The organism is Actinoplanes sp. ATCC 53533 (assembly GCF_003947245.1).
The window spans coordinates 1-53758 of record NZ_QHHV01000110.1; the positions used below are offsets into that span (position 1 = coordinate 1).

Sequence of the window (53758 nt, forward strand, 5' to 3'; positions counted from 1 at the left end):
CCGGCGAGCCGGCCGCCGTCTTGTCCGGGCCGCCGCAACCGGTGAGGACGAGGGTCAGGGCCATGGCAGCGGGCAGCACGGCGCGCCCGGTCGAGAAGATCATCCGCGGACAGTACCGGTTGTCGATCCGCCGAGCCGTCGGGATTAGACGCGGTCGGACACGCTTGGACAGCCGGCGGAGCGCCTGCCCACACCCGCTATGGCATCCTAGGAAGCTAGGCTTCGGGTTTGCCGGCCGGGGCGATCCGGGGCGGCCGGTTCTCGTACGGGGTGCTCAGCACGACCGTGGTCCGGGTCGTGACGTTCGCCGCCGTACGGATCTCCTGCAGGAGCCGTTCGAGGTCGGCCGGGCTCGCCACCCGTACCAGAAGCAGGTAGAAGTCCTCCCCCGCCACCGAATAGCAGGAGTCGATCTCGGCCAGATGGGCCAGGCGCTCCGGCGCGTCGTCGGGCTGCGACGGGTCGAACGGGCGGATCGCCACGAACGCCGTCAGCGGCAACTCCAGGCTCTCGTACGAGACCTTGGCCGTGTATCCGCTGATCACCCCGCGCTGCTCCAGCCGGCGCACCCGCTGGTGCACCGCCGACACGCTCAGCCCGACCCGCTCGGCGAGATCGGTGTAGGACAGCCGGCCGTCCACGGTGAGGGCGCCCACGATCGCCCGGTCGATCTCTTCCACGGCGTCAAGATACCGGTCGGGGCGCCCGGGCAACGAACCCGTTTCAGCCGCGGGTCAGCGAGCGGCTGATGACCAGGCGCTGGATCTGGTTGGTGCCCTCGACGATCTGCAGCACCTTCGCCTCGCGGAACCAGCGCTCCACCGGGTGGTCGCTGACGTAGCCGGCCCCGCCGAGCACCTGGATCGCGTCGGTCGTCACCCGCATGGCCGCGTCGGTGGCGAAGAGCTTGGCCTTGGCCGCCTCCACCGAGAACGGGCGCCCGGCGTCCTTGAGCCGCGCGGCGCTCAGCAGCAGCGCCCGGGCCGCCGAGACCTGGGTGGCCATGTCTGCCAGCAGGAAACCGACGCCCTGGAACTCGCCGATCGCCCGGCCGAACTGCACCCGCTCGCGGGCATACCCGGCGGCGTAGTCGACCGCGGCCTGGGCCAGGCCGACCGCGCAGGCCGCGATGCCCAGCCGCCCCGCGTCGAGCGCCTGCATGGCGATCCGGAAGCCCTCGCCCTCCTCGCCGACCAGCCGCTCGACCGGCACCCGCGCGCCGTCGAAGACGATCTGGGCCGGCGGCGACGAGCGCAGGCCCATGGTGCGCTCCGGCACCTGCGGCAGCATCCCGGGCGTGTCGGCGTCGGCGACGAGGCAGGAGATCCCGGCCGGGCCGGGCCCGCCGGTGCGGCAGAAGACGTTGTAGAAATCGGCGTGGCCGCCATGGGTGATCCAGGCCTTGGTGCCGGTGACCACCCAGTCCTCCCCGTCGCGCACGGCACGGGTGGTCAGCGCGGCGGCGTCGGAGCCGCCCTGCGGCTCGGAGAGGCAGTACGCGCCGAGCAGGTCGCCGCCGAGCATGTCCGGCAGGGTCTTGCGCTGGCGCTCGCTGCCGTACGCCCAGACCGGGTAGCAGGACAGCGTGTGCACGCTGACGGCCTCGGCGATGGCCAGCCACGAACCGGCCAGGATCTCCAGGACCTGCAGATAGACCTCGTACGGCTGGCCGGCGCCGCCGTCGGCCTCTGGATAGGGCAGGCCGAGCAGTCCGGCGCGGCCGACGGTGCGCAGCACATCGCGCGGGAAGAGGCCCTTCTGCTCGTGCTCGGCGACCCGGGGAGCCAGCTCGCCGTCGGCGATCTCCCGGGTCAGGCCCAGCAACTCGTACGCCTCGTCCGTTGGCAGCATCCGCTCGACTGTCACATCCGTAAGCTTAACGGTCGTTAGGCCGACAGTCAGCCCTACCCCTCCCCGATGGCACGTCGGGGCGGGTCCCCCACAAAATGTCGGTGGGCACCACTACGTTGGTGCGGTGACCGAGCGACCCCTGTTGGCAGTCGACGCCCCCAGCCTCTATTTCCGCGCGTTCCACGGCATCCCCGAGTCCGCGGCCCGCACCGGCGCGGGCGAGCCCGTCAACGCGATCCGCGGATTCCTGGACATGATCGCCCAGCTCATCCGCACCCGCGGGCCCGACCGGCTGGTGTGCGCCCTCGACGCGGACTGGCGCCCGGCGTGGCGGGTCGAGCTGGTCCCGTCCTACAAGCAGCACCGCGTCGCCCACGGCGACGTCGAGGAGGTGCCCGCGTCCCTGGAGAAGCAGGTCCCGGTGCTGCTCGAGGTCCTGCGGGCGGTCGGCATCCCGGCCTTCGGCGTCCCGGGTTACGAGGCCGACGACGTCCTCGGCACCCTCGCCGCCACCCAGCCCGCCCCGGTCGAGGTCGTCTCGGGCGACCGCGACCTCTACCAGCTGGTCGACGACGCGCGCGGCACCCGGCTGCTCTACTGCGGCCGAGGCGTGGCCAAGCTGGAAGACAGCGACAACGCGGCGGTCGAGGCCAAATACGGCGTCCCGGCCCGGTGGTATGCGGACTTCGCGGCGATGCGCGGCGACCCGAGCGACGGGCTGCCCGGCGTGCCCGGGGTCGGCGAGAAGACCGCCGCCCGGCTCATCGCCCGCTACGGCGGCATCGAGCAGATCCTGGCGGCGCTCGACGACAAGGACGCCGGCTTCGCGCCCGGCCTGCGCACCAAGCTCGACGGCGCCCGCACCTACCTGGCGGCGGCGCTGCCGGTGTGCAAGGTCGCGCTGGACGTGCCGCTGCCCGACTTCGATCCGGCCCTGCCGGCCTCGCCGAAGGACCCGGAGGCACTGCTGGCGCTGGCCGAGCGGTGGAATCTGGCGGGCTCGGCGCGGCGGCTGGTCGACGCCCTCGCGGGCTGAGGCCGACATCCGCCCCGACCGTCCGGCCTGGCCCAGGCTGGTGGGCTGAGGCCGACACCCGCTGGGCAGCCCCGACCGGCCGGCCCGGCCGAGGCCGGTGGCGGTGAGCTGCCGCCACCAGCCCGGCGAACTCGGGCCGGGTGGTCGGCCGGCTCAGACCGCTGGCGGTCGGCCGGGTGGTCGGCTGGTCCGAGCCGACAGTCACTCCGCCGGGGGCGGGGTGGCGCGACGGCGACGGATCAGCAGCAGGCCCACGCCGCCGGCCAGCGCCAGGGCGACCAGGACCCAGATCCACCAGGTGGACGACCCCTCATCCGCCTCCGCGGCCGGCTCGGCCTGGATCGTGGCCGGGGCCGACGGCAGGACCGAGGCCACCGGCGCGGACGACGACGCGGACGGCGCCGGGGCCGGGCTGGTCGTGGCGGGTGCGGTGGAGGGCCCGGGCTTCAGCACGATCAGCGGCGCCGGGTTCTCCGGCTCGTCCTTGCCCTCCTCCTGGATCTCGATCCAGCGGGAGACCTCACCGTCGGCGTAGGTCTCCAGGGTCTTGAACGACAGCCGCGTCTCGCCGTCCGGCAGCTTCGCGATCTTGACCTTCCACTCCGCGTCCTTGCCCGAGGCCAGCTTCTTGCCGCCGACGGTGAAGCCGTCGGCGGTCGCCTTGAACGTCCAGCCGGGCGGCGCCTTGACCAGGGTGACGTCGGCTGGCGCGATGCCCTCGGGCAGCACCACCCGCTCGCTGGCGATGCCGGACGGATTTTCGGCCTCACCGTGGAACGTCAGGGTCACATCGATGGCCCCGGCGCGGGTCTTGTCGGCGCTCACCTCGACATGCGCCGCCGCCGGGCCGGCCACGGCCAGCACCCCCAGCGCTGTGAGCACGCCGACCGTCGTCAACCGGAACCTGTTACGCACGCCGAGAACCACCTTCGGGAAGAGAGGGACAACGGTCCCACAGTCGCTCCCCGACCCGGAAAAGTTCCCGCGACCCGCCATCCAGTCCAACACGTCGATCCGCTCATTCGACCGGACTCTCACCGGCAGCCCGTCCAAGGTGTGGATCACCGAATGCACCTACAGCGGCCCTTCCGGTGAAGAATGGCGGATCTACTCCCCTTTCGATGGGCACCTCAGCATCGGATAGGGCGCCCGCCCGGCCGCCCCTATCCGGCCCGTGGTGCGGCGACACGCCGGCCGGCGGTCGAGGCTCAGTCCAGGGCCGAGCGCGCCGCCGCGAGGAACGCGTCGCGAAGTTCGTCGAGCTCGGGGTAGAGGTCGTCGAGGTCGGGCACCCCATCCCAGACGGCCCGGTTGATTCGCTGGTGGTAGACGCGGGCGGTGCTGTACACGTCGGCGGGATACAGCGCCTGGAGCATGCGTTCGGTAACCCAGAGCCGGTTCATCACCCCTTCGGCGGCGGTGGGCCAGGCTTCACCGGGCGCCCAGGTGGCGGGACGTTCGAAGGCGATGCGTTCCGCGTCGGCGGACGCGACGATGAATCGCTCCAAATGCGTGAGGCGTTCGGCCCGTCGGCTCTCGGCGCGGGCGACGTCCTGCTTTCGCTGCTCGGTGCGGGCGCTCATCCGTAGCGTGTTGTTCTGCACCAGGTAGGACAAACCACCGCCGAGCGCTACGCCGCCGAGGGAGGTGAGCAGGGTCATGAGTTCGCCGGCCATCGCGGCCACTGTAGCCGCGCGGTGGCCGGCCGTGGTGCTACCGCACGTAGGTGTTGGCCTGCGCTCCCAGGACGTTCAGCAGAGCCAGCGCCTCGGCGCCGGGAGATCCCGGCGGCGCGGTGAAGAGCACGAGGTGCTGGTCGCGGTCGGTGAGGGTGAGGGTGTCGCAGTCGACGGTGACCTCTCCGACGGCCGGGTGGCGGAAGGTCTTGGTGAGCATCGGCGCGGCCTGGACGTCGTGCCGTTCCCAGAGCCGGGCGAAGTCGGGGTTCGCGGCGCGGAGTTCGTCGACGAGGCCGGTGACCCCGGGATCTGTCGGATAGCGGGCGAGGGTGGCGTGGAGCCGCATCACGACGCTGAGCCGGAACTCGGCGGCGTCGGAGACCCCGTACAGCGCCGCATCGGCGTGCCGCGGCCCGGGGAAGGCCCGGCGGGCGAGGTTGCGGTCCGCGGGGGCGAGCGGGGCGAAGTCCTCCATGAGCGCGGCGGCGAGGTCGTTCCAGGCGAGGACCTCGAACGCGGCGGACGTCACGAACGCGGCCGTCTGCGGCAGCCGCTGGAGCAGCGCGACGATACTGGGGCGGACGTCGCGCCGGTGCAGTCCGGTGCGGCTCGGCGCGGTGCCCGCGAGGACGTGGAGGTGGCCTGACTCGGCGTCGGTGAGCCGCAGCGCGCCGGCGATCCCGGCCAGGACGTCGCCCGACGGCCGTGGCGCCCTGCCCTGCTCGAGCCGGATGTAGTACTCCGTGGAGATGTGCGCGAGGACCGCCACTTCCTCGCGGCGAAGGCCCGGCGTCCGGCGTCGCGGGCCGGACGGGAGACCGACGTCCTGCGGGCGGAGCCGCTCGCGGCGACTGCGGAGGAACGCCCCGAGTTCCTGCTTGTCCATGCGCCAAGTGTGCGCGCGGCGCAGCGACCGATCCTGGTACAACCTGTGCCTGGATGCGGCCGGGGGCCGGCCGGACGCTGTCGTCATGACGAACAACACGCACACCATCGACAGCGCACCCGCCGGCCTGCTGGCCGGCAAGGTCGTCCTCATCACCGGCGCCAGCCGCGGCATCGGCGCGGCCGCGGCCCGGCTGTTCGCCTCGGAAGGCGCGGCCGTCGTGCTCGCCGCCCGCGGCACCGCCGCCCTGGACAGCGTCGTGCAGGAGATCCGCGCCGACGGCGGTGTCGCCGACGCGGTCGCCCTGGACCTGTCCGACCGGGCGAGCATCCGTACGGCTGTCGACCGGGTCGAGCGACTGCACGGGCGGCTCGACGGCGCCTTCAACAACGGCGGGGTCGTCCAGCAGCAGGTCGGCCCGCTCGACACCACCACCGACAAGGACATCGAGGAACAGTTCGCCGTCAACTTCCTCGCCCACTGGACCGCCATGAACGCCGAGGCCGCGCTGATGCGCCGCACCGGCGGCGGGGCGATCGTCAACACCTCCAGCATCGGCAGCCGCCGCGCGAACCGCGCCCTGCCCGCGTACGGAGCCATGAAACGCGCGCTCAACAGCATCACCGAGACCGCCGCGGTGACCTGGGCCGCCGACGGCATCCGGGTCAACGGCATCACCCCCGGCGGCACCCGCACCGAGATGATGCGGGAGTGGGAGGCGACCAGCCCCGGCATCATCGAGGCCAACAGCGCGGCGACCCCGCTCGGCCGGATGGCCGAGCCCCGCGAGGTCGCCGAGGCGGCCGCGTGGCTGCTCAGCGACCGCGCCTCGATGGTGACCGGCGCGATCGTGCCGGTCGACGGCGGCGCCGGCGCCTGACCGGCGAAAACCCGCCAGCATGAGCGTCCGGGACGAGGCAGGTCCCGGCGGGGCGCCCGGTGGACTACCGCTTCGCCGCACGGCACCACCGAGGAAAGAACGCGCCCTCACGGCCACTGGTTGGTGGTGCACCACACCTTCTCGACGTCCGTGGCGGTGGCGCCAGCCGAGTCGACGGCGGTGAGCGTCACGGTCTGATACCGGTTGGGCGTGCACCGTCCGCTGGCGGCAGGGCTCCACTGCAAAGTGACCGGGGCCACGCCACCCGAAGCCGAGCCGAGGCAGATGAACTGGCGCAGGCCCGAGTCGCAGAAGCCGATCGTGGCGGCCAACGGATCGGCGGCGTAGGCCGGCGCGGCCAGGGCGAGCGGGGCGGCGACCGCGAGGATCGCCGCCCCGAGCATCGTCTGAACAGGGCGCATCATTTTCTCCCTCCGAGAACGAACCCGGCCATCACAACACGGTCTTTTGGGTGGAAGCCTCCATGTTGGACAGCGTTGGACAGCTACCTGTCACGGCTGATGCGGCGGCGCCGCTGGGTCGCACCAAGGACTCCGGCCCCGGTCTCCATGCGTCTCCCGGAAGCCGCCCGACGCCCGCGAACTGATCAACAGTTCTTTCGGACGCGGGCCAGTTCCACGCGCACGTCGCGGCGCAGGGCACGGTCCAGGCCGGGCCGGGCGAGAGTCTCGGCGAAGTCGTGGGCAGCCTCGTCCCACCGGGCCAGCCTCACGAGCGCCATGCCGCGGTTGTAGCGCGGCACCGGCTCCGACGACAGCGCCACCGCGCGGTCCAGGTCCGCCAGGGCGCCGGCCGTGTCACCGCGTTCGAAGCGGACGGCGGCGCGGTTGGTCCACGCCTCGACCAGCTGGGGGTTCCCGGCGACGGCCCGGCTCAGCAGCTCCTCCGCCTCCACCGGGCGCTTGCGTTCGGCGCAGGCCAGCCCCAGGGTGCACAGCAGGAAGCAACCGTGACCCAAGACGCACCATACCCAGCACTACATGTCCCGCCGGGACAGCGGTTCACCTTCACTCTGTGACCGATCCCAGACGGCGGCGGGAGGACAACCACCCCACCATCACCAGGCCGCGAGATGCTCGCCGAAGCGGAGACGCTGATCAACGACGTCCGGCCGCCGTGACGGTCTTGTGCCCGAGCATCGAAAAGCGAGATCATCACGCATGCTCGACCCCTCGCCCGAAGACGACGGGACCTCACCGACCGTTTCCACGCCGCATTTCGTCGGTCGCGATCGGGAGATGGCGGCGCTGCGGGGTGCGCTGGCCCGGCCTCCGGCGATCGTGCTGGTGGAGGGCGAGGCGGGCATCGGCAAGAGCCGGCTGCTGCGCGAGTGGTTGGCCGCGCCGGACCAGCACACCGCCCTGGTGTCGGTGTGCCCACCGCTTCGCGAGTCGCTGACGTTGGGGCCGATCGTCGACGCGTTCCATGGGATCGAGCGCCGGGTGCCGCGCTTGCGGCTCACCGAGCTCGCGGGCGCGTTACGGCCCCTGTTTCCGGAATGGTCGGAGAACCTGCCGCCCGCGTTGCCGCCCTTGGACGACGCGAAGGCGGCCCGGCATCGCCTGTTCCGTGCCCTGGACGAGTTGCTGCGGGCGCTGCGTGTCGACGTTCTCGTGCTCGAGGACGCGCACTGGGCCGACGACGTGACGTGTGAGTTCCTGCTGTTCGTCATCTCCCGGCAGCAGTCGGACGGGCCCAGCCTCGTGATCTCCTATCGGCCGGAGGAAGTGGACGACAGATCGCTGTTGCTGCGGCTGACGTCCCGGTTGCCCGCCGGCGTGACCCAGCTGAGGATCGCCCTGGCGCCCATGCGCTTCGACGACACGGCGGCGCTGGTGTCCTCGATGCTGGACGGCAAACCGATCTCGCAGGAGTTCACGACGTTCATGCACGACCGGACCGGCGGCGTTCCCCTGGCCGTGGAGGAGTCGGTCCGCCTCATGTGCGACCGTGCCGACCTCGTCTTCCGCGACGGACAGTGGGTCCGGCTGAAGCTGCGCGAGCTTCAGGTGCCGCCGACGGTGCGCGACTCCACCCGGGAGCGGGTGAGCAGGCTGTCGCCGACGGCGCAGCAGGCGTTGCGCGCGGCGGCCACGTTGGCCGAGCGTTCCTCGGTGGCGACGATCGCGATGACCGCCGACCTGTCACCGGCCGCGTGCCGAGGCGCCATCGCGGAGGCGGCCGGTGCCGGTGTCCTGGACGGAGACGACCGCGGCCGGTGGCGGTTCCGGCATGTGCTGGCCGCCACCGCTGTCTACGAAGCGATCCCCTTGACCGACCGCAGGCACTTCCACCTGCTGGCCGGCCGGGCCTTGGAGCACCTCCATCCCCCGCCCGTGGCGCGCCTCGCCCACCACTTCCGCGAGGCCGGCGAGACGCCGTCCTGGGCGCGGTACGCCGAGCAGGGCGCCGAGCTGGCCATGGCCTCGGGTGACCACACCAAGGCGGTCGACCTGCTGGTCGATCTGCTGTCGTGGGCCGTACTGCCGCCGGTGGACCGGGCGCGTGTCGCGCGCATCGCCGGGGTCGCCGCGCTGGGCCGTCGGGAACCGGTCGACGAGGTCTACCACCGTGTGGTCCGTACCCTGCGGTCGGTGCTGGACACCCCCGGCCTCTCCGCCCGCCAGCAGGCCGAGATCCGCAACCCCCTGGGTCGGCTGCTGATCACCGGGGGCGAGGCGCAGGCCGCACTCAGCGAGCTGGAGCAGGCGGTGGCCAACCTCGACCACGACCCGGTCGAGGCGGCTCGGGCGATGACCTACCTCGGCTGGGCGTACGCGGGACCGTGGCCGGCCGCGACCCATCGGCGTTGGCTGGATCGCGCCGCTGCGCTGACCGCCCGGATCGACTCCCCCACGCAGCGGCTGAACCTGGCCGGAAACCGCGCCGCGGCGTTGCTCATGCTGGGCGAGGAGGAGGCCTGGGACGTCGTCGCCGACCTGCCCGCCGACGGCACGACCGCGGCGGAGCGTCTCGACGTGGCCCGCATCCACGTGAATGTCGGTACCGGGGCGCTGATCTGGGGTCGGTACGCCGACGCCGAGCAACACCTCGCCGTGGCCATGCGCCTCGCCGAGGCCGAGCAGGCGTCCCGGTTGCAGCACAACATCCGACTCGAACAGGCCAACCTGGCGTGGAACACCGGTCGGTGGGACGGTCTCGCCGAGACGAGCGCGGCACTCGCCGATGCCGACCGGGACCGGCCGGCACATTACCTCGGCAGCATTCGCCTCGCTGCCCGGCTGGCGGCCGCAGCCGGCCGGCGGCGCGCCGCGGAGGAGCAGTTCCGGCTGGTCCTTCAGGAGTCCGCCCGGCTCGGCGCGGCCGACGACACGATGGAAGCCGCCGCCGCGCTGGCCAGGCTGTGGCTGACGGACGGAAACAGCCGCCGGGCGCTGCGGATCACGGACGAGCCGATGGACACCGTCCGGCGCAAGGGCATCTGGGTCTGGGCGACGGATCTCGTCCCGGCCCGGATCGAGGCGCTCCTCGCCGCCGGCGACCTGACGGCCGCGACACGCCTGGTCGACCAGTTCGCCCGAGGACTGCGTGGCCGTACGGCACCCGCGCCTCGCGCCGGGCTCGCCGTGTGCCGTGCCCTGCTGCTCGCCGCAGCCGGAGACCACTCTCGGGCGGCGACGGCCTACGACCGGGCGGCGCGCGCCTGGAGCGCGTTGCCGCGCCCCTACGAAGCCATGCGCGCCCGCGAGCGCCAGGCCGAGGCGCTCATCGCGCAGGGTCGGATCGAGCAGGGCCGCGAGCTGCTGGCGGCGCAGTACGAGCAGCTGTTCAGGCTGGGCGCCCGCGGCGACGCGGACCGGGTCGCCCAGCGGCTTCGTGAGCACGGCGCCGAGGTCCCGCGATTGTGGCGCGGCGGCCGACGCGGGTACGGGGACCAGCTCTCACCCCGCGAGCTCGACGTGGTCCAGCTGGTCGTCGCCGGCAGGACGAACCGGGAGATCAGCCGGATCCTGACCAAGTCCCCGGCCACGGTGGATCAACAGCTGCGGGCGGCGATGCGCAAGTTGAAGGTGAACTCCCGGACCGCCCTCGCGGTCAAGGCGGTCGAGGCCGGCGTGTTCGCCGAAGAAGATTGACGTATCTGCTTAATAGCTAAGGTCCCTCGTTCCGCCCGAGCATGACTCCATGATTCATAGCCCATGGGCGATGCATGCCTGAGCGACCCGTCGTGCGTGACGACTCCGTCACCGAGCACCCGCCACCCCCTGAGCTGTCGCGGGAGCCGCACGACAGCGACCGCGACGCCTCCGACGCCCACGACGCCGACGGTGCCGTCGACCACGAGAGCCACGACCCCTACCAACCCCTGTAGGCGGAAGGGACCCCCATGAGATTCAAAGCCCTCGCGGCAACGCTGGCCGCAGCGGTCGGCCTGAGCATGCTCCAGCCACTACCGGCGTCCGCGGCGGAGCCGGATCCCGGCACGGCCGCCGGCAAGATCGCGCCGAACCTGCGGGACCGCTTCCGCACGCAGCCCTCCGCCGACTTCTGGATCACCTTCGAGACCGGGGCCGACCTCGGGCCGGCGAAGAAGATCGCCGACTGGACCGCTCGTGGTCAGTTCGTCTACGACGCGCTGACCGCGGCGGCGAAGAGCTCCACGGCATCGGTCTCCACCGAGCTCGACCGGGCCGGCGTCAAGTACACCTCCTACCCGATCGTCAACGCCGTGCTCGTCAAGGGCGGCACCGAGAAGCTCGCCCTCGACGTGGCGGCCCGGGTGCAGGTCGCCGAGATCCACGCGACGCCGCAGGTCGCGCTCGTCGAGCCGGTGGACGAGAAAGTCCCCCAGCCCGGCCGAACCGCCGCCCCGAAGGACGACACCGTCGCGTGGGGTCTGGAGGCCATCCACGCCCCGCAGGCGTGGGCCATGGGCGCCACCGGCGCCGGCATCACCGTGTCCAACCTCGACTCGGGCGTGCAGTTCGACCACCCCGCCCTGACGCACCAGTACCGCGGCACGAAGCCCGACGGCACCGTCGACCACAACTACAACTGGATGGCCACCCGGAGCTCGTGCGCGGGCGCGCCCTGCGACGACAACGGACACGGCACGCACACCATGGGCACCATGGTCGGCGACGACGGCACCAACCACGTCGGTGTCGCACCGGAAGCGCAGTGGATCGCGACGGACGGCTGCTGCGCGGACACCGGCGCCGAGTCGCTGCTGCGGTCCGGCTGGTGGCTGCTCGCACCGACCGACGTCCGGGGGAACAACCCCGATCCGGCCAAGCGCCCCCACGTCATCAACAACTCGTGGGGTCAGAACGCCGAACACAACTTCAACGACTTCTTCCGGGCCATCGACGAGGCCTGGACCGCCGCGGGCATCTTCAGCGTCTGGTCGTCGGGGAACACCGCGCCGTACGCGGCCTGCGACACCGTCTCCTCGCCCGGTTCCGCCGAGAGCGCCTACTCCGTCGGCGCCTTCTCGTCGGACGGCAGGCTCGCCTCGTTCTCCCGCAAGGGTGCGGGCGAGGGCGGTCGGATCAAGCCCGAGATCGCCGCCCCGGGTAGCGGCGTCCGTTCGTCCTATCCGAACAACAGCTACGCCGAGATGTCCGGTACGTCGATGGCGGCACCGCACGTCGCCGGCGCCGTCGCGGCGCTCTGGAGTTACGACCCGACCCTGGTCGGGCAGGTCGACGAGACCCGCCGCCTGCTCGGCGAGTCGGCCATCGACGTCGACGACACCGAGTGCGGCGGCACCGTCGAGGTCAACAACAAGTACGGCGAGGGCCGGCTCGACCTCGTCCGCCTGCTGGAACTCGCGCCGCGGAAGGGCGGCACCCTCACCGGCGTCGTCACCGCCGACGGCGCCCCGGTCCCGGCCGCCGACGTGACGATCAGTGGGCCGTTCAGCCGGTCGATCGGCACCGACTCTGCCGGCCGGTTCACGACGAACCTCCCGGTCGGCGACTACCGGCTCAGCACCAAGGTCTTCGGCTACCTGACCGCGACCGCCGACGTCACGATCACCCTCGGCCAGGACACCTCCGTCAAGCTGCCGCTGGATGCCGCCGCGAGGCACGACATCAGCGGCCGGGTCGTCGACGACAAGAAGCGGCCCGTCCCGAACGCCGACGTCTCCATCACCGACACACCGCTGAAGCCGGTACGCACGGATGCCAACGGCGCGTTCACGATCACCGCTGTCCCCGAGGGCGCGTACAAGCTGGCCGTCAAGCCCAACGCCTGCTTCTCGCCCACGACGGTCCCGCTGACCGTCGGCGCGCGGAACGAGCCGTCCGAGATCCCGGTCGGGCTCGTCGTCGACAAGGGCGGCTACAGCTGCGCCGTCTCCTCCGGCGACTACCTGCGCGGCACCGAACCGGTCACCTTCGCCAGCGGTGTGTGGGCCACGGTGAAGCTGCCGTTCCCGATCGCGCTCTACAACGGCAGCCACGACGCCCTCGGCATCGGCCTGCGCGGCGTCATCGCCCCGGACGGCAGCACCGGACCCGGCTACGGCGGTGCGGGCATCTTCCCGCTGTACGTCCAGACCCCCGTCCAGTTCGCCCCCGGCGGCGGTGTCTTCACGGCGGCCACCAAGGTCAACGGTGAGGACGCGTTCGTCGTCGAGTACCGAGACGCCAAGCTCTGGGCCTATCCGACCCGGTCGGAGTACACGGAGCCGGTCAATTTCTCGGCCACGCTCACCCGTTCGGGCACCATGATCTTCGGGTACGGCGACGGCGTCGGGACCGACGACCCGGTGACCGCCGGCGCGCACGCCGTCACGGGCATCCAGGGCTGGGCCGGCGTCGACGGCATCCGGTTCTCCGACAGCGCCCCGGTGCTGCGCGACGACATGATCGTCACCTACGACATGCCTGACTTCGGGTACCTCGACGCGACCGTCGTCGACCAGAACGACGGGCTGCCGGTCGCCGGCGCGAAGGTCTCCTTCAGCGACAAGAACGGGCTCGTGGAGACCGTCACCACCAACGGGACGGGCCTCGTGCACCGCCAGCTTCCGGTCGGCGATTACACCATGACGGTGGAGACGCCGAACTACACGACCGCGGCGTACCCCTTCTCGCTGAAGCAGCTCTACGCGAAGGCCACGATCGACGCACGTCTGACCACGGGTGCCGCCGGCCTGAAGGCCGACGGCCTCGACGCGCTGCTCGGCACCGACCAGAACGGCGTGGGCTCGCTCACGCTGACCAACAACGGATCCGCTCCCCTCACCTACAACCTGGGCGAAGCCGCGCGGCACCCCGAGCTCGACGCCGCCGGCGCCACCGCGCGCACCGGCACGGGTGCGGCCAGCACGATCGACCTCGCCGCGTGGAAGGCCGGTGCGAGCGGCATGAAGCCGTCGAACGTCGACGGCAAGGCTGCCACGTCGAGCGCCACTTCCCGCGTCACCGAAGCGCAGGCGGCTGCCAAGGTCGGCGCGACCTCCGGCGGCGACGTCATCACCCGGATCCCCATCCCCGGCACCATCGCGGAGAAGGAGCCCTCCGGCATCGGCTACGACGGCGACGTCTGGGTCCACGACTACGTCGCGCGGACCAACACCGCCTATACGGTGAAGGGTAAGAAGACCGGGAAGGTCTTCGACGCGTCGTGGAACCCCGCGTACCGGGCGTTCGACATGGCCCTGGACACCAAGACCGGTGACATGTGCCAGATGGAGGACAGCCCGGCCAGCTACATCCACTGCTTCAACACCGAGACCGGAAAGAAGACGAGGCAGATCAAGGGTGACTGGTCCACGCTGCAGCTGACCGGTCTCGCCTACAACCCGATCCGGGACGTCTTCTACGTCGGCGGCCGCGCGAACGGCATGATCGGGACCGTCGCCGGTACGTCGCACGACAACCCGGGCGCGCTCCTGTCCTTCTGCGCCCCACCGCTGCCCGAGGTGATGGGCCTGGCCTACAACCAGGCGTCGGACACGATCTGGTACACCGACCTCACCTCCAACCGGCCCACCCGCCTGTTGCAGGTCGACCCCGACGACTGCTCGCTGGTGAACGCGTGGTGGTTCCCGGGCCGGAAGGCGGGCCTGGGCGGCGGCCTCGAGACCGACGCCACCGGGGCGCTGTGGGCGGTGGACCAGATCGCCGACGACGTCGTGCTCGTCGACGTCGAGGACGACCTGCTCACCGACCTGCCGTGGCTGTCGCTCTCCTCGACCGGCGGCACCCTCGCCCCCGGTCAGTCGACGACCGTCAAGGTCTCGATCTCCTCGAAGGGCACCGAGCCCGGCGTCCAGGGCGCGAACATCGTGGTCCGGTCCGACTCCGGACGGCAGCCCAAGAGCTACGTCCCGGTGACGCTCACGACCACGAAGTACCAGGTCGGCGTCAACGCCGGCGGCGCGAAGCTCACCGACGGCTCCGGCTTCGCCTGGTCCGCCGACCAGGCCGCCGGCAAGAAGTCGTGGGGCTACCAGGGCAGGACGAAGGTCGCGTCCACGAAGGCCCCGATCGCCGGTACGACGGACGACGCCCTGTTCCAGTCGCAGCGCACCACGGCGGACAAGCAGCTGTTCTACCGCTTCCCGGACGCGCCCAAGGGCACCTACGCGATCGACTTCGGGTTCGCCGAGATCGACAAGGTGGCCAGGGGGAAGCGGGTGTTCGACGTCCTCGTGGACGGCACGCTGGCGGACTACGCCTACGATCCGGCCAAGGCCGTGGGGCCGAACGCCGCCGACTGGCGGAAGGCTGTCGTGCGGCACGAGGGCGGCCCGCTGACCGTGGAGCTGCGGGGCTCGAAGGGCCTGAAGGCCCCGAGCATCGCCGCGCTGCGCGTCACGCTCGATCCCCGTACTGATGAGGCGGAGCCGGAACCCCAGCCCGAGCAGCCGGACCCGGGCCCCGTGCCGGTGGCTCCCGCCGGTCGCTCGTACACGATGAAGGTGACCGACGGGCTCTACCGCCAGGGCAACCAGGAGTCCGGCTGGCACGGCGACGACGTCTGTGGCGTGCTGTGGTTCAACGTCGATTACCTCCAGCCGTTCTACGACAGCGCCTGGGACGGCGTGTGCGTGACGACGAACGGCGCGCTGACCTTCGACCGCGCCAACACGTCGGGGAGCAACACGGCGCTCCCGTCCCCGTACCCGATCGACGCGATCTACCCGCTCTGGGACGACCTCGTCGTCGACGACGAGGCGGGCATCTACTTCGGCACGACCCAGGTGGACGGGGTGGCGGCGCAGGTCATCGAATGGCGCAACGTCGCCTTCTACAGTGACCAGACGGCTCGCGTCAGTTTCTCGGTCACCCTGATCGCCGACGGACGGATCCAGATCGGCTACGGCGACGGCGTCGGCGGCGACAACCCGCTCACCCGGGGGTCGTCGGCGACGGTCGGTGTGGAGAGCCTGAACCGCAACCCCGCGGGCCAGTACTCCGTCGACCAGCCCGTGCTGAAGGCCGGCCTGGGGCTGGAGTACACCCTCCCGGCCGCGGGCACGATCGAGGGCACGGTCACCGACAAGAACGACGGCAAGCCGATCGAGGGCGCGATCGTCACGCTCCAGGGGCCCGCGGGTGAGCGGGTCATCACGACCGACGTGAAGGGCCGATGGAAGGCCCAGGCGCTGGTCGGCGAGAACACCGTGCAGGTCGGGGCGCCGAACTACGTCACCGCCGGCCGCCCGGTGATCATCACCAGGAAGGATCAGGCCGAGGTGGTGAACACGGCGTTGACCACCGGCATCGCCACCGTCACCGTCACCGGAGGGGGCCTCGACTGGCTCCTCGACAAGGGCCAGCAGGCGACCGCGGACATGACCGTCACCAACAGCGGCTCCGCCCCGCTCGAGGTGCGGATCAGCGAGGCCGCCGACCTTTCCTGGCTCACCCTCACGGGCGCGGCCGCGACCGGCACGGTCAGGCTCGCGGCGGGCACGTCCACCAAGGTCACGGTGACGGCCGACAACGCCGGCATCAAGCCCGGCGTGCTCGTCGGGGACGTGCTCGTGGCGTCGAACGCCGGCAAGGGCGAGACCCAGCTCAAGTCGGTCCGCCTGGCGACGTCGGCCTACTGGCAGGGCGTCGACGCCGGCGGATCGGGACACGTCGGCGCCGGCGGCTTCGTCTGGTCGCCCGACCAGGCGCTCGGCTCGCGGCCCTGGGGCTACGTCGGCGGCAAGGCGCGTACCACCAGGGCCGACATCGCCGGCACCCAGGACGACGCGCTGTTCCGCACCCAGCGGACCGGCGAGACGTTCAGCTACGTGTTCAAGAACGCCCCGGCCGCGACGTACCGGATCGGCCTCGACTTCGCGGAGATCGAGAAGGTCAAGGCCGGCAAGCGTGCCTTCGATGTGCTCGCCGACGGCAAGGTCGTGCTCTACGACCATGACGTGCAGGCGAAGGTGGGTGCGCTGACCGCGGACACGAACCTGGTCACCGTCAAGCACACCGGCGGCGATCTGACGATCGTGTTCAACCGGGAGAAGGGCGAGGGCGACCCGATCCTCAACGCCCTGAAGGTCCAGGAGGATCCGCGCCTCTGAGTTGGCCCACCCGTGGTCGGAGCCTCCTCGGCGAAGTCGCCGGGGAGGCTCCGACCATGGCTACCCAGCTTCGGGCCGCACCTTGTCCGCCAGGAGGGCGAACCGAGTTCGCAGTTTCTCCGGGCCACCGTCCGGGAAACTGGCGAGTACCGCCCGGGCGCGCTCGAACGCGTCGTTCGCCCCGGCACGATCGCCTACCGAGATCAGCACCTCGGCCAGCCGCCGCAGGGCTTCGAACTGGTTCGGCTCGGGTGGCCCAGGAATCCTTGCCGGACAGGCTGGCGCAGGCCCGCGCCGTGATACCAGGACCCAGCGAGACGGACAGCAGGCGGAAGAGCCGCGCCGCGGATGGGCTGAGCTAGTGGCATCCTGGTAGCTGTGTGGACACTGTCCGCTACTGTTCCTCCCGGGGGCGCCGCCGCACGGGAGGTCAGACGTTGGCCAGGTTCGGGATCCGTGCGGGGACGACGTGGTCCACGTTGTGGCGTTCGCTGATCGTGCTGGAGGTCGCGCTGGTCGCGGCGCTCGGCATGACGGTGTGGGTCTCCCAGGGCACACAGGCCACCGCCGAGCGCGTCAAGGCGCACTCGGTGCCGTCGATCATGCACATCCTGGCCGCGCACGCCGCGCTCGTGGAGGCGGACGTGGCCGCCGTCGACAGCTTCCGGACCGGGGCGGCGGGCCTGACCGGCCCCGGCGAGCGATATCAGAGCCAGCTCGCCCTCGCCGGCCAGAGCCTCACCCAACTCGCGGTGGACAGCATCGCGGGCGCCGGGGTCGGCCAGAGCATCCAGCTCGTACAGGGTCAACTGGCCGCCTACTCCGGGCTCATCGAGCAGGCTGACGCGCACTACCGGCAGGATCCCGGCTCGGCGCTGGCCCGCGCCGACCTCTGGTACGCCTCGCGCTTGCTGCACATGCCCGCCGGCGGCATCCTCGCGCAGCTCGACGACCTGTTGACCGTCGAGCGGCGGGCGCTGGCCGGGCAGCTCACGGCCGGCCGGATGGCGCCGGGCTGGGCGGTCACCTGGATCGTGCCGGTGGTCGTGCTGTTCGCGCTGCTGGTGGGCGCCCAGGTGTTCCTGAGCCGCCGCTTCCGCCGTACCTTCAATGTGCCTTTGCTCGGTGCGACCGCCGCCGTGCTGGTCCTGGCCGCCGGAATGTCATTCGATTTCGCCGCTCGCGGCGAATTGACCGCGACGCGGAACGCGGGCGACGCGCTGGCGGGTGTCTGGCAGGCGCGGATCGACGCCGCCGACCGCCATGGCCAGCAGATGCTCGGTGACCTGGTCGCGAAGGCCTGCCCGGACGGGTGCGGCGCGACGGTCGACCGTCGCGCCGCGAGCGGGGAGCCTCCGGGCGAGGAGTCACTCACGGCCCACATCAGGGACGTGGACGGGCATGCCGCGGCGGCCGCCGACACGGCCGGCCGGCCGATGCCGCTGATGCTCGCGGCGCTGATCGCCATGGCGCTGGTGCCGCTCGGGCTCCACCCACGCATCGACGAGTACAGATAGGGGCGATGATGCGTACCGTGCGTGCCGTGGCTCTGGCCGCCGTCGCCCTGCTGCTCAGCGGCAGCGCGGCGTGTGCGGGCGGCGACCGGGTGGGGGTGACTGTGCTCGCGTCGTGGGCCGGCGGCGAGGCCGCGGCCTTCCGGCAGGTTCTGGACAGGTTCACCGCCAAGACCGGCATCCGGGTGCACTTCCAGGGCACCCGGGCGCTCAATCAGGTGCTGACCGCTGAGGTGCTGAAAGGCACACCCCCGGACATCGCGGTCCTGCCCAGTCCGGGCGATCTCGCCGGTTACGTCCGCCGCTCCGCGGTGCGGCCACTGGACGACGTGATCGACGCCGGCTCGGCGCAGTCGCACAGTCCACAATGGTTGCACCTGGAGCGGATGGACAACGCGAACGGCCGGGCCCGCTACGCGGTGGCAGTCAAGACCTCTCTCAAGAGCCTCATCTGGTACGATCCACGCCGGGTCCCCGACCTGTCCGGCGACGCACCGCCGACCTGGGACGACCTGGTCGGGCTCAGCGCACGGCTCAGCACGGGTGACGGCGCCGCCTGGTGCATGGGCATGGGATCCACCCCGGTCTCCGGCTGGCCCGGCACGGACTGGATCGAGGATCTCGTGCTGCACCAGGCCGGCACAGCGGCGTACCAGCGCTGGGCGGCCGGGCAGGTGGCCTGGACCGCCCCGGAGATCCGCCGGGCGTGGACGGCCTGGAGCCAGGTCGCGTTGCGGCCCGGCTTCGTCCGGGCCGGCGTGCTTTTCACCGAATTCGGCGACGCGGGCCGGGACATGCACACCGACCCGCCCGGCTGTTTCCTGCACCACCAGGCGTCCTTCGTGGCCGGCGACGGCCGTGGCGCCGACCTGGACTTCGTGCCGTTCCCGTCGGACGGCCCCCGGGCGTGGGAGGTCTCCGCCGACCTGGCCGCCCTGTTCACCGACAGGCCGGAAGCACGCGAGCTGATGCGTTTCCTCGCCACCGACGAGGCGCAGAGCATCTGGCCGACGGTGAGCCACGGTTCGGTGTTCTCCGCCAACCGTGGCGTCGACCCGGCGATCTACGACAACCCGGTGAGCCGGCGCATCGCGCGGACACTCACCGGGCAGGCCGCGTTGTGTTTCGACGCGTCCGACCTGATGCCCAGCGCGATGACGAACGCCTTCTACCGGGCGGTCCTGGAATTCCTCCAGTCGCCCGAACGCCTCGACACGATCCTGAGCCAGCTCGAACAGGTCCGCACGGCCATCCCCACCACCGACTGGCTGACCGTGCCGTGCGGTGCCCAGTCCTGATCTGCCGACTCTGGGCACGACCGCGTGCCACATCCGTATAGTGATGGACTCAGGCCGGGTTCTGCCAGTACAGCCTTTCGCTTCTGTCGAGGTCGTTGACGATCCGGCACTCCGCGTCGATCCACATCGTGGCGCGGTTCCTCGGCGTGTAGGCGGGCCATCGCGGCACGTGCGTCGCGGTGGGACGGCCGGTGCGGGCGAAGCCGGCCCACAGGGCGCTCATGTGCCTGCTGGTCGCGCGCAGCCCGGGCAGTTCGTCTTGTCCGGTGTTGGCGAACTTGACGGGGATGTCGGACGCGTGCGGCGAACCGATGGGGAACTCGGTGCCGGGCACCAGGGTCGGGTTCGGGTAGGCGAGCTGGTACATGAACACGGGTGCGGCGTGCTGTGCCGCCTTGGCCTCAGCGATCTTGATCGCGTCGCGCCAGATGGGTGCGGTGGTGATGGCGAAGTAGAGCTGTGCCGGGGTCGCGCCGGGGCGTGATTCGCGGAACGTCGCGATGATGCGGTCGAGTTCGGCGCCCTGGTAGGTGCCGCTGAGCCGGCTTCGCAGGCCGGCCTCGTCGATCCGGAAGATGTCGGGCGGCCCGAAGAGGCTGAAGAACACGGTCTCGTCGCGGCAGGTGCCGATCATCAGCGGTTTGCGGGCCGAGAACGGTGCGGCGCCGTCGGCGAACGGATGCCGGGGAATGATCCTGCCGTCGACGAAGGCGCCGAAGCCCGGCAGCGGGCCCGGGTCGCCCCACGGCGCGACGCCGTTCGCGGCCTCCGACTGCTGGATCTCCAGCAGCCGGGCGGCCGGGATGTCGTACAGCCGCGGAATGTCGGCCTTCGTCAGGCCCAGCAGTTCCAGCGTGCGCGCGGCCCGGGCGGTGGCGCCGGCACGGGTGGGAAAGCGCAGCGGCGCCGCGCTTTCGATCGAGGCCTTGTGGAACAGCCGCGCGGCGCCCGGCATGGTGTGGACGGCCGCGGTCTTGGCGCCGCCGCCGCTCTCGCCCCAGACCATGATGTTGTCGGGGTCGCCGCCGAAGTTGTCGATGTTCTCGCTGGTCCACCGCAGCGCCGCGAGAATGTCCAGCATTCCCTGGTTGGCGGCGTGGTCACCGCCGGCGAGGTCGCCGAGGAACAGGTAGCCGAGCAGGCCGAGGCGGTGGTTGGACTCGACGACCACCACGTCGTAGAGCTGGGCCAGGTGGGTGCCGTCCTGTCCGGTGGCGGAGCCGGAGCCGATCATGTAGCCGCCGCCGTGGTTGTAGAACAGCACCGGGCGGCGCTTGCGGTCGGCGGCGGGGGTCCAGATGTTGAGGTAGAGGCAGTCTTCGGACGGTGCCGGCATGCGGCCGTTGCCGGTGGGGCCCATCTCGCCGCCCACCGCTTGGCAGGCCGGGTTGGGGAAGGTCACGGTGTCACGCACGCCGGACCACCGCTGCGGCGGCCGGGGAGCTTTGAACCGGAGCTTGCCGAGCGGCGGGGTCGCGTACGGCACGCCGAGGAACTTGACGATGCCGTCCGCACGTCGTCCACGCACCTTGCCGTAGCGGGTCGCGGCTTCGTCGGTTGTCCGGCCGCGGTGGGCCCGTGCCGGGAGTGGCACGCTCATCCCGGCGACCGCGGCCAGCGATCCACCGATCAGTGTCCTGCGGGTCATCCGCGAGGCTTCCATGGGTCTCCTTCGGTAGCGCGCACACGGTTTCGGTCCCGCGTGTCTTACGAGGTGCGGGGCGGTGACGGCGGTGAGCACGTCGCGCTCACCGCCGTCAAGAGGCGTTACGGCTTGGCCGGTGCGGTGAAGGTGTGCGATCCGGCGGGCACGGCGTAGACCGCGTACGCGCCGTCGATGCGCTGGAACGTGGCGCGTCCGGACGCCCTCACATCGCGCTCGCTGGTGGTGGGAACCCAGACCTCGGCCTGGGTGTTGGCCGGGACGGTGACCGACAGGGTGAGGCGGCCGTCCTTCCTGACCCAGGTGCTGCGGGCGGTGCCGGCCCGGGTCTCGTACGAGCCGGCCGCCCTGGTCAGGTCGCCGACGGGCTTGGGCTTGAAGACCAGACGTTCGCCCGAGGAAGCGATGCCGGCGACGCCCGCGTGGAACCACTCCTCGATCTGAGCGAGGATCATGTGGTTCTTGGAGTCGCCGCGGTTCCAGCGTTCGCCGACGGTGGTCATCCCGCCGGGGTTGGCCGGGGTGGAGGCCATGAAGTAGCCGTAGCTGGGCTGGTCGTTCTGCTGCAGCGTCTGCCAGAGGACGTCGTCACGGTCGCCGTTCATCAGCGCGCGGACGATCGGTCCCATGCCGATGATGCCGCCGCTCAGGTGCGGGCCGGTGCCGTTGGGGTGGTAGGCGTGGACGAGCTCGACGAGCGCGTTGAGCACCTCGCCCCGGCTGCCCTCGGGGACCAGGCCGGCGTCGAGCGCGAGCGCCTGCGCGGTCTGGGTGGCGCCGCTGGTGCCGGCGTCGCCGGTGGCTGTGTAGCGGCCGAGGGCCTCGTTGAGGAAGGCCTGGTTGAACGCGGTCTTGATGTTCGCCGCCAGCGAGGTGTAGGTGGCGGCGTCGGCGGTGTGGCCGGTCAGCGTGGCGGCGCGGGCCATGGCCTGGGCCGTTAGGTAGTAGCCCCAGGTGCCGGTGATGCGCCCGGAGGTCGGTTCGTCACCGACCCAGTCGCCCAGTGCCGCGTCGACGATGAAGTCGCGGGCCTTCTCCCGCTGGATGTAGTCCATGAAACGCACCATGCGGTCGTAGTAGGCGTTCATCATCGCGGTGTCGCCGTACAGCTCGTTGAGGATGCTCGGGACGAGCACGATGGCGTTGCCCCAGTTGATCTCGTCGCCGAAGCGGCCGGAGTATCCCCAGTCGTACACCGGGGTCTTGAGGGCGACGTTGCCGTTCATCGGCGTGTCCGCCAGCGACTGTCCCTCGACGAGGTGCCGCATGGTGGTCCGCAGGAAGGCGTTCAGCTCGAAGTTCCGGTGGATGGCGCCCATCGGCATCGTGTAGTCCGCGGGATACGACAGCTTCTCGCGGCCGGGGCAGTCGGTGAGGACCGACATGATGTTGCTCGCGAACGAGTAGCGCGCCATGGTGTGGATGCGGTTGACCCGGGCGTTCGACGACGTGAAAGTGCCCGCCACGGGGGTGTCCCCCTGCAGCCGGACACCGGTGATCAGATCGCGGGTCGGCACGAAACCCTGAGGCAGGCCGGTGACCTGGACCCACTGCATGCCGAAGTAGTTGAAGTGCGGCTGCCACCGCTCGTCGTGGCGCAGACCCGCAGCGGTGTAGGTGTTGAACAGGTCGACACCACGGGAGCCGCCGCCGCCCATGAGCGACGCCTGGTTGACGGTGCCGTCCGGGTTGAGTGACTCGGCGGGCGCCATCTTGACCGTGGTGCCGGCCGGGACGCGCGTGAGGTCCAGTCGGGGCCAGCCGACGATGTTCTGGCCGAAGTCGAATACCCACGTGCCGGGTACCGGGTTGGTGACCGAGGTCGGCTTGAACTCTTCCCGCACGGTGACCGGCTCGGCGGCGCGGGCGACGAGCCTGGTGGCCAGGTTCGGCGGTGGGGCGATGCCGGCGCTGATCCACCCGGTGGGGGTGCCGTCGCGGCGGGTGGCAGTGGCGGTCAGGTTCGCGCCGGGGGTGTTCCAGCCGGGCTGCTCGCGGCGGGCGTCGTAGTCGGAGCCGGAGTACCAGGCGTCGGTGACCAGCGGGCCGAGGGCGGTACGCCAGGACCGGTCGGTGACGATCGTGTCCGTGCTGCCGTCACGGTAGGTGATTTCGAGGCGGCCGATGAACCTCGGGGTGACGGCCGCTCCCGCGCTGGCGTCGCTGGCGGCGATGTTGTTGCCGGAGCCGGTCACCTTGGCGCCGGCCTCGTGGGCGGCGCTCAGGGCCGGGGTGAAGGTGATGGTTCCCGCGCCGATCGCGGTGATGACACGCGATTCGAGGCGGTACCCTCCCCCGCCGGTGTCGACGTTGACGGTGCCGCCGAGGTGGTAGCCGGCGGTGCCGCTGACCGTGATGCTGGTGGCGCCGGCCGGGGCCGGCGCGGTCAGGGTGCCGTCGCCCTTGAGCTGGCTCTGCCACCACGAGTACGGGGCCGTGCGCCCGACCGCCGGGTTGGTGACGCTGCGACGCACATAGGCGGGGCCGTTGCCCAACTCGACGCCGAGGGTGTTCGCGCCGGAGCGCACAGCCTCGGTGAGGTCGTAGGTGCGGTATTCGCTGGAGAGCTGGTAGTTGGAGTTGCCCGGGGCCAGGACCTCGTCGGTGATCCGGCGCCCGTTGAGGGTGGCGTGGTGCAGCCCCACACCGGAGAGGTAGAGCCGCGCGTCGGCGATCCTCTTCGAGGTGACGAACGGGCGGGCGAAGATCGGCATCGGCTGGTTCTCGGCCCGGTCGGGGTAGTCGATCCAGCGGGCCGCACCCCAGTCGCTCCGCAGCAGCAGGCCCATCGACCACGTCGCCGGCTTGGACCAGGCGGACGCCTTGCGGTGGGCGTCCCAGACCCGCACCCGCCACGCGACCGTGTCCCGTGAGCGCAGGACCCGGCCGAACTGGGCCTGTTGCTGGTTGCCGGCGACGCGGCCGGTGCGCCACAGCAGGCGGCCCGCCGCCAGCTGCGCGACGGTGCTGGCCGCTTGGATCTCGTACGCGGTCTGGCGGTCGCCGGGGCAGACACGCGCGCCGGGGCGGCAGCGGGTCTCGTCCATCTGCCAGGCGAGGGTCGGGCGGGTGTTGTCGAGGCCGAGCGGGGAGTCGTAGCGGCCGTCGACGCTGAGCTTGATGACTCGTACGTCGCCGGAGGAGGACAGGGTGGCGCTCGCCGGTGCGGCCACGCCGAGAGTCATCAGCAGGGCGGTAGTCAGCATCGCCGGTCTTCTTATCGGTGACATCAGAGTCCTTGTCTATCCGTGGTTGACGAGGTTCTGGGTCGGTGGTTTCGCGACGGCCGGGTGTCGCCGAGGCCGGGCAGGGCGGTGCGCGGTGGCTTACTCGCCCTTCTTGTACTCGGTGTCCATCTCCTTGAGGACCTCGTCGCCGGTGGCCTGGTTGCTGAAGACCTCCTGCAGGCCGCTGAGCATGCTCTGCTGAACCTTGGCGTTGGGCCACAGCTGGTCCATGAACGGCACGGTGCGGTTGTCCTTGACGAAGGTGGTCAGCTCGGCCAGGCCCGGATCCACGGTGGTGCCGGCGTCGGGCAGCGTCGGCAGGCTGCCCTGCTTCTCGGTGAAGACCTTCATGCCGGCCGGCGACATGATGTAGGTGATGAACTTCAGCGCCAGGTCCTTGTTCTTGGCCTTGGCGTTGACGCCGTAGCCGGCGCCGGCGGCCGCGGGCATGAGGAACGTGGCCGGGTCGTCGGTGGCCGGCAGCGCCTTCATGGTGAACTCGCCCTGCGGGTTCTTGCCCTTGAGCAGCCCGACGATCCAGTTGCCCTGGATGATGCCGAGCGTCTTTCCGGTGGCGGCCAGGGTCTGGCTGGCCTCGTAGCTGGTGCCCAGCGGGTTCTTCTGGAAGCAGCCGGCCTTGGCCATCTCCTGGTACTTGGCCATGGCGGTGGTCCACTGCGAGCCGGCGAACGTGGTCTGGCCGGCCACCAACTTGGCGTTGAAGTCCTTGTCGGCGCCGAAGACGGTGGTGGCGGCCAGCGCGTACAGCACCAGCTGGGTGACCCAGTTGTCCTGGATGCCCAGGGCGAAGGCGGGTGTGCCCTTGCCGGCCGCGTCGCGGCAGAAGGCCAGCAGCTGGGTCCACGTGGTAGGTGCGGTCAGGCCGGACTTCGTCAGGGCCGCGTCGTTGTAGACCGCGCCGATGCCGTTGAGGCCGAACAGCGCGTTGTAGGTCTTGCCCTCGTACTGGGCGACGGTCTTGAACGCGTCCGGCAGTTTCGCGGCCCAGGGCTGGTCGGACAGGTCGAGCAGGTAGCCGGGCTTGGCCAGGACGTAGGTGGCGCCGGGGTTGCCGTTGCCGGGCCAGACCGTCATCACGTCCGGGGCGGTGCCGGAGGACAGCTGGGTGCGGATCTGCTGCTGGTACTGGTCGGCGCCGCTGGTGGTGAAGGTGACCTGCACCCCAGGGTTGGCGGCCTCGAACGCCTTGACCACGTCCTCGATGGAGCCCTGGTCGACCGAGGCGAGCGTGAGGGTCTTGTTGTCACCGCCGCCGGAGGAGGAGGTGGCGTTGGTGCCGCTGCTGCAGGCCGCGGCCAGCGTCACCGCCGTCAGGGCGGAGACGACTGCGGCGTATCTACGTGTCTTCATGATGGCTCCCGCGTCGGATATCAATAGGAGGTGGCGGTGAAGGTGAAACGGCCGGATGTCAGCCGAAGGGTCGGCCCGGTGGCGGTCGGCACGGCGGGGACTGGTTCGTCGTTCTCCCGGACGCTGTTCGTCGACGTACGCCTCGACGAAGGCGTCCGCGACGATCTGGGTGCTGCGGGCGGAGGAGGCGGTGGCGAGCACGTCGCGCGGGGTATCGGCGTCGACCCGCAGCCAGTCGCCGGACGAGGTGCCGGTGCGGTGCCGCCACCGAGCTTCCACGAGAGCCGGGGCCGAATGTCGTGGAGACCGAGCGGATCGCCGCACTGGTCGGTCGTCAGTCCGTACGGTGTCATCCTTTCAGCCCTCCGGCGAAGCCGTTGATGATGCTGCGTTGCAGCGCGAGGTAGACCGCCAGCACCGGGATGATGCTGATCAGCAGGGCGGCGAAGATGAGGTTCCAGTCGGAGACGAACTGCCCGACGAAGCCGGCGACCGCCACCGGCACGGTCTGCTGGTCGCTGCCGCTGAGATACAGCAACGGGGTGAAGAAGTCGTTCCAGACCGCGACCGCGTTGAGCACCAGGGCGGTCACCGTGATCGGCTTGAGCATCGGGAACACGACGTAGCGGAACGTGGCCAGCGGGCCGGCACCGTCGATCGACGCCGCGTCCTCGAAGTCACGCGGCAACGCCCGCAGGAAACCGACATACAGAAAAGTGGTGAAGGGCACCTGCAGACCGGCGTAGAACAGGATCAGCGACCACACCGAGCCGAGCAGCCCCAGATCCCGCACCGTCTGATACAGCGGCAGCGAGGCGAGCTGGAACGGCAGGATCAGACCCAGCATGATCAGCAGGAACGTCCACCGGGACCACCGGGCGGTGCTGCGCGCGAGCGGATAGGCCGCCAACGCCGAGACGGCCAGCACGACCACGACACTGACCACGGTGACCAGCACACTGTTGATCAACGCACCGCCGAGGCCGGCCTCCCGCCACGCCCCGGTGAAGTTGCCGAACGTCGGATCACGGGTCGGCCGGATCGGCGACGAGGTGTCCGAGGTCGGCCGGACAGCGAGGTTGACCAGCACATACACCGGGAAGGCGAACACCACGCCAACCGCGATCATGACGGTCTCCAGCGCCAGGGTCCGCCGGGTGTAGCGGTTCATGACGCCGCCCGCTCATTGCGGTTCAGGACGGTGTACTGCCCGGCGGACACGACCGCCACGATGACCGTCAGCACGACCGCCAGGGCGATGCTGTAGCCGAACTCGCCCAACGTGAAAGCGTCCTTGTAGATCAGGGTCGAGATGGTGTCGGTCGCGTGCCCGGGCCCACCGCCGGTCAGCGCGTACACCTGATCGAACAACTTGATCCCGCCGATGATCGACAGCATCAGGTTGATGGTGATCGCCGGGGCCAGCAACGGCCGCACGATCGACCAGAACCGGCGCACCGGCCCACTGCCGTCGATCGCGGCCGCCTCGTAGATCTCCTTCGGGATGGACTGCAGCCCGGCCAGGAAGATGACCATCGAATAGCCGGCGAACTGCCACACCACGACCAGCACGATCATCCACAGCGCCAGGTCCGGGTCGCCGAGCCAGTCCTGCTGCCAGGACGTCAACCCCAGCACACCCAGCAGACTGTTGACCGCGCCGTCCGGGCCCAGCAGATTGCGCCACAGGTACGCCGTCACGATCGGCGTCACCACAGCCGGGGCGAACAACAGCACCCGCAACACATCGCGGGTCTTGATCATGCTGTTGACACCGAGCGCCAACAGCAGACCGATCCCGTTCTGAATCACCGTGATGGCCACCGCGATGAGCACCGTATGCCACACCGCCCGCAGAGCGTCGGCGTCATCGATCATCGCGGTGAAGTTGCGCAGACCGATCAACGCGAAATCCGGGTCGAGTCCGTCCCAGTCCGTGAAGGCGTAATACACACCCCGGGCGCTGGGGATCAGCACCACGAAGGCGAACAAGAGCATCGCCGGCAGGGCGAACCACCACGGCGCGGTGGCCCGCCGCCGGGTGGCCCGCGGCGCGGCGGCGGCCCGGCCAGGCGGTCGAGTCTTGAGATCAACTGTCACAGAAGCCCACCTACGTTGAATCGTTTCATAAACCCTGCGCGGGTCGGGTGTGCACGAAGAGGCAGTAGTGGAGCCGCCATGAAGATCAACGACCGGGGAATGCTATGGGTAACGTTCTCCAAATGTTTCGCCGACACTACGAGCCAGTACCGGGCGCGTCAAGAGCCTCGCCGAGCGGATCAGCGGCGCTACCTGGGCGATGCTTGACCTGAGAGGGAAACGGGGCGGAGGATCCCCGTCCAACGCCCACGATCAAACGTGGGTAACGTTGCCTGGAGGAGCCGGAGTGCCGGGACAGCCGAACCCCGTCCGACGCATCACCATCGTCGACGTGGCTCGGCATGCCGGCGTGTCCATCACGGCGGTGTCCAAGGTGCTCCGCAACGCCTACGGCGCCAGCCCGGAGATGCAGACGAAGGTCCGCGCGGCGATCGAGCAGCTGGGCTACCGCCCGTCGGCTACCGCCCGGGGCCTACGCGGCCGGACGTACACCATCGGCGTGCTGCTGCCCGAGATCCGCAACCCCTTCTTCGCCGATGTCCTCGACGGCGTGACCGAGCACCTCGACGGCGGCGAGTACCAGCTGCTGATGGCCCAGTGCCGCAACGACGAGGCCTGCGAGGCCCGGTTGACCGACGCCATGATCGACCGGAGCATGGACGGCGTCATCCTGATCGCGCCGGTCTCCTCCCGCCGGCGCCTGCAGGCAGTCGCCCGCACGGTGTCGACGGTCGTCGTCGGCCGCCACGGCCACTCCGCCGACTACGACACCGTCACCGACGACGACGTCGCCGGAGCGGGCCTGGTCGTCGGCCACCTGGCCGAGCTCGGTCACCGCCACATCGCGCACATCGAGCACTTCGAGACCGATCCGGTACGGCTCACCGAGATGCCCAACGCCCAGCGCGCCGACGGCTACCGCCGCGCCATGAACGCCCACGGCCTCGCCGACGGGATCGACGTCGTGTCCACCAGCTACACCCAGGAGGGCGGCTACCTCGGCGCACAGCGGCTGCTGGACCGCGAGGTCCAGCCCACGGCCATCTTCGCCGGTGCCGACATCGTCGCCATGGGAGTGTTCGACGCCCTCACCGAGGCCGGCCTTTCGGCGCCGGAAGACATCTCCCTGGCCGGGTACGACAACACCACCTTCGCCGCCTTCGGGCCCATCTCGCTGACCACCGTTGACCAGGCCGGCCACCAGATGGGCGTCGACGCCGCCCGGCTGCTGCTGGACCGCATCGCCGACCGCGCCAAGCCCACCGCGCAGCTGAAGCTCTCCCCCACTCTGGTCGCCCGGCGCACGACCGCAGCCCCGTCCACCCGGGGCAGAATCTGATCCGTCGGATCGGCTCATCCGAAGCGGGGCTGACATCACAACCGGGCGGGATGCCCGGAATCCGCCCTCCCGGGCGTGATAGTTTCCCTCGCCCCGGCTCCTGTTTGGACGGGCACATCGGAGGGGGACGGGATGACCGACGGGCCCGAGGCGCGACCGGTCGAGCCGGCCAGGTCCGGCAGCCGCCGGGCGCTCGCCGAGCTGGTCGAGCGGTGCGAGCCGGTGGTGGGTCACCTCGTCGGTTACGGCCTGGCCGGGCACCCCGATCCGGGCGGCGCCGCCCGGGAAGTCATGCAGCGCGCCCGGCGGGACGCCCACCAGATCGATGACCCGGCCGCAGTCCGGGCCTGGATCGCGGTGCAGGCCCGCTGGCAGGTGCGCCACCTGCGCCAGCCCGGCCTCGTGGGCGCCCCGGTCGACGGGCTCGGCCTGACGGGCGAGACGCGGCGCATCGCCGAGGCGGCCCGCCGGCTCACCCCGCAGGACCGGGACACGTTCGCGCTGTGGTGGCTGTGCGCGGCCGGCGTGCTCACCGAGGCCGAGGCCGGCCGGGTGCTCGGGGTGGGCGACGCGGCCCACGACGCCCGCCGCATGCTGGCCCGGCTCGACGCAGCCCGTAGCGTGCTGGCGGCGCTCACCGCAGCCCCGGCCTGCCCCGTCCTGCTGGCCATCTCCGCGAGCCTCGACCAGCGTGAGTTCCTCAACCAGAGCCAGCACGTGCGGGGCTGCCCCACCTGTGCCCGCCACGGCGACACCCTGCAGCCCGCCACGCCGGTGCTGGCGGCGGCCGGACCGGTGCGACTGCCCGGCGGGTCCCGGTCGGCCGCCGCGCCCGCCCTCCTGCCGCCGCGGCGCCCGCCAGCCATGATCACCTTGCCGGCCTCCGCCCAGGCGACCACGATGCTCACCCCGGTCATGGAGCCCGCCGAGGTGACCGGGAGGCTGCCGGCGCCGGTGCCGAGCGCGGCCGTGCCGACAGTGCCCGAAGCGCCGGCCCACCGCCGGAAGGCGACCAACCGGCGCGCCTGGCAACTCGGCTTGGCCGCGCTGGCCGTGCTCGCCGCGGGTCTGGTCGTCGTCAACCTCCCCGGCGACCCGGCGCTCGGCCCCCTGGCCGACCCGTCCCCTACCGGCTCCGTGCGGGCGCCCGCCCCGACCGGGCTGGCCACGGTCGTCGCCGCGGCCGGCACCGGCCTGCCCGTCACCGTTCTGCCCGCCGATCCCGCGTCGGGCCCGGCCGCTGCCCAGCCCGGCGCCTCCGCGGGTCCCGCGGCGCCCGGACCCGGCCCGGCCACGACGACGCCACCGAGGACGACAACGCCACCGGTCGCGCAACCGGTGACCCTGTTCAGCGACGACTTCGAATCCGGGTCGGCGTCCGGCTGGTCGCAGTCCGGCGGCGCCTGGCGCGTCGTCTCCGACGGCGGCAGCCGGGTGCTGCGCCAGACCAACCCGACCCCCGGCCTGTCCCGCGTCTTCGACGGCGACACCGGCTGGTCCGACTACTCGCTGCGGGCCCAGGTGAAACCGCTGTCGTTCGGCTCGCCCGGCCTGGTCGGCATCACCGCCCGGGCCGGCGACGTGACCACGTACTACCGGCTGGCGCTGACCAACGACGGCCGCGCGATGCTGCAGGCGTACGCCGGTAGCACCAGCGTCACCACGCTCGCCAGCGCCTCCCAGAGCGTGACCACCGGCACCTGGTACGCCCTGCGGATCGACGTCAGCGGCAACACTGTCACCGGCTACGTCAACGGCCGGAGGATCGGCTCCGGCACCGGCACGCTGGCCGGCAGCGGCCGGATCGGCCTGCAGACCAACCTGGCGACCGCCGAGTTCGACAACGTCACCGTGACCGCCGAAGCCTGAGGCTTGGCCAGGGCGGCTGCCTCGGGGCTGCCTCGAGACGATGCTGTGTCCAGCCAGCCCACCGGTGCACCGCGTCTTGACCTGGTTCCGGGAACACGGTGTGGACTGTCCGAGGCCGGCTGGGCAGGCCGCATCGACGACCATCAACAGGGGCAGGGCCGACGCTGCAGGAGAGCGGATTTCTCCGCCGAACTCACCGTCGCGGAATCCGTCCCACGGCAAGGCCCCGCCGCCCGTAGGCGATCGACATCGTCGAGGCCGCCGACGATGTCGTCCTTCGTGGGACGCGCTACCGGGTCAGGCGTCAGCGAGTTCGGCGTGGATGGTGTCGTGGGTGACCGGCCGGCCGCAGTGGTGGCAGGTCAGGTCGATCTGGACCGGTTGGCCGCAGGCGTGCCGGTGGGTGATGGCCGGGGCGTCCACCGCCCATTTGTCACCCCATTGGCGGAGGGCGAGCATGACCGGGAACAGCTCCCGGCCGGCCGCGGTGAGGTGGTACTCGTGGCGGGGCGGGTGCTCGCTGTATTGCCGGCGCTCGATGACTCCGGCGGTCTCCAGTTTGCGGAGCCGGTCGGCGAGGATGTCGCGGGACGCGCCGGTGTAGCCGGCGATGCGGGCGAAGCGGTGCACGCCGTAGCCGATCTCGCGGAGTGCCAGTAGCGACCAGCGCTCGCCCAGGACGTCCAGCGCGGCGGCGATCGAGCAGGGACGGACCCCCAGGGGTAGCTCGTCCATGCGGATGCCGGGCCGCTGTTCGGGATGGGTCATTCGCCCAGCCTAACTCGGTGTGTTGTCATTTCCAACCCACTCACCTATCGTTGCTCCAGTAGGTTGGAAATGACAACACACTAGCGGCGCGGCGCACCGACGACTTTCGCCCTGAGGGAGACAACCATGTCGACGACCACCGACACCGAATCCGGGATCAGCATCCCCGGAACCCGCAGCCGCTTCCTCGAACCGACCGGGTCACGCGACCAGGCACAGGGCCGGCTGCGCTACCTCACCGGCGGCAGCGGGGCTCCCCTGGTCCTGCTGCACACCGTACGCACCCAGGCCGAACACTTCCGCCACCTCATCCCACTGGTCCACCAGCACTACACCGTCTACGCCCTCGACCTACCCGGCATGGGCTACTCCCAGATCGTCCCCGGCGCCTCCTACGAGGAACCCGCCATGCGCGCGGGCGTCACACGCCTGCTCACCCAGCTCGACCTGCGCGACGTCACCCTCCTCGGCGAATCGATGGGGGCCACCCTGGCGCTCACCGCCGCGGCCGACCTGCCCGACCGGATCCGACGCGTCGTCGCGGTCAACCCCTACGACTACCGCGGCGGCATCCTCCGCTCCAGCCTCCTCGCCCGGCTGATCATCACCGGCGTCATCGCACCCGGCGTGGGCCCCCTGCTCGCCCGGCTGGAACCCAAGCCCGTCATGCGCGCCATCCTCACCGGCGGCCTCGCCGACCCGGCCGCCCTGCGCGACGACTACCTGGACGAGCTGCTCAAGGTCGGCCGCCGCCCGGGCTACCCGACCGTCGCCCGCGGCGTCTATCGCGCCCTCCCCGGTCTCGCTGCGGCCCGCGCCCGCTACCGGCAGGTCACCGCACCCGTCCACCTCGTCTACGGCCAGCACGACTGGTCCCGGCCCTCCGACCGGCGGGCCAACAAGCAACAACTGCCCGCCGCCGAATTCACCGAGGTCCCGAACGCCGGCCACTTCATCGCCCTGGAACGGCCAGACGTGCCGGCCGACCTGCTGAAATCGCTCGCCTGACCACCGCACCGCCGGGGCCGACACCGCACAGACCGCGGCGGTCAGGTCACGGCTTCAGCCGGCCCGGCGACCCACCCGGCAGCTCGATGTCTGGTCCGCCGAACCCGGCTCCCCCACCCACGACACGGCGGACCACAGCTAGCGTTTCGCGGGTCCGGTGGTGCCGCGGACCACCAGGCGGGGGTGGACGATCACTTCTCGGGGGCGGGCCGGGGTGCCGGCGATGCGGTCGGCGGCGCGGGCTACCGCGAGACTGGTCATCACCGCCGCGTCCTGGGCGACGGTCGTCAGGTCGACGTGGGCGAGCCGAGCCAGGCGACTGTCGTCGTATCCGACGACGCTGAGGTCGCCGGGCACGGTGAGCCCGGCGCGGCGCACGACGTCGAGGAGCCCGGTCGCGCACCGGTCGTTGAAGACGCACACCGCGCTCGGCGGGTCAGTCCGCAGCGCCCGTCCCGCGGCCGCGCCGTCCTCCTCGGTGAGCCCGCCCGGCACGATCCGGGCCGTTTCCGCGAGGCCGTGCCGGCGCATCGCCTCGCGGTAGCCGCGCCGGCGTTCGGCAGCGCCCGCGGCCCTGCCGCCGTCGACGTGCGCGATGCGGTGATGGCCCAACGCGACGAGATGGTCGACCGCCTGGTGTACGCCCTCGGCCTCCGCGTTGCGGACCACGTCGACGGCGCTGTCCCGGACGCCGCGAGACAGCACGACCACGGGCAGTCGGCCCGCGAGCAGGACCAGTTCGCGCTCGGGTGACTGCGGGCCGAGCAGGATGAGGGCCTCGCACCGGTCCTGCAGGAGCCCGGCGATCGCCCGGCTCTCGTCGCGCTGCGGGGTCACGGCGCTCAGCGTCAGCTCGTAGCCGATGCGCTCGGCCGCGGTGTAGAGGCCGGTGACCAGGTCGCCGTGGAAGGCATGTTGCACCCCGAAGACGACGCCGAGCAGCCGGCTGCGGCCGCTGCGCAGCAGGCGGGCCCGGCTGTCCGGGTGATAGCCCAGGGTCTGCGCCACCGCGAGCACCCGGCTGCGGGTCTCGGCGCTCGCGCCGGGGGTCCCGCGCATGACGATCGACACCAGCGCCGTCGAAACCCCGGCCTCGGCCGCCACGTCGGCCAGCGTCGGTCGTCGTTCCGCTCTGCTCATCCCAGCATTCTAGAACGTTCTAGGCCGGATCCTTGACGCGGCCGTCCCCGGTGCCGGAGAGTCACCTAGAACGTTCTAGAGATTGGTGCGGAGATGACCGAAGCGGTGCGCGTGACCCTGATCGGGTGCGGACGGATGGGCGCCTTCCACGGCGCGACCTTGAGCCGGCTTCCCGGCGCGCGGCTCGTCGCGGTCGCCGATCCCGCGCCCGGCGCCGCCGCCCGGCTCGCCGGCGAGCTGGGCGCCGCCCGGGCATACACCGACGTCGGCGGGGCGTTCGCCGACCCGGAGGTCGACGCCGTGGTGATCGCGGCGCCGGCTCGCCGGCACGCCGACCTCGTGGTCACCGCGGCCGCGGCGGGAAAGGGGGTGTTCTGCGAGAAGCCGATGGCAGTGACCCTCGCCGACGCCGACCGTGCCATCGACGCGGCCCGCTCCGCCGGCGTCGCGCTACAGGTCGGTTTCAACCGGCGGTTCGCGACCGACTGGCTGGCAGCCCGCGAACTGATCGACAGCGGACGGCTCGGCGCGCTACGGCTGATGCGCTCACTGACCCGCGACCCCGCCGGTTTCGAACCGGCCCGGGTGCTGCCGGACACGATCTTCCTGGAGACGCTCATCCACGACTTCGACACGCTGCGATTCCTCAACCCCGGTGCGACGGCGGTCGAGGTCCACACGGTCGCGGACGCCCTCGTGGAGCCGTCCTGGCGAGACCGGGGCCTGCTGGACACCGCGGTGGTCACGGTGCGCTTCGACAACGGCGTGGTCGCGACGGCCGAGGCCTGCTTCGCCACCGCATACGGCTACGACGTACGCGGCGAGGTCTTCGGATCCCACGGCATGGTCACCCTGGGCGACGGACGGCGCGGCACGTGGACATTCTCCGGCGCGACCGGCCGTACGGCCGAGACCGTCCGCGGCGACCAAGAGCTCTTCGGCTACGCCTACGCGGCCGAACTGGCGGCCTTCGTCGAGGCGGTCCGCGCGGGCACCCCGGCCCTGGTCACCGGCGAGGACGCCCGCGCGGCGCTGGCCATAGCCCTGGCCGCCGCCGAGTCCGCGCGCACGGGCCGCCCCGCGGAGGTGGCCAAGTGAGCCGGTTCCGGCTGGCGGTCTGCGCCGAGATGGTCTTTCTCGACCTACCGTTCGCCGAGCGCGTACGCCGCATCGCCGACCTGGGCTTCGAGGTAGAGATCTGGAACTGGGCCACCAAGGACATCGACGACCTGGCGAAAACCGGCGCGACGTTCTCATCCATGACCGGCTACCTCACCGGAACGCTGTCCGACCCGGCCGGCGTCGCCGAACTTCTGCGCACCGCGGAAGTCTCCCTCGAGGTCGCCGAACGCCTCGACTGCCCCCGCCTCAACCTGCACGGCACCGGTCTCGACGACCGAGGCCTACCGGTCGTCCCCGGCGCGGCGACCGCGCGGATGTGGGTCACCGCCGCACGCACCCTGGCCCGGCTCGCGACGCTCGGCGAGCAGGCCGGACGAGTCTTCACGCTGGAAAACCTGAACACGGCCGTCGACCACCCAGGCACCCCGTTCGCCCGCGCGTCGGACACGATGGCGCTGGTGGCAGCGGTGGACAGCCCGTTCCTGCGGATGAACCTCGACCTCTACCACGCGCAGATCGGCGAGGGAAACCTGATCGCGCTCATCGAACAGGCGCTTCCCCTCATCGGCGAGATCCAGGTCGCGGACGTCCCCGGTCGCCGCGAGCCGGGCACCGGCGAGATCCACTACCCGGCGATCGCCGCGGCGCTCGACCGCCTCGGCTACCAGGGCGTGGTCGCTCTGGAGGGCTGGGCCTCCGGCGAACCCGAGCAGGCACTCGCCCGCTTCCGCACCGCCTTCACGGTGTAGGAGACCATGAACGATCTCAAGGCGGGGCACCACGTCCGGCCGGATCCTCGATCCGGGCAGGAGCCGGGCGTCGGCGAGGACGCTGCCGGACAGGGCCTGGCCCTCGCCGTCCCGATCGCGGGCCGCCTCGCGCAGCAGGGCGCTATTCCGCGGGCAACCGCAGCCCGCGGACCGGGGACGCCAGCAGCCAGCCGAGTGCCAGCGCCGCCGGCACAGCGAGCAGCAGGTACGCGACGCGGACCCCGTACGCCTGCGCCGTGAGGCCGCCGATCAGCGCGCCGAACGGCGTGCCGCCCCAGGAGATCATCCGCCCGGTGGTGTTGACCCGGCCCTGCAGTTCGTCCGGCGTGAGCAGTTGCCGCACGGTGACGCTGTTGGCGTTCACGGCCAGCCGGGCCGTCGCCCACAGCGCCCACAGCGCGAGCGCCGCCCCGAAACCCGACGCCCCGGCCAGCGCCACGATGGACGCCACGAACACGGCGAAGCCGGCGATCGACACCGCGCCCTGGCCGGCCCGGCGCGACAGCCAGGGCAGGGCCGCCGCGGCGGCCAGCGAACCGACGGCACCGGCCGCGTAGAGCAGGCCGAGGCGCCCGTCGGTGGTGCCCAGCCCCAGGGCCGTGTGCGCGTGCACGACCAGCAGGCCGATCACCCCGCCGGCCGCGGCGTTGAAGGCGAAACCCGCCAGCGTGAGCGTCCGTACCGCGGGCATCCGCCACAGGCAGCGCAGGCCCTCGCCGATCTCGGTGCGCAGCCTGCGCCGGGGACTCCGCTCGCTCGCGTCCAGCGGGGTTCTGATCACGGTGAGCAGGGCGGCGGAGACGAGGTAGGTCCCGGCGTCGGCGGCCAGCACCACGCTCGGGTTCGCGAGCGTGGCGAGCAGGCCCGCGGCGGCCGGGGCGACGATCTCCACGACGATCTCGGTGGACCAGATCAGGCTGTTGGCCCGGGTCAGCCGCGCCTTGCCGACCAGGGCCACGAACGATCCCCAGGCCGCGGCGTCGAACCAGCAGAATCCGCAGCCGACGGCGAAGGCGACCGCGAGCACGTGCCACACGCTCAGCACCCCGAGGGCCGCGGCGACGGGAACGGTGGCGAGCGCGGCGGCGCAGCACAGGTCGGCGGTGACCATCATGACCCGGCGCCGCAGCCGGTCGGCCGCCGCGCCGGTGAGCAGGCCGAACAGCAGGTAGGGCAGCGCCTCCAGGCCGACGACCGCGGCGGTCAGGGCGGCCGATCCGCTGGTGCGGTAGGCCAGCAGGGGCAGCGCCACGGCGCTCGCGGCGGTGCCGAAGACGGAGACGGCCCTGGCCGCGTACCAGAGGGAGAAGTCGCGGTCGAAGAGCCGGCGCCGCTCGGCGCCGGCTGCCTCGGTGACCTCGGGCAAGGAGATTCAGATCTTGGCGAGTACGGCCAGCGCCCGCTCGTCGGTCTCCGTGAGCGACCCGCGCCAGGCGTCGCCGGGGTGGAAACAGACGCGCGGGTCGTCGGGCGCGTCGCCGGCCAGCCAGGCGTCGCCCGGGTGGAAGCAGATCCGCGGGTCGCGGGGCTCGTCGTCGGTGGTCAGGGGCATCGTGGGCGCTCCTTCTGTCAGGTGGCCGGCTGCGGTGCCGGCCACAGGTGGTGCCCGCGTCCGGTCGGGATGACCGGTACGCCGTGCCGCACCAGGCTGAAACGCTCCAGCCCGGGGGCGATGGTGGTCGCGACCGCGATCAGTGAATCCGCCGGGGCCAGCTCGCACACGTGGTAGCGCACGCCGCGGTCGCCGAGCATCCGGCCGGCCCGGGCCAGCCCGTCCGCCGCCGTGCCGTCGCCGGTGTCGCCGCGCAGGGCCACGCTCCGCTTCGGGCCCAGCTCGTCGACCGGCATCCGGACGCAGCGTCGCAGTGCGGGCCAGGCGGCGAGGCGATCGGCGGGCGGGGTGCCGGTGGTCTCGCCGGCCAGGGTGGCGGTCTGGATCAGCTCGCTCAGGGCCCGCTCGGCCGCGTAGGAACCCCAGGTCGAGGCGCCGGCGCCCAGCAGGTCGGGGCCGCTGACCGCGAGGTAGACGGGGACGCCGAGGTCGGTGGTCAGGTCGAGGAGGTGCACGCTCGCGCCGGCCGCCGCGGTGGCCTCGTCGTGCAGCGAGCGCAGCGGGGGCGGCAGCGCCGCCGGCTCCACGACGTCGACCTCCGGCCGGCCCGCGACGAACCAGCGCAACAGCGCCTGCGAGAGGGCGTCGTGCTCGACCAGCTCGCAGAGGCCGTGGTAGACGGCCTCGGTCACGGTCAGCCCGGCGGCGGTACCCAGGCTGGAGGAATAGCGCAGCAGGCTGCGGTAGGGCTCGACCGAGTCGCCGGGGACGGGCGCTCGGTGGTAGCGGGGATCGGCGAGGAAGGTCGGGTAACGGACGGTGCCGGCCGGGCCGTGGTATGCGGCGCAGGCCGCCGGAGCGGCCGGAAACTCGGCCGCCCAGCGCTGAATGACCAGGTCGGCGGCGAGCGCCGGCTGGGCGGCGACGGTCGAGGCGGCCAACAGTACGGTGTTGTGCGAGCTGAATCGGCGGTTGTCGCGGGCGGACATGAGGTAGCGCTCGAGGGCTTCCGCGTGCGCGCTCACCGTGCCCTGCGCGCCCCGCCCCTTGCCATAGCCGAGGGCCACCGGGGTCCCGTCCCGCAGCAGCCGCACCCGCATCGTCGGCCCGACCAGCTCGGCGTCCACCCGCAGGCCGAGGCGGTCGATCTCGGCGAGGACCGTGGCGACGGCCTGCTCGGCGTGCACGGAACGGAACAACAAGCGGGACTCCCCCCATCCGGGGTGGAATGTCCCAGCAACCGCTCAATGTGTCAAGATCCCCGTGCGGACCTCGACGAACACCCTCGCGGCTCAAGCCTTGTCATGGTCTTGACGGCGACTGGAGGTCGCGTTGAGGTTCGCGACCGACAGAGCCGGCATGACCATCGCGCAGCTCAGTTCGCCCGACGTGCAGGTGCTCCAGCAGGTGCTGGACGGTCGCGCCGTTCAGGTGGCCTTCCAACCGGTCGTGCGGTTGCGGGACGGTCTGGTGCGAGGCTACGAGGCGCTGGCGCGCTTCGACCGCGACCACTTCGCCAGCCCGGTCCAGGCGTTCGCCGCCGCGAACGCGGCCGGTCTCGGCGTTCAGCTGGAACTGTTGGCGATCCAGCGGGCGTTCGAACGGCTCGACGACCTGCCGGCCGGGGCCTGGCTCAGCGTGAACCTGTCCGTGGAGGCCGTGCTGACACCGGCCGTCGTCGCCCTGCTGATGGCGCACGCGCACCGCGGCATCACCGTGGAGCTCACCGAGCACACCCAGGTCGACGACTACGCGGTCCTCACCGAGACGACCGACCGGTTGCGTGCCGCGGGCATCATGATCGCGGTCGACGACGCCGGCGCCGGCTTCGCCAGCCTGAGCCACATCCTGCAGCTGCGGCCGGACATCATCAAGCTCGACATCGCGCTGGTCCGGGACATCGACACCGACCCGATCCGCGCGGCCCTGGCTCGCGCGCTGGCCGGCTTCGCCCGGGACATGGGCACCCAGCTGATCGCCGAGGGCATCGAGACCCACGCCGAACACGAGAAACTGCGCTCGCTCGGGGTGGAACTGGGCCAGGGGTACTACATGGCCCGGCCGGGACCGCTGCCGAGTCGTCACATCGAGCCACTGCTCTGACCGGTCCCGCGCTGCGCGTCCGGGTATCCGTGACGGGCGTACACCGAAAGCCAGCCCGTCGCGAGGTGATCGCCGCGCCAGGTGAAGACCGCGGCGCCGCCCGGCGCCGCGGGCCGTGCCGCCCGGGCGGCACCCGTCCGGATCGGCGTACGCGCGTGCTGTGTCCCCGTCCAGGTGGCGAGCACCGATCCCGCGGGGCCGGTCGCCCGCACTTCGTCGCCGGTCACGGTGATCGAGCATGCTCCCCCGCGCTCGCGGAGCAGCGCCCGGTGGCCCGGCTCGTCGAGGCGGGCACCGGCCGGTGCCCGGCTGCCCGGCCAGTCCGGATCGACGATGCCGCGGGCGGTCGCGGCGGTGAACAGCTTCGGCACGACCGCCTCCGCGTGCGCGGGTGTGGCGAGCTGCTCGCAGATCCACAACAGCCGTCCCGCGCCGCGGCGGGGCTGCAGGTTACGCCAGTGGATACGGCGGCCGAGGTCGGCGGCGACGATCGCGGCCCACGGGTGCAGCGTGCCGAACAGACCCTGGCCGCCGAGCCAGTGCAGATAACGTGGTGCCTCTTCCAGGACCGAATACATCGCCGAGTAGGGCATACCCTCGACGTCGCGGACCCCGGTGGAGAACAGCTCCGGGGCCCGGGCCACGGCCAGCAGGGCCGCACGGGCCACGTCCCCCGGGCGCAACACGGCCTCACCGCCGGCGTCGGCGCCCGAGGTCGACAGAAAGCGGGCCACCTCGGCCCGCGCGCCCTCGCCGACCGACGCCTGGGCGAGCTTCGGCACCAGGGCGCAGAGCCGATCGATGACGAGCCACTCGGCCTGATCCGCGGTGGCCGGGATCTGGTCGGCCTCGGACAGCGACCGGCGCAGGGCATGAGTGACGGTGGTCGAGACCATCAGCCGGGCGGTGAAGAGTCCCAGGGGCGTCGCCTGCAATGTCGCGGAGTCCGGTGCCACGGCCAGCAGACCGGCCTTGCCCAGGAAGTCGATCGCCCGGTGGACGGGTTCGCGGCTGCGGCTGCCCTGATGGTGGGCGAGGGTCTGCACCCACCACTGCTCCGCCTCGGTCAGCGAACTGACCTTGCCTTGCACCACCTCGCCGAGCAGGTGGTCGGGCAGACTGGCCTCGATCTGCGACTGGACCCGGTTGCCCCGCACCAGTCCGGCCAGCCAGGCTGAGCGCTCCTGGACGTCGGCGATGAGGAACGCGGAGCCCTCCCGCTCCCCGGCGCCGAACCGGCCGGCCCGGCCGAACATCTGCTGCACGGTCCCGATGTCGATCGAGTCGAGGCCGACCTGGGTATCGCGGATCACCACCGCGCGAGCCGGCAGGTTGACCCCGGCGGCCAGCGTGGAGGTCGCGACGAGCACATCGAGCCGGCGCTCCCGGAACTCCTGTTCCGCCTGGTGGCGATGCTCCCAGCCGGTGTAGTGCAGTCCCACGCCGGCGGCCCGGCAGACCTGGTGCACCCGATCGGTGTCGTCGGCGTGGACGTCGTGCACCGCGGCCCCGCGGAAGGCCGCGATGACCAGCGCGGTGCGCCGGACATGGCGTTTGCTGCCGCAGAACACCAGCACGCTGCCCCCGTCGGCGGTGACCCGGCCGGTGATGGCCGCCGCCAGCCGGGTCCTCGTCGCCTCCGTGACGTTCCAGTCGCTGTGGGCGGCGATCTGGGGCACCTGCCAGGTCAACCGCGTCGGACGCCAGGAGATCCGCACCAGCCGGGCCCGGAGCCACTCGGCGATCTGCTCGGCATTCGACACCGTCGCGGACAGCCCGACGAGTCGCATCGGAGCCCCGCCGTCGCGCATCCGGGCGAGCAGCGCCTCGAGGACGGCGCCCCGCCCGGCGTCGCCGAGCAGGTGGATCTCGTCGACCACGATGGACCCGACGTCGGCGAGCGCATCCCGCAGCGAGGTCATCCGGCAGATGGCCTCGAACTTCTCCGTGGTGGCGACCCACAGGTCGGCGCGGGCGATACGCTCCTCGTCGACGGTGTGCTCGCCGGAGAGCCGTTCCACCCGCAGTCCCTGGCGGCGCCACAACTCAAGGTCGCGGTTGAGCTCGTCCGTCAGCGACCGCTGCGGGACCAGCCAGGCGGCTTTGCGGCCCTGCTGCAGGATGGTCCGCAGGCTGACAGCCATACCCATCACGGTCTTGCCCGCGCCGGTGGGCGCGACCACGACGACGTTGTCGTCGTTCTCCAGCAGCACCGGCACGGCCTCGGCCTGCGCCGGATTGAACTGCGGATGCGGAAAATAGTCACCCCACCCGCTCGGCACCAGCTGCTCGACCGCCACGGCCGCGGCGTCCGGCGGAACGGGAGCATGCGCGTCCCACAAGACATCAAAGGCATCCGCGGCCGCGACGGCGTCGGCACCGTCCACCCGATGAGGAGCACGGGCGAACGGGCGCACCAGCCGGCAGTTCTGGATCTCGCCCTGCCACCGCCCGCGACCCTGAAGCCGGCGCGGCCCGACAATCGTCTCGTCCTCGACCAGAAAGCGCACCCGCCGCACCTCGGCACCGTCGCCCTGGATCTTCTCGGCGACGGCGTCGAAGGCAGCCTCCGCCGGCAGGAGAACGCGCAGATCGACACCGGCCTCGGGCTCGGGCACGAGGTCCGGGTCACTGATCTTCAGGCGCCGCAGGCGCCGGCCCGCGCCCCGGCGCTCCCCGGGTAGTCCGGTCATCCCCGCGGCCCGCCGCCAGCGGTGCGCACGACCCGCTCGACCGCCGGACTTCGCGGCGCGGGGCGAACGCTGGCGGATAACGACACGCACCCATCCTGCCCGGCCGGCCGCGGGGGCAGCGACGTGGGTGCCTCGGTATGTGTGCACCGCACGTGAGCCCGTCTCGACCTCGCCGAGCATCGGCTCCAGAACCGCGTTTGGTCGCACTGATCAGCACCTGTGCTCATCCCGTTCGCCGACGACCTCAGCTGCCGCGTGGAAGGCGCGGGTGGCTCGCGCCGGCGCCGCTCGTCGAGCGGTGCCTACCTACGTCCCGGCGTGCTCCTGTCGGCAGGACGGGCAGGCTCTACACCCCGTTCGCTATCGTGGGGTAGCTCTCGCGGCGGCGGTCCGCCTCGACGAAGGATGTGATCGTGTGGCGTTGCTGCCGGCGGGCGGAATATTCGGTGTCGGCTGGCGGTGACGGCGCGCAGTATATTGCCGTGACCCACGATCGCAACGTGCCCGCTGAGCAGCGCTTGTATGACGCGGTGGCCGGTTGGAATCCGGACACGGGTGGCGGTATGTCGGACCTGACGCCGCTTGTCAGGCGCTCGTCGATGGCCTGGACTCGCCGACGTTGCGGGAACTGGCGGGTGCCTCACCGCGGGGCCGGTTGTGCGATGTCCGTGAGCTTGTCGACAAGACGCTGGACGAGCTAAGAGTTCCCCGTCCGGGTACGGTGCCGACCGGCTACACCGTGGCGGCGGGCGGCGGAGTCGCCCGCCGGGTCGAGATCGACTCGCTGCGGCTGGCGGTAGTCCCGGCACCCGGCGATGCCGGAGGCGGATTCCAGGTAGAGGTCTACGTCAACGGTGTGGAGATGACCTCCGCAGGCGCTGGTCTCGGGATGGACCCGTACGACCTGGTCATTCCGACGAATCGGCTTCTGGCTACGCCCCAGCCGCGTACCGTGCCGATTGCCCGGTGTAGTTGCGGCGTGTACGGCTGCGGATCGACCGACGTGACCATCACTGGTGACGGGGATCTGGTGCACTGGGACTGGTTGATCGAGGTCCCCGTGGCGCGGGGTGTGTCCTTCGCCGCTGACCGGTATACCGCGGAGGTCGAGCGGGTGGTCGGCGATCATTCGTGGGAGACAGCTGAGCGGACCGCCGGGCGGCTCGTTCTGACGCACCTGGACCGGGACACTCTGCTGTCGCATGGCCTTGCTGTCACCTGGGTCGCCAACGACTATCGTGATCCGAGCGTGTTCCGGGTAGCCCTTCAGCTGGACGACGACTACCAGATATTCGTCGATACCCCATGGCGGGACCGCAGCCCGGAAGAGTTGGCCGACGAGGTATGCAAAGCGCTCGGGCGGGGGCCGGGTAAATGGCGGGCGAGCTGGCACGCCATCAAGCCGACACTCCCCGGGCCACCGCCGATCGCCCGACGGTCATGGCGGCAGGAACAGTTCCGCTGACAAGGCGTGGCAACGAGGCACTCTGCCAAAGAATTGCTCGCTGCCGGACTGACCGACGTCTTGATCTGCCGCGAACCGCTCGCTACGCAACGTAGTGACCGGTTCGGCAGCTCGGCTCGGGTCGCGCCGATGTTCGGACGCCGGCGGTTCGTTGCCACCCGCCGAACCAGACGACGTCGGCCCTGTCGTTGCTGCTGCCGCTTCCGGAATGCGCGGAACCGCAAACTGGTCGGTCGGATCGGCCGGCGTTGTCTCCTGGATGGTCCACTCCGATGCACACGGCCAGGCTGAGTGCCTACACGACGGCGGCACGGCACGGCACGGCACGGCACGGCACGGCACGGCGGGAGCCTGCCCCGAATCAGGCCCCAGCTTGCATCTAGCCTGTCGGGGATGGGGTGGAATCTGGACGAGCTTCTCACGAAGTACGACGTACCAGGTGCACAGGTCGCCGTGCTGGCCGACGGGGAGATCCGGGACCAGGCCGCGGGCGTGCTGAGCCTGCGCACCCGGGTCGAGGCCACGACCGATTCGGTGTTCAAGATCGGCTCGATCACCAAGATCTGGACAGCCACGCTGATCCAGCAACTGGTCGACGAGGGCGTGCTGGATCTCGACCGGCCCGTTCGCGAGCACCTGCCCGGCTTCCGGCTGAGCGACCCGGCCGCCACCGACTCCCTGACCGCCCGCCACCTGCTCACCCACACCGGCGGTGTCGACGGCAACCACTTCACCGACACCGGCCGCAACGATGACGCCATCGAGAGGTTCGTCGCCACCCTCGCAGAGGCGGACCACCTCCTCCCGCCCGGCACGGTCTTCTCCTACTCCAACAGCGGGTACGTGGTGCTCGGCAGGCTCGTGGAGGTGCTGCGCGACAAGCCCTTCCGCGACGTGCTCCGCGAACGGCTGATCACACCCCTGGGCCTGCAAACCGCCGCCACCGACACCTACGAGGCGATTCTGCACCGTGCCGCGGTCGGCCACATCCGGACCGGCGAAGCGATCGTCCCCACGAAGAAATGGGCGGTCTCCTACTACTCAGCGCCCAGCGGCTCACATTTCGCCATCAGCGCACGAGACCTGCTGGAGTTCGTCCGCCTGCACCTCACCGACCACACGCTGGCGGCCCTGCGCGAACCCCAGGTCAAATCCATCCCGGACTTCGGTGGCGGCGTCATGGGCTGGGGACTGGGCTGGATGCTCTACCAGGACGGCGTCGTCGGGCACACCGGTGTCGCCAAGGGACAGAAGGCGTTCCTCCGCGTCGTCCCATCCGCAGGTGTCGCGATAGCCGTGCTGACCAACAGCACGAGAGGCGAGCCCTTGGCCTACGAGATCTTCGGTGCGGCCCTCAGGGACCTGGCCGGCGTCGAGACAGCACCACTACCCGTGCTCCCCTCGAACCCCACAGGGATCGACGCGGAACGCATGTGCGGTACCTACCGCTCCACCCTGTACGACATCACCCTCACCAGTGAACACGGCCGCGCGTTCCTCACCTACCACCCCCGCAACGAACTCGCCGAGTCCCTCCTCGGCGGCCCCGAGGACCGCGTCGAGGTCGTCCGCCTTACCGACAGCGCGGTCATCACCGCCAAGCCGAAGCCCGACGGCCATGAGGTCCTGTCCCTGATCGGCTCCGACGGGCACGGCCGCGCCCGCTTCCTGCACAACGGCGCCGCCGCCTACCGCATCGACTGATCATCAACGCAGACCACACACCCGATATCCAGATCCGCAGCGATCCGCTCGCTACCAAGCGTGACGGCCGACATGGCAACTCGGCTCGCGGACATGGCACCCCTCTGTGTCAAGAGGCGGCGAGGAGTGGTGTTCTAAGCTGAGGCTCGGCGGGTCCGGGAAGTGACTTATCCGAAGTGTCGATCATGGGGATCAGGTCGGCCGCGCTGGATTTCAGAGCCGCTCCCACGTGTCCTCCCGGGCCCGTCTCAGCCCTCTTGGCGTCGTTAACCATCTGCCGGCAGACGACGTCGGACAGCCGGCGTTGAGCGCGCGCATGGCCTCCATCGGGGTTTTTGCCGGCGGCGAGTTTGCGCTGGTAGTAGGCACGACCTTCGGTGTCGTTACGGAGCTGGACGACGGCCATGATGTGCAAGGTGCGGTTGACGCGCCGGTTCCCGGCCCGCGACAGCCGATGCCGGTTCTGGTCGCCGGAGGAGACGTCCAACGGTGCGGTGCCGTTCCAGGACGCGAAGTGCCCGCGGCTGGCGAAGCGGCTGATGTCCGCGACGTCACCGATCAGCCGCGCAGCTCCGGACGGGCCGATCCCGTGCAGGTCCTGCAGGCTGCTACCGGTCGCCTCGACGAGTTCGCGCAGCTGCTTGTCGGCGGCTTTGGTCTTCTTGTCGACCTGGACGAGTTCGGTGATCAGCTCGGAGGCGAGCCGGCGGCGAGTCCGGCCGACCAGGTCACGAGGACGGACGGTATTGAGCAGCTCGCGGGCCTGCGCGGCCGACAGGTACTTCTTCGCACCCCCGGGCAGCAACTCGAGCAGCAGCTTGTGGATCCGGTTGAGCAGATCGGTGTGAGCACGGCCCAGACCATCCCGACGGTCGACCAGCAACCGCAACGCCACCGTCACATCGTCGACGGCAACCTGCCGCAACCCTTGCTGCACAACGCCGCGACCGCCACGTGGTGCGCGTCGACCGGATCAGTCTTACGGCCTTGACCGGTGTCGAACACCCGTGCCCGGGCGGACAGCTTCGCGGGTACGTCCACCACGATCTCGCCGTCGGCGACCAGGCGCTGGGCGATGTGCTTACCGATGCCGATGCAGCCTTCGACCGCCCAGATCCGATCCTTGTGCTGCCGGCCGAGCTTGAGCATCGTCTGGTAGCCGGCGTGGTCGGTGTCGAATCGGCCTTGCGCGAAGATCTTCTCGCGGTCGTTGATGATCTCGATGGTCGCGGACCGCTTGTGCGGGTCCATGCCGATGATGACCTGTCCCATGCCTGCGCTGCTCGATCGAAGCCGGGGTTGAATCCGGCGAGGAGGGCAGCGCTACTTCGAGCTGGGCAGTCCCCTCTTGAGCCTCTCCGCGCCACGGTGACCGGCGGGACACATGCCATGTCTGAGCCACACCAACAGGCGGTGGGCAGCCGATGTGCCAGCTACCCCGCCGGTCACCTCGACCAAGCCTGGCCGGGCTGCGGTCGTACGACCAGTAAATAAGTAGCCGATGAGAGGGAACTCGATCATGCGTCGTCCGTGGGATCTTGCCGCCTGAGAGTCAGGATGATCGGTCAGCGGCGAACCATTCGCTCGACGAGCTGGAATGCATGTTGCTGCAGATCATCTAGAGCAGCATCGAATCGATTCACGCCAATGCTGAGTTGTAGTGCTCCCAGACGGCTGCGCGCTCCTCATCCGTGGCGGCAACGTGCAGCGCCGTCACCAGTTGGTCAACCTCGGGAGTCATGACGGCGATGACGTCGGCGCCCTCTGGGTCGACGGTGGCAAACGTGTGAACCGTACCGGCCGGGATTGTTACGTGTTCACCCGGCTGGAGAATCGATCGCTCGTCACCGATGAGGACCTCCAGGCGACCTCGAAGGACAACGAACCCCTCGTCGGAATGATGGTGTCGATGACTTGGGGCCTGGTCACCCGAGTAGTGGGTCAAGTCCCATCTCCGCATCACGAAGTCGTTCATCGGATCAAGGTATCCGCTCGGTAATCCGAGGTCGATAGAGACGCATCCTCTTCTGCCGCTGACAGCGGCGAACGGGAGGGCACCCCGACGGCAGCGGAGCTCGTAACGGTAGATCAGTGATGCCAGGGCAGTTGCGCGGTCTGCTGCGGGATGCCCCCGGTAAGGAGCTGATTCAGCAGGGGCGCCAACCCGAAGGGATAGATGACATCGGTGGTGTCGGTCAGTTCGTCCATCCTCCACCACCGATGTCCGGCATGGTGGCCGCGCTCAAGGGCTTCCATGCCGGCCGTATCGACGCGGTGGGTACCGACACGGTGAAGGAAGAAGTCATCACGGAACAAGCCACGCGCCCAGCCAAGATCTGCGTAGCCGGAGCTGTAGGCGATCGGTTGGCCCAGCGCGTCAGGGCTGACGACGAGGCCGATCTCTTCGCGGAGTTCACGCGCCGCGGCTTCGTGAACCAGCTCACCGTCGTCTACGCCGCCGCCTGGGGTCACCCAACCATGCCGCTGTTGGGTATCCACGGGGTCGAAGAAGAATTTGAGAAGAAGCACCCGGTGACTGCTATCGAGGAGGATCACCCGTGCAGAGCGGCGTTGGTATGAATCGGTCTCCGACACACCAGGAACCTTATGGATGCCGACCGACCGCAACCACCGAGATATCGCTGCTGGGCGCGAGCCCGTTGTCCCGCACGGCTCATAATTTCAAGATCCAGCTCACTCCCATGGCCGCCGACCGCATGCCGGGCCCAGGTGCGAGCCGTTACGCTCTGTGGCTGCTGGTCGCGGGCTGGGCGAGGATGAATAGGCCAAATTAACGAGAACGTCGACGATCCGAAGGCGGTGGCCAAGGTCGGCGGCTCCCCCGGCGTACCTGTACTCCGGTGTACCGGAGTAACCGACGTGCAACCGGCCGATGCTGTTCGTCGCGCAGATCCCACCACTCAACGACGTTACTCTCGATGGGCGGCGGCGACAGCGACACGTACCTGTTCGTCTGCCCGGACGAACACGCCGCAGCGTTCAAAATGTAGGTAGGGCTGGGTCTACTCCAAGAGTAGATTCAGTGTGCTGTCGCAGGCTGCGGGCGTCGTCCTAACGTCAACGCATGACAGATACGGCTCCTGCTGACCTGGGGCTCCCGCCTTTGAACACCACCACCGCCCGGCGGCGTGACGCCGGGCTCGTCACTGCGGCCGTTCTCCTGGCCGTCGCGTACTTCCTCGCGCCGCCGCTGCTGGTCCCCAGCAGTTCCGGCGACTTCTCGCGCGCCTTCGTCGCGTACTGGTCCTCGGGCGGCCGCGACTTCACGCCCGACCTCCAGAACCTCGTCGACCACCAGTTCCGCTACCACCTGGTGCGGGTGGTGATCGCCCTCCTGCTGCTCGCGGTACTGGTGACACTGACCGTCAGGATCCGGCGGTTCCGGCTCCTGATCGGGGCGCTCGCCCTCACCGCGGCGGTGCTGCTGATCGCCAACGTCCAGGGGGCCGTGTCACCCTTCGGCACGCTGCTGTCGGCTCTGGCGTCCGACTCCGCCGGCCCCGACGTGGCCGCCGCCGTGGCCCAGGTCCGGCACCAGGTCGAGAGCGGCCCGACGTCGCCCGCCCTGGATGTGATGCTCGAAGAGTACGTGCGGTGGCACGTGTTCAAGGCCGGGCTGTCCGGCATGGTGGCGGCCGTTCTCATCAGCCTGTCGATCGTGACGTGGAGCCGGCGGCGTCGGTGGGTCAGTGTGCTCATCGCAGTGGTAGCCGTGGCCGCGCTGGTGGTCGTGGCGGCCAACGTGATCACCGTGGCGAACCCCAACCCGGGTTTCCTGCTGCTAATCGAAGGCGGAGCAATCGGATGATCAGGCCGCTTTCGCCCCGGCCGGCCAGGGCGTGCACCTGCGCCTGAGACAGGTCGGCGCGATCGGCGAGACGCTCGGGCGCGGCCGCGTGCGGACGCGATCAACCGGTCGATCAGGTCGGTGGACACGGCCGGGATCACGGCCAGCCCCCACAACGCCGCGTCCAGCCGCACGCGGCCGAACATACGCCAGGCGTTGTCAGTCATGGGTTTGGTTGAACTACGCGGGAGGTTGTCTGACAAGCTCACCGCCAGTGAGATCGGCAAACGGACCTGCCCGCGCACTCTCATGGCCGCCGACCGCACGCTGGGCCTAGGCGCGAGCCGTTACGCTCAGTGTCCGGCGGCCCCTGCCACCCGACGTCCGGACATGGCCGACGTCAGTGCGCTGCAATCGCCTGCTTTTCCACGTGCCGTATAGACTGGAGTCCGCTGATCAAGGTAAGGATGCACCGACGATGGGGTCTCTCCTTGAAGAGTCGCGCCGATTCCGACTATGGCAGGACGCCGGCGCGCCCGACGTGCTGGCTCTCGGACACGGAGCGGAATGGGAATCCAACTATCCTCACTGGGAAGCCCTGTACGAGTCAGTGCGACAGCGTTTGCGGGCGACGGACATCCTGAGCGAGTCCGAGAGGTTTGAGCTGTTGTACGTGCTCGCCCGCGACAACGAGGATGAGCAGGTCGCGGACATTCTGGCAGGAGCGCCCGCAGCAGTGAACCAGCTGATCCCCGCGATCTTCGACTATCCCGACCCAGACGCTCGATGGCAGTTCGCGATAATACTGCCGCTAGCCCTAGGCGTGAGTGCAATGGGTTACTTGCAGAGACTTCTGCAGGACGACAACGAGTATGTTCGACGCCGTGCCCATGCGGCCGTCGATCGTTTGTTAGGTGAATAGATTTCGCACCTGTTTCCGGGGTCGGGTGGGAGTCCGGTGACGCACTGAAATGCCGCCGAGAAGGCGCGGCGGGAGGTGGCATCTGAGCTGACGCCGGCCACGATCAGCGAAGTTCGGGCAGACCACGTTCGGGATGGTCGTGCCGGAACGCTGCCAGTCTGGGAAACTGCCGGTGTGCGGTAGCCGGGTCACGGAGATCCGCACGCTCACCGGTCAGATCCTCCGGCCCGTCAGGGTCGTAGCCCAAGGGCCAGGCGCCGCTCACGACAATGTGCGCCTCTGTCATGAACTCGTCGAACCATTGCGCGCGGGCGTTGCCCGCATCCGCGGCAAGATCGATGAGGTTGTCCGGATCCGCACTGATCCGCTCGACCGCAGTGCGACCGTAGGAGATGATCCAGTCCTGTATTTGGCACAAGTCTTCTTCTTTGACTGGGCCGAGCAGTAGGCACGCCGCGTCGGTCACCGGCCACGAGGACAGGCGGGATCGTGCTCGTTCCCAGAGTCGGACGAATTCGGTGACTCCGGTTGCGTCGAGTGTGCGGAGGCGGCGGAACAGGACGCGCGAGGCCAGTTCGGTGTTGTTTCCGCTCTCCTGTCGGCACTCCCCGATAAGTCCCCAGAACTTGTACTCATCCACGGAACGGACCGTAACAGCCGAGCACGACAACGTGGCTTCGCCCAGCCCTGCATCGAACGATGCCTTCCATGCTGCCCATCCAAGATCATGTGCACTCTCATGGCCGCAGACAACGCTCGCTCCGCTCTCAGCGGACCGTCACTATGCGTGATGAATCCCCAAATATAAGCCGGAGTCGGTTGAGGTCAGCGGCGGGTCAGGACACAGAGACCGCATCCGGGGTCGCTGGGTCGGGCGGCGGGGTCTCTCCCTCGGTGAGAGCGACGAGCCGGGCGCGGGTGCGGCGGTGCACGTCGCCGTCGAGTGGCGGCAGGTCGAGCAGGACCGCGAGCCACCAGCCGTCCACGGCCAGGCGCACGGTGGTCGCGGCGGCCGGATCGAGGCCGTCGTTCTCCAGCCGGTCCTGCCAACGGGCGTATGCCTCGCGCAGAGGGGTCAGTAGGCGCGGATCGACCGCGACGGCAGCGGCTAGGGCGGCCACTATGTCGCCAGGACCGTCGCGGTGTCCGGTGGACGGCTCGTCCGGGATGGTGATGTCGAGGTACGCGCGAGTGAAGGCGCCCGGTTCGACGCTGGAGGCTGCGGCGGCCAGGGCGTCGTCGACCGCCACGACGGCGCGCGCGACCAGTGCGGTCAGGAGGGCCTCCTTGGAGGGGAAGTGATACATCAGGCCGCCCTTGCTCACCTGGGCCCGCGCGGCGACCGCGTCCAGGGTGAAGGCCGCGGCGCTGTGTTCGATCAGGACCGCGGCGGCAGCGGAGAGGACCTTGGCGTAGGCGTGCGGACGTCGACTCACGGTGCATACTATACCGACTGGCCGGTCTAGTATGGGGAGAAGTCGTGGCATGGATGCTTGGTGCGGCTGAGCCACGTTCCGATCGCCTGCTGCGGGTCACCACGATGGCCATGGTCGTCACCGACGTCGGCTTCATCCTGTACTGGGCGTTGATCATCGCCAAGGCGTTGCCGCCCGAGGCGATGTTCGACGAGTACACCGACCCTCGTGTCGTCGCCTGGAACTGGTCCTTCCTGCCCTTGGACATCGCCGCTTCACTCACCGGTCTAGCGGCCGTGCACGCCATCCGCCGCAGCCAACCGGCTGCCTCGGCGCTGCTGGTCCTGTCTCTGGCGTTGACCGCGACAGCCGGCGGTATGGCCGTGGCCTACTTCGCCCAGCGTGGCCAGTTCGATCCGTCATGGATGCTGCCCAACCTCGCCCTGCTCCTGTTTCCCCTGCCCCTGCTCACCCGCTTGGCCCGCACCGGCCACCTCACCCACCCGGCGGAGTGAGCCAACTGCGACGGCTGATGGGGGTCGGCCGGTCAGCGCGGAGGCTCAGCGTTCGAACCGCTCGGCCTCGATGCCGGCCCGGCCGGTGCTCAGGGCGCCGTGCAGAAACAGGGTCGACCACCGCCTCGGCTGGCAGCGGTGGCCGGTCCAGGGCAGGTGCCGGCCGTGACAGCGTCGACGACCCACCGATCGCAGGCCGCCTGCAGGGTCTGCCGGTCCAAGTCGGCCAACCCAGGCCCCGGTCCAGGCTCGGCGGGAAGGTCATCCGCCGTGTCGCGGCCACCGCGGTTGAACCCGTGCGCGATGTCGGCGACCATCGGCGCGTGAGCGACGCCCGGAGCCATGTAGAGCTGCAAATCGACGACGTTCGGAACTCTCAGTGGACGGAGGCGACTGTGACCGTGCGAAACCTCGGCAACCCGGTCCGGCGCGGAGCCAGATTCCACCGAGCTAGCGACTCGGCGGACCTGATCGACCTGGAGCTGACCCGGATCGTCTGGTACCAAAGAACGGTCGACGAGATCCCAGCCGGTCACACGGCCCTGGTCACCCTTCGTGGGTCGGGCGCGCGCGTTCTTCGGCCCGGCACGATGGCCGACGGCTGGCAGCGGATCGAGGGCCATAACGGTCCAAGTCTCGGTGCGGCTGGGTAGCGGATGGCCTGGTGGCTTCGGTCATGAGAGCGGCCAGCGGCCTCCGGGCGATGAATGTGCGGCAGCCCCGACCGGGGTGGTGGCTCGCGTGCACCGGGGGCGAAGGGCCACGGCTCCAGCCCCGTCGGCGCTACGAGTGCACGACTTTGCCGATGACAGTGGGCCACAGTGGATGTCCAAAATGCCGCATGACCAAGATCGATTATGAACGTGTGGCGGTGGTGCAGTCCTCAACTCGCCAGCATGATGGCGTCGCCAGACGCTTTCCTGGGGATTTAGGAATTTGCAGCGCGAGCTGACAACTGCCGTTCACGTGCTCCATCGTCGCGGGACCCTGAACGACCGAAGGTAAACGAGGTTACGCAACTGTCGCGTCCTGGACATAAGAGTGGCGTCCCTGATAGTGGTGTAACGCGATCGGCGTGATCGTCGGGCGGCCCGTCTGCGGGCTGAACGAAGAGCGCGGTCATCGCGTGATCTTTCGAGTGAACCTCTCACAGCACTCTCGAAAGGGCTCTATCGCGATGACCGCACCTCACATCATCAACCCTGCCGGGCTGTTGGACCAAGCTCTCGGCGACGCGTCGCCGGACCTGATGCGGCACCTGCTGTCCACGGTGATCAACTCGCTGTTGTCGGCCGACGCGGACGCGGTCTGCGGCGCCGAGTACGGCGTGAGTTCACCGGAGCGGGTCAACTCCCGTAACGGCTACCGCCATCGTGACCTGGACACCCGCGTTGGCACGATCGACGTCGCGGTCCCGAAACTGCGCCAAGGCACGTATTTCCCCGATTGGCTGCTCGAGCGGCGTAAGCGGGCCGAGGCCGCCCTGGTGAGCGTGGTCGCGACCTGCTACCTACTCGGCGTCTCCACCCGGC

General features: G+C 70.5%; 42 protein-coding genes and 1 pseudogene. 19 read left to right on the forward strand and 24 right to left on the reverse strand.

Annotated elements, in window-relative coordinates; all coding sequences use genetic code 11:
- Positions 1 to 215: 215 nt before the first annotated feature.
- Both DMB66_RS32325 and DMB66_RS32330 read right to left on the reverse strand, forming a co-directional pair.
- On the reverse strand, positions 216 to 680 hold the full coding sequence (locus DMB66_RS32325; protein WP_125807912.1) for an Lrp/AsnC family transcriptional regulator: 465 nt from the start codon (positions 678 to 680) through the stop codon (positions 216 to 218).
- 43 nt (positions 681 to 723) lie between these two features.
- On the reverse strand, positions 724 to 1866 hold the full coding sequence (locus tag DMB66_RS32330; protein ID WP_125807913.1) for an acyl-CoA dehydrogenase family protein: 1143 nt from the start codon (positions 1864 to 1866) through the stop codon (positions 724 to 726).
- Positions 1867 to 1975: 109 nt separating this feature from the next.
- On the opposite strand from DMB66_RS32330, the gene DMB66_RS32335 reads away from it, so the two are divergent.
- The gene (locus tag DMB66_RS32335; protein WP_125807914.1) at positions 1976 to 2887 is read left to right on the forward strand and encodes a 5'-3' exonuclease; all 912 of its coding nucleotides are present in this window, start codon (positions 1976 to 1978) and stop codon (positions 2885 to 2887) included.
- A gap of 201 nt (positions 2888 to 3088) precedes the next feature.
- On the opposite strand, the gene DMB66_RS32340 is transcribed toward DMB66_RS32335, so the two are convergent.
- The 3 genes from DMB66_RS32340 to DMB66_RS32350 all read right to left on the reverse strand — a co-directional run bounded on the left by DMB66_RS32340 (position 3089) and on the right by DMB66_RS32350 (position 5452).
- Complete coding sequence (locus tag DMB66_RS32340) at positions 3089 to 3802, reverse strand: DUF1775 domain-containing protein (protein WP_233624995.1); 714 nt, start codon at positions 3800 to 3802, stop codon at positions 3089 to 3091.
- A gap of 293 nt (positions 3803 to 4095) precedes the next feature.
- Positions 4096 to 4563 carry a hypothetical protein gene (locus DMB66_RS32345; protein ID WP_125807915.1) on the reverse strand — a complete coding sequence of 156 codons (468 nt, stop codon included), beginning with the start codon at positions 4561 to 4563 and terminating at the stop codon, positions 4096 to 4098.
- Between the two features lie 37 nt (positions 4564 to 4600).
- Positions 4601 to 5452 carry a helix-turn-helix transcriptional regulator gene (locus DMB66_RS32350; protein WP_125807916.1) on the reverse strand — a complete coding sequence of 284 codons (852 nt, stop codon included), beginning with the start codon at positions 5450 to 5452 and terminating at the stop codon, positions 4601 to 4603.
- An 85-nt stretch (positions 5453 to 5537) separates the two neighbouring features.
- Here DMB66_RS32350 and DMB66_RS32355 point away from each other — a divergent pair, with 85 nt between their 5' ends.
- Positions 5538 to 6332, forward strand: coding sequence for an SDR family NAD(P)-dependent oxidoreductase (locus tag DMB66_RS32355; protein ID WP_125807917.1), 795 nt, complete (start codon positions 5538 to 5540; stop codon positions 6330 to 6332).
- Positions 6333 to 6439: 107 nt separating this feature from the next.
- Here DMB66_RS32355 and DMB66_RS32360 read toward each other — a convergent pair whose 3' ends face one another.
- Together DMB66_RS32360 and DMB66_RS32365 are read right to left on the reverse strand one after the other, a co-directional pair.
- Positions 6440 to 6757 carry a hypothetical protein gene (locus DMB66_RS32360; RefSeq protein ID WP_158647446.1) on the reverse strand — a complete coding sequence of 106 codons (318 nt, stop codon included), beginning with the start codon at positions 6755 to 6757 and terminating at the stop codon, positions 6440 to 6442.
- A gap of 182 nt (positions 6758 to 6939) precedes the next feature.
- Positions 6940 to 7311, reverse strand: a complete 372-nt coding sequence (locus tag DMB66_RS32365) for a tetratricopeptide repeat protein (RefSeq protein ID WP_125807919.1) — start codon at positions 7309 to 7311, stop codon at positions 6940 to 6942.
- A gap of 202 nt (positions 7312 to 7513) precedes the next feature.
- On the opposite strand from DMB66_RS32365, the gene DMB66_RS32370 reads away from it, so the two are divergent.
- The 5 genes from DMB66_RS32370 to DMB66_RS32385 all read left to right on the forward strand — a co-directional run bounded on the left by DMB66_RS32370 (position 7514) and on the right by DMB66_RS32385 (position 19672).
- Positions 7514 to 10450, forward strand: a complete 2937-nt coding sequence (locus DMB66_RS32370; protein WP_125807920.1) for an AAA family ATPase — start codon at positions 7514 to 7516, stop codon at positions 10448 to 10450.
- A gap of 74 nt (positions 10451 to 10524) precedes the next feature.
- A complete protein-coding gene (locus DMB66_RS61550; RefSeq protein ID WP_158647447.1) occupies positions 10525 to 10686 on the forward strand; it encodes a hypothetical protein in 162 nt (53 codons plus the stop codon).
- Positions 10687 to 10701: 15 nt separating this feature from the next.
- Positions 10702 to 16860, forward strand: a complete 6159-nt coding sequence (locus DMB66_RS32375) for a S8 family serine peptidase (protein ID WP_125807921.1) — start codon at positions 10702 to 10704, stop codon at positions 16858 to 16860.
- Between the two features lie 437 nt (positions 16861 to 17297).
- A complete protein-coding gene (locus DMB66_RS32380) occupies positions 17298 to 18377 on the forward strand; it encodes a hypothetical protein (protein WP_125807922.1) in 1080 nt (359 codons plus the stop codon).
- Positions 18378 to 18394: 17 nt separating this feature from the next.
- On the forward strand, positions 18395 to 19672 hold the full coding sequence (locus DMB66_RS32385) for an ABC transporter substrate-binding protein (RefSeq protein WP_199752744.1): 1278 nt from the start codon (positions 18395 to 18397) through the stop codon (positions 19670 to 19672).
- A gap of 49 nt (positions 19673 to 19721) precedes the next feature.
- On the opposite strand, the gene DMB66_RS32390 is transcribed toward DMB66_RS32385, so the two are convergent.
- The 5 genes from DMB66_RS32390 to DMB66_RS32410 form a co-directional block, all read right to left on the reverse strand.
- On the reverse strand, positions 19722 to 21335 hold the full coding sequence (locus DMB66_RS32390) for a carboxylesterase/lipase family protein (protein WP_125807923.1): 1614 nt from the start codon (positions 21333 to 21335) through the stop codon (positions 19722 to 19724).
- 104 nt (positions 21336 to 21439) lie between these two features.
- The gene (locus DMB66_RS32395; RefSeq protein WP_233624996.1) at positions 21440 to 24541 is read right to left on the reverse strand and encodes an alpha-L-rhamnosidase; all 3102 of its coding nucleotides are present in this window, start codon (positions 24539 to 24541) and stop codon (positions 21440 to 21442) included.
- 120 nt (positions 24542 to 24661) lie between these two features.
- Entirely contained in the window at positions 24662 to 26212 is a 1551-nt protein-coding gene (locus DMB66_RS32400; RefSeq protein ID WP_233624997.1) for an ABC transporter substrate-binding protein, read from the reverse strand.
- Between the two features lie 70 nt (positions 26213 to 26282).
- Positions 26283 to 27104 carry a carbohydrate ABC transporter permease gene (locus tag DMB66_RS32405; RefSeq protein ID WP_125807925.1) on the reverse strand — a complete coding sequence of 274 codons (822 nt, stop codon included), beginning with the start codon at positions 27102 to 27104 and terminating at the stop codon, positions 26283 to 26285.
- Positions 27101 to 28033 carry a carbohydrate ABC transporter permease gene (locus DMB66_RS32410; protein WP_233624998.1) on the reverse strand — a complete coding sequence of 311 codons (933 nt, stop codon included), beginning with the start codon at positions 28031 to 28033 and terminating at the stop codon, positions 27101 to 27103. Before DMB66_RS32410 ends, DMB66_RS32405 begins: the two co-directional genes overlap by 4 nt.
- Positions 28034 to 28319: 286 nt before the next feature.
- On the opposite strand from DMB66_RS32410, the gene DMB66_RS32415 reads away from it, so the two are divergent.
- Complete coding sequence (locus DMB66_RS32415) at positions 28320 to 29372, forward strand: LacI family DNA-binding transcriptional regulator (RefSeq protein ID WP_233624999.1); 1053 nt, start codon at positions 28320 to 28322, stop codon at positions 29370 to 29372.
- A gap of 132 nt (positions 29373 to 29504) precedes the next feature.
- Positions 29505 to 31241, forward strand: coding sequence for a family 16 glycoside hydrolase (locus tag DMB66_RS32420; protein WP_125807927.1), 1737 nt, complete (start codon positions 29505 to 29507; stop codon positions 31239 to 31241).
- A gap of 297 nt (positions 31242 to 31538) precedes the next feature.
- Here DMB66_RS32420 and DMB66_RS32425 read toward each other — a convergent pair whose 3' ends face one another.
- Positions 31539 to 32009: a helix-turn-helix domain-containing protein gene (locus tag DMB66_RS32425; RefSeq protein WP_125807928.1), complete on the reverse strand. Its 471-nt coding sequence runs from the start codon at positions 32007 to 32009 to the stop codon at positions 31539 to 31541.
- Between the two features lie 126 nt (positions 32010 to 32135).
- Here DMB66_RS32425 and DMB66_RS32430 point away from each other — a divergent pair, with 126 nt between their 5' ends.
- Complete coding sequence (locus DMB66_RS32430) at positions 32136 to 33017, forward strand: alpha/beta fold hydrolase (RefSeq protein ID WP_125807929.1); 882 nt, start codon at positions 32136 to 32138, stop codon at positions 33015 to 33017.
- A 138-nt stretch (positions 33018 to 33155) separates the two neighbouring features.
- Here the strand turns inward: DMB66_RS32430 and DMB66_RS32435 are convergent, their stop codons facing one another.
- A complete protein-coding gene (locus DMB66_RS32435; protein WP_125807930.1) occupies positions 33156 to 34157 on the reverse strand; it encodes a LacI family DNA-binding transcriptional regulator in 1002 nt (333 codons plus the stop codon).
- Positions 34158 to 34250: 93 nt separating this feature from the next.
- On the opposite strand from DMB66_RS32435, the gene DMB66_RS32440 reads away from it, so the two are divergent.
- Together DMB66_RS32440 and DMB66_RS32445 are read left to right on the forward strand one after the other, a co-directional pair.
- Positions 34251 to 35255 (forward strand): Gfo/Idh/MocA family oxidoreductase, encoded by a 1005-nt coding sequence (locus tag DMB66_RS32440; protein ID WP_125807931.1) that lies wholly within the window; start codon positions 34251 to 34253, stop codon positions 35253 to 35255.
- Positions 35252 to 36028, forward strand: a complete 777-nt coding sequence (locus tag DMB66_RS32445; RefSeq protein WP_125807932.1) for a TIM barrel protein — start codon at positions 35252 to 35254, stop codon at positions 36026 to 36028. The genes DMB66_RS32440 and DMB66_RS32445 overlap by 4 nt, the downstream gene beginning before the upstream one ends.
- Positions 36029 to 36170: 142 nt before the next feature.
- On the opposite strand, the gene DMB66_RS32450 is transcribed toward DMB66_RS32445, so the two are convergent.
- Genes DMB66_RS32450 through DMB66_RS32460 form a run of 3 tightly spaced genes read right to left on the reverse strand, consistent with a single transcriptional unit; the run spans position 36171 to position 38803 of the window.
- Entirely contained in the window at positions 36171 to 37415 is a 1245-nt protein-coding gene (locus tag DMB66_RS32450; protein ID WP_158647448.1) for an MFS transporter, read from the reverse strand.
- A gap of 6 nt (positions 37416 to 37421) precedes the next feature.
- Complete coding sequence (locus tag DMB66_RS32455; RefSeq protein ID WP_125807934.1) at positions 37422 to 37601, reverse strand: hypothetical protein; 180 nt, start codon at positions 37599 to 37601, stop codon at positions 37422 to 37424.
- Positions 37602 to 37618: 17 nt separating this feature from the next.
- Positions 37619 to 38803: a YcaO-like family protein gene (locus DMB66_RS32460; RefSeq protein ID WP_125807935.1), complete on the reverse strand. Its 1185-nt coding sequence runs from the start codon at positions 38801 to 38803 to the stop codon at positions 37619 to 37621.
- Positions 38804 to 38960: 157 nt separating this feature from the next.
- Between DMB66_RS32460 and DMB66_RS32465 the strand changes: the two genes are divergently transcribed.
- Positions 38961 to 39704 (forward strand): EAL domain-containing protein, encoded by a 744-nt coding sequence (locus DMB66_RS32465; RefSeq protein WP_125807936.1) that lies wholly within the window; start codon positions 38961 to 38963, stop codon positions 39702 to 39704.
- Here the strand turns inward: DMB66_RS32465 and DMB66_RS32470 are convergent.
- Positions 39683 to 42397 (reverse strand): DEAD/DEAH box helicase, encoded by a 2715-nt coding sequence (locus DMB66_RS32470; RefSeq protein ID WP_125807937.1) that lies wholly within the window; start codon positions 42395 to 42397, stop codon positions 39683 to 39685. The two genes, DMB66_RS32465 and DMB66_RS32470, sit on opposite strands and share 22 nt — an antisense overlap.
- A gap of 619 nt (positions 42398 to 43016) precedes the next feature.
- On the opposite strand from DMB66_RS32470, the gene DMB66_RS32475 reads away from it, so the two are divergent.
- Together DMB66_RS32475 and DMB66_RS32480 are read left to right on the forward strand one after the other, a co-directional pair.
- Positions 43017 to 43862, forward strand: coding sequence for a hypothetical protein (locus tag DMB66_RS32475; RefSeq protein ID WP_233625000.1), 846 nt, complete (start codon positions 43017 to 43019; stop codon positions 43860 to 43862).
- A 393-nt stretch (positions 43863 to 44255) separates the two neighbouring features.
- Positions 44256 to 45566, forward strand: a complete 1311-nt coding sequence (locus DMB66_RS32480; protein WP_125807938.1) for a serine hydrolase — start codon at positions 44256 to 44258, stop codon at positions 45564 to 45566.
- A 109-nt stretch (positions 45567 to 45675) separates the two neighbouring features.
- On the opposite strand, the gene DMB66_RS64240 is transcribed toward DMB66_RS32480, so the two are convergent.
- The 4 genes and pseudogenes from DMB66_RS64240 to DMB66_RS64250 form a co-directional block, all read right to left on the reverse strand.
- A complete protein-coding gene (locus tag DMB66_RS64240; RefSeq protein WP_233625001.1) occupies positions 45676 to 46461 on the reverse strand; it encodes a transposase in 786 nt (261 codons plus the stop codon).
- Between the two features lie 2 nt (positions 46462 to 46463).
- A complete protein-coding gene (locus DMB66_RS64245; RefSeq protein ID WP_233625002.1) occupies positions 46464 to 46838 on the reverse strand; it encodes an IS110 family transposase in 375 nt (124 codons plus the stop codon).
- A 367-nt stretch (positions 46839 to 47205) separates the two neighbouring features.
- Positions 47206 to 47541 carry a cupin domain-containing protein gene (locus DMB66_RS32490; RefSeq protein WP_125807939.1) on the reverse strand — a complete coding sequence of 112 codons (336 nt, stop codon included), beginning with the start codon at positions 47539 to 47541 and terminating at the stop codon, positions 47206 to 47208.
- 278 nt (positions 47542 to 47819) lie between these two features.
- A pseudogene (locus DMB66_RS64250) lies at positions 47820 to 48161 on the reverse strand (NUDIX domain-containing protein); the annotation flags it as partial.
- A gap of 490 nt (positions 48162 to 48651) precedes the next feature.
- Here DMB66_RS64250 and DMB66_RS32500 point away from each other — a divergent pair.
- Together DMB66_RS32500 and DMB66_RS32505 are read left to right on the forward strand one after the other, a co-directional pair.
- Positions 48652 to 49395, forward strand: coding sequence for a hypothetical protein (locus DMB66_RS32500; protein ID WP_125807941.1), 744 nt, complete (start codon positions 48652 to 48654; stop codon positions 49393 to 49395).
- A 457-nt stretch (positions 49396 to 49852) separates the two neighbouring features.
- Positions 49853 to 50296, forward strand: coding sequence for a hypothetical protein (locus DMB66_RS32505; RefSeq protein WP_125807942.1), 444 nt, complete (start codon positions 49853 to 49855; stop codon positions 50294 to 50296).
- A 103-nt stretch (positions 50297 to 50399) separates the two neighbouring features.
- Here the strand turns inward: DMB66_RS32505 and DMB66_RS32510 are convergent, their stop codons facing one another.
- Positions 50400 to 50936: a DUF4240 domain-containing protein gene (locus tag DMB66_RS32510; protein ID WP_158647449.1), complete on the reverse strand. Its 537-nt coding sequence runs from the start codon at positions 50934 to 50936 to the stop codon at positions 50400 to 50402.
- 196 nt (positions 50937 to 51132) lie between these two features.
- The gene (locus tag DMB66_RS32515; RefSeq protein WP_233625003.1) at positions 51133 to 51732 is read right to left on the reverse strand and encodes a TetR/AcrR family transcriptional regulator; all 600 of its coding nucleotides are present in this window, start codon (positions 51730 to 51732) and stop codon (positions 51133 to 51135) included.
- A gap of 53 nt (positions 51733 to 51785) precedes the next feature.
- Here DMB66_RS32515 and DMB66_RS32520 point away from each other — a divergent pair, with 53 nt between their 5' ends.
- Positions 51786 to 52226, forward strand: coding sequence for a DUF5360 family protein (locus DMB66_RS32520; protein ID WP_233625006.1), 441 nt, complete (start codon positions 51786 to 51788; stop codon positions 52224 to 52226).
- Between the two features lie 1177 nt (positions 52227 to 53403).
- The coding region (locus tag DMB66_RS32530; protein WP_199752745.1) for a transposase at positions 53404 to 53758 on the forward strand (355 nt) is incomplete at its 3' end.

Excerpts from the sequence above, each read along its gene's own strand:
- DMB66_RS32345 (WP_125807915.1), bottom strand. The coding sequence starts at position 4,563 with ATGGCCGGCGAACTCATGACCCTGCTCACCTCCCTCGGCGGCGTAGCG.
- DMB66_RS32350 (WP_125807916.1), bottom strand. The coding sequence starts at position 5,452 with ATGGACAAGCAGGAACTCGGGGCGTTCCTCCGCAGTCGCCGCGAGCGG.
- DMB66_RS32355 (WP_125807917.1), top strand. The coding sequence starts at position 5,538 with ATGACGAACAACACGCACACCATCGACAGCGCACCCGCCGGCCTGCTG.
- DMB66_RS32360 (WP_158647446.1), bottom strand. The coding sequence starts at position 6,757 with ATGATGCGCCCTGTTCAGACGATGCTCGGGGCGGCGATCCTCGCGGTC.
- DMB66_RS32370 (WP_125807920.1), top strand. The coding sequence starts at position 7,514 with ATGCTCGACCCCTCGCCCGAAGACGACGGGACCTCACCGACCGTTTCC.
- DMB66_RS61550 (WP_158647447.1), top strand. The coding sequence starts at position 10,525 with ATGCCTGAGCGACCCGTCGTGCGTGACGACTCCGTCACCGAGCACCCG.
- DMB66_RS32375 (WP_125807921.1), top strand. The coding sequence starts at position 10,702 with ATGAGATTCAAAGCCCTCGCGGCAACGCTGGCCGCAGCGGTCGGCCTG.
- DMB66_RS32390 (WP_125807923.1), bottom strand. The coding sequence starts at position 21,335 with ATGGAAGCCTCGCGGATGACCCGCAGGACACTGATCGGTGGATCGCTG.
- DMB66_RS32395 (WP_233624996.1), bottom strand. The coding sequence starts at position 24,541 with ATGCTGACTACCGCCCTGCTGATGACTCTCGGCGTGGCCGCACCGGCG.
- DMB66_RS32405 (WP_125807925.1), bottom strand. The coding sequence starts at position 27,104 with ATGAACCGCTACACCCGGCGGACCCTGGCGCTGGAGACCGTCATGATC.
- DMB66_RS32420 (WP_125807927.1), top strand. The coding sequence starts at position 29,505 with ATGACCGACGGGCCCGAGGCGCGACCGGTCGAGCCGGCCAGGTCCGGC.
- DMB66_RS32425 (WP_125807928.1), bottom strand. The coding sequence starts at position 32,009 with ATGACCCATCCCGAACAGCGGCCCGGCATCCGCATGGACGAGCTACCC.
- DMB66_RS32430 (WP_125807929.1), top strand. The coding sequence starts at position 32,136 with ATGTCGACGACCACCGACACCGAATCCGGGATCAGCATCCCCGGAACC.
- DMB66_RS32435 (WP_125807930.1), bottom strand. The coding sequence starts at position 34,157 with ATGAGCAGAGCGGAACGACGACCGACGCTGGCCGACGTGGCGGCCGAG.
- DMB66_RS32440 (WP_125807931.1), top strand. The coding sequence starts at position 34,251 with ATGACCGAAGCGGTGCGCGTGACCCTGATCGGGTGCGGACGGATGGGC.
- DMB66_RS32455 (WP_125807934.1), bottom strand. The coding sequence starts at position 37,601 with ATGCCCCTGACCACCGACGACGAGCCCCGCGACCCGCGGATCTGCTTC.
- DMB66_RS32465 (WP_125807936.1), top strand. The coding sequence starts at position 38,961 with ATGACCATCGCGCAGCTCAGTTCGCCCGACGTGCAGGTGCTCCAGCAG.
- DMB66_RS32470 (WP_125807937.1), bottom strand. The coding sequence starts at position 42,397 with ATGACCGGACTACCCGGGGAGCGCCGGGGCGCGGGCCGGCGCCTGCGG.
- DMB66_RS32480 (WP_125807938.1), top strand. The coding sequence starts at position 44,256 with ATGGGGTGGAATCTGGACGAGCTTCTCACGAAGTACGACGTACCAGGT.
- DMB66_RS64245 (WP_233625002.1), bottom strand. The coding sequence starts at position 46,838 with ATGGGACAGGTCATCATCGGCATGGACCCGCACAAGCGGTCCGCGACC.
- DMB66_RS32490 (WP_125807939.1), bottom strand. The coding sequence starts at position 47,541 with ATGAACGACTTCGTGATGCGGAGATGGGACTTGACCCACTACTCGGGT.
- DMB66_RS32500 (WP_125807941.1), top strand. The coding sequence starts at position 48,652 with ATGACAGATACGGCTCCTGCTGACCTGGGGCTCCCGCCTTTGAACACC.
- DMB66_RS32505 (WP_125807942.1), top strand. The coding sequence starts at position 49,853 with ATGGGGTCTCTCCTTGAAGAGTCGCGCCGATTCCGACTATGGCAGGAC.
- DMB66_RS32520 (WP_233625006.1), top strand. The coding sequence starts at position 51,786 with ATGCTTGGTGCGGCTGAGCCACGTTCCGATCGCCTGCTGCGGGTCACC.